This is a genomic window from Aquimarina sp. AU474 (assembly GCF_900312815.1).
GTDB lineage: Bacteria > Bacteroidota > Bacteroidia > Flavobacteriales > Flavobacteriaceae > Aquimarina.
Window position 1 is genome coordinate 1 of record NZ_OMPE01000009.1, and the last position, 57,671, is coordinate 57,671.

The window sequence follows — 57,671 nt, forward strand, 5'->3', positions numbered from 1 at the left end:
TAGAAAGTACCAAAATTTTGCACGATTATGATAATTATCAGGATGCATTAAATGATTATGCATATTCGCAATATAGTAAAGGTGCAGGAAAATCGGGTTTTACAGAAAAAGTAGCCGAATTACGACAATTTTTTAATCGTTCCCGTACCACTTTAAAAACCAATGATACCCAAGAATAGTAGATTAGATTGTTGGAGGAGGTAAGGAAGGTAGAAAAATGAAATCTGAAAATTAGAAGACAGCTACAAATACCTACAAACACCTCCTGTTGGATCTTTTTAATGAAGTTTTGAGCCAAAAAGACGAAAAATTAGACCTTGAATACCCATAATTAAGGTAAAGAGACTCAAAATTAGACTCTGAACACCCAAAATTAGACATGGAACACCCAAAATTAGACTTTGAACACCCAAAATTAGACTTTGAACACTCAAAATTAGACATGCAACACTCAAAATTAGACTTTCAGTGTCTAAATTTGGGTCAACATGGCCCAATAGAAGGTCAATATAGCCCAACAGAAGGTGTTTTATAGATAACGTAAGATATAAAAGGTCTAAAATTGTTAGAAGGGATATTGCAAAATCTGATATTTTACTAAAAATAACTCCACCCATGTTAAACCATTCTCGTGCAACTATAGGTATTTGCTATATTCAAACTTTATTAGTGCATAGCAATACAACAATCAAAATGTACATGCAAATCCCTGTAAATAATTTTAAGTCAATTAGAAATCCCCTAGATTTGTGAAAAACATAATAGAAATATGTGTACTAGTGCACATATCCAATTGTTATGCACAATTGACGAAATGAATCAAATTCAAGCAAAATATGAGAAAAGTGAGTATTCCAACGAACCACATTTGACAATTAATGTGGACGGAAAATCTTTGGACAAAATTTTACACGAATTATATCCTGAGAAAAACTTAATTGGACTCGTACCGACTTTACTTGATTGGTTAGAAGACTCAAAAGAAAGAAAACTCGTTTGGGATAGATTTGAAAGTAAACAAAAACAAGTCGTACCAATTTTGATGTGTCCTGATGATGTTGATTTATGGTGTACGGTTATAAATGTAGAAATTGAGAAGAATGAGGACTCTATAAAATGGTTAAGAATAGGACTTGACTCTGGAGGACCTAATGATATGCCTAATTCAATAGGAACAAATGTCGAATGGTTTGATAAAATTGAACCGATGGAATTTAAAAAATCTGAATATGAAAAATTTGGTTCGGACTTTAAAACTGAAATCGACAAAGATGAAATCAAGAGATTAATTAGTTTTTGGATAAACAGAATTGACGATAAAGAACAAATCCCACAATCTATTAAAGTTTTCAATTTCGGAATTATAGAAACTGAGAATGATTATCAAACTTATTTAATTGGAGCAAAAAACTATGATTCGGAAAATGATGACTGGGCTTGCAAAGAGGATTTCACACCAAAAGAGAGGTATTTAAGTTTAGGAATAAACTCTAAAAAATGGAATTGGCAAGAAATTCAGTCTATTGTTAAAAATGGAATTGAAGAATTTATAGAAACTCGAATTTTACCTTTGACATTTGTCCATAAAGCCGAATATTTGACAACAGGATTTGATGATGGAGAGTTATTAAAAATAGAACAAAAAGTGCATAACAATGGCTATACGACAATGGCGGCTGATGTGCAAAACGATAAAACAGTACATAAATCAAACTTTTGGTCAAAGCTGAAAAGTCTGTGGTCTTAACCCGCCACTGCGCATAGCCGAGACGTTAGTGGCAATATGAATAAGCAATCTCTATGTACTTAGAAATAGAAAAACACGGAAGTATTAATGAAGCACTGAACAAGGAGTTTGCAAGTATTGGTTCGCCATTGCGGGTGGAAGTGGATGAAAATTTATTAAAACCACCGATGTCCTGGGCTATAATTAAGAATGAGAATAAGTACTCACAGGTACACTTAGCAAAAGAAGAAGAATTGTACTTGCCAGACTTTTGGAGGAACGGAGTATGTCTCGCTAATGGTCAAACAAATAATTTTAAAGAATTAGTTAGAGTCGTCAATCACTGGCTTTTAGAAGATGTTTTTACAAGTGAACTAGCACTAAAATACGAACTTGTCTCGGTTGACGAAAAAGCTGAGGCTTTCGATGAAAAACGAGAGGTTAAATACACATGGAATCGATACCTTAGAGATGAATCAGAAGATGAATTAAGGGATTTCATAAGGATAGCTATGAACGATCAAATCGTGGGCAAATTATTCCCTTACAAAAGTTTGACTAAATTGTGTTTGAGCAGATGTACTGGATACCCTTATACTAGCGATACTCCATTCGTTAATCCATCTCGTGTGAAAAAAGGTGTATTTGAAGTGTGGTCGAACGAATATAAAAAAATTGGGGAAGGTAACGCTCTGGAGGCCTTGAAGTATATCAAGGATTGTTTGCCTGCTAATATTCAACCAGCAATTAGCGGAACTGGTAATGATTTAAAAAAATAAAAAAAGCCACTAACACTATGTAAAAATGCATTAAAACGCATTTTACATTAACCGTTGTGCGTCACTATAAAAAATAGGCATTAATAAATTATCAAATATTTTAAAACTCCGTCCAGCTTTAGAAGTTTATGTGAAATTTTATTGAACACTTTTGTCCAATTTCTAAATTTTCAATCATTAAGAATATAAACGTTTATTAATAATTCATTAAAAATAAAAGACATGAAAAATTTTATGATGCTATTCCACAGTGAACCAAATCCTGATTTTAATCCTACTCCTGATCAAATACAAGATGAAATTAAAGCTTGGCAAGATTGGATGGATGGTATTAGCGCACAAGGCAAACTCAAAAATCCGGGAGAAGCTTTGGGCTTTGAAGGAAAAACCATGCACACTGATGGTTCTATTACAGATGGCCCCTATGCAGAAGTTAAAGAAATTGTAGGAGGTTTTATGATCGTCTCGGCTGATTCTATTGAAGAAGCTATCCAACTTAGTAATGGTTGTCCTGCATTAAGTAGCGGTGGTAAAGTAGAAGTCAGAGACATTATGGTTTTTGATGAAATGTAATCTGCATAACTAGGATGATAGCCACATGGATGACGAACAACTATCCGAAATATTTAAGTCTGAGTACAGTAACTTGATTGCTGTACTCAGCAATTATTATGGATTAACTGACCTACAATTAGCAGAAGATATTGTCTCAGATACTTTTCTTAAAGCCATGAAATCATGGTCTCATAAAGGTATTCCCAAATTTCCAAAAGCTTGGCTCCGGAAAGTAGCTCAGAATCTGTTGAACGAACATTATAGAAGAAAAAAAATCTATGATGAAAAAATCACTCCTGAAATAAAAGCAAAAAATCATCAAATTAATTTCATAGAAATTACTGATAAAATAATTGAAGATAGTCAGCTTCATATGATATTTGTGCTTTGTGATCCTGCCCTCAATAGAGAATCTCAACTTTGTCTTGCTTTAAGAATTTTATGTGGTTTTAGTATTGAAGAGATTGCTAGAGCACTTTTGTCAAACAAAGAAACAATTAATAAAAAAATCTATAGAGCTAAAAAAAGAATCAAAGAACGTGATCGAATTGAAATGAATCTTACATCAGATCAATATATATCAAGACTTGATAATGTTTTAAGAGTTATTTACCTAATATTTAATGAGGGATATTACAGCAGTGTTGACGAAGAAAATATCCGCCATGAAATATGCTGGGAAGCTATGCGACTTGGTCTTTTTTTATCAGAGCAAAAGAAATTTCCAAAGCAAAAAATATACGCACTGATAGCCTTAATGTGTTTCCATGCTTCTAGGATAGATGCAAGGACATCTGGCGAAAATGGTGATCTTTTGTACCAAGAACAAGATAAAAGAAAATGGGATAAAAACCTGATTCAAAAAGGCAGTAAATATCTTAATCTTTCTGCTGTGGGAAATATTGTTACCAAATACCATCTAGAAGCCGCAATAGCCTATTGGCACACCAAAGAAACTAAAGAAAAATGGAACAATATATTACAGCTATACAATAAATTGCTCTCAATAGAATATTCACCCATCATAGCTATGAATCGAACCTATGCCCTTGCACAGGCGAACTCTATTGATGAAGCCATTCAAGAAGCATATAAATTAGAATTAAAAGATAACTGCCATTATTTCTGTTTGTTAGCTGAGCTTTACCGTATGAACAACAACATCAATAAAGAAATAGAATATTTAAATAAAGCAATTGAATTTGCGAATAAGAAAAATGAAAAAGAGTTAATCAAGGATAGATTAGCAAAAGCAAGGCGATAACATCTTGAAATAGGTAAAGCACCATATATTCAGAAATGAGGAGTCGCTAATCAAGGGATTAATTTTACCACCAATGATTATAAAAAATACAATGCAAGATTTGCAAGAATTAAAAAATAAAGCCGAAACAAAGCAAATAATAACCCTAACAAAGAACAAAATAAATTAAAACTAGAAAAATGAAACAGATCATTCTAAGTGCTACTATTATACTCGCCCTTAATTTCACGGCTTGTAACAATCAAAATAAACCTGAACTAGAAGAACATAAAGTAGATTCTGGCAAAGAGCAAATAACTAATGAAATACAAAGTTATGTCTCCATTTTTGAAATTCCAGCAACGGATATTTCACGAGCAGTTAATTTTTATCAAGCAATATTGGGCATTAACATTGAGAAAATGGAATTCTCAGGAATGGAAATGGGATTGTTTCCATACGAAGGGCAAATGGTAACAGGAGTCATAATGAAAGGAGAGGGATACCAACCTTCAGCAGATGGAGTAACTATATACCTGAATGGTGGAGACAACCTTCAGGTAATTCTTGATAAAGTTGAGAAAAATGGTGGAAAAATCATCGTCCCAAAAACTGCCCACGCAGATGAAAGCGGATTTTTTGCTTTGTTTTTAGATACGGAAGGAAATAAACTAGGTCTAAATTCACCAAACTAAAAGGAATAAAAAGCGAACGCACAACAAGGTATAAAAGCAATAGCGGTTCGGGTGTAAACTCGATCCGTTTTTGTATTAAATTCAGTATCTTACTATCCAAAAGGTAGTAGCTTTTAGCCCGCTACAGCTTTTATACTAGACGTTACAGCACATATGACCAAAATATCGAAAAATGGGAAGAATACATCTATTCGAATTTGAAGATCAAAAATGGTTCCCAACTTTTTTAAGGAATTACGGAACTGATTTTTTACAGTTTTTGTCCAATAGAACAAAAATGTACAAATCGATAATTCCTGTAATCAAAAAAGGCTTGAACAAAAGTGAAACTAATCAAATCATTGACCTTGGTTCAGGTGGTGGTGGTGGACTGAAATGGTTGAACTCTGAATTAAAAAAAGATATTCCTGACTTAAAAATAATCCTAACAGATTTTTATCCGAATATTCCAGCTTTTAGACTTACAAAAAAGAAAGCAGATAATTTTGAATTTATAGATAGGCCTGTCGATGCGAGAAATGTACCGACTGAATTGAAAGGTTTGAGGACACAATTTTTGTCATTGCATCATTTTAAACCAACTGACGCAAAACAAATTTTACAAAATTCGATTGACACAAATAGCGCTATTGCTATTTTTGAAGCACAAGAAAGAAGTTTACCAAGTATTATTGCAATGCTATTTTCGCCATTGAGTGTACTTCTTACAACGCCATTTATAAGACCATTTAAAATCGGGCGAATTATTTTTACCTATTTTATTCCAATTGTTCCTCTGTTTGTTTTGTGGGACGGAATTGTTTCATCATTGAGGACTTATTCTGTGAAAGAAATGAATGGACTTGTTGAAAATTTAAACGGAACGGAAACATATGATTGGGAAATTAATAAAGTGAAATCTGGACCGAGTGTTGTGTTATATTTATTAGGAACTAAAAAAGAATAAATACGTGCTACAACACCGTGTATAATTACTTACTTACCAATAATATTATCAATCTTTTTAACTTTATTTTAATAGGCCAATGAAAAAAATAATTCTATTTAGTTTATCAATTCTTTCTTTTACCGCAGTTGGGTGGAGCCAAAGTTTAGAATATCAAAAACAGAAGGCTGAGAAAATAGTAAAGGGCTCTGTTTTTACCAAAATAATAAAAAGAGAACTGCCTGCTACAATCGTTTATGAAGATGATGATGTTATCGCTTTCACTCCTTTACGATTGCAAGCACCTGTTCATTTATTAATCGTCCCGAAAAAAGAAATTCACACGATTAATGATGTTACCGACGAAGATGCTTTAGTTCTGGGAAAACTGTTTTTAGTAGCTAAAAAATTAGCGAAGGAAAAAGGAATTTCGAAGACTGGTTACCGGCTTTCCATTAATATTAATGAAGATGCAGGTCAGTCCGTATTTCATTTACATATGCATTTATTAGGAGGAAAAAAATTAGGCCCAATGCTAACTCAAGAAAAATAAACGCCTCACAGCATTAAATATGTGATCATAGCAGCAAAGTGATCAATCGAATGGTTCTTGTATATTTATGATGGCGCAATGCTTGCAGAAAGTAAAAATTAGCAACCAATGCGCAGAAAAATCGAAAAGCATGGTAACTTTTTTACTCTGCTACGACACATATATTAAACGTTATCTCCCATTGAGGGGATTGAAGATTGGAAATAATAGTATCGGAAACTACTTAGTTAAAAAATTAATCTAATTAAGAAATTTTAATGGCAAGAAAAAAAAGTAAAATAGATATTCGACATCTTCTTATTGAAGCAATTTTAATCGTCTTCGCTGTTTCTTTAGCGTTGGCACTGAATGAGTGGCGCTCTAACGTAAAAGAAAAGGATACTATAGATAAAGTGCTTAAAAATATAGTAAGTGAAATTCAGTCTAATAAAGTAGAATTAGAAGAAAAACTTGATTATCATCTTCAAACTTCTCAAAAGATAGGGGCTTACTTGGCCAACGATAGTTTATGGTCTACTTTAAAATACAGCTCTGGTGTAGAAGCCGTAGGTCAACTTATGCCTAAGGGAATTTACAATCCGAATTTGCAATCAGGTGCATGGAATAGTGCTGTATTGAGTGGTGTGGTAAATTCCTTTGATTATGATATTTTGTATGAACTTTCTAATCTCTATCAGGTTCAGGAAGATGGTCCCAACAGTACCTGGAAAATTATTGCAGGCTTTTATTCTGAGTCCGAAGCATTTGATCCTGCTAAAGCTCGACAACTTGCATTAAAGTTTCAATTGGCTTTTGGAGAACTCTACAAACAGGAGAAAAGCCTATTAAATTCTTATAAAAATGTTCAGAAAACAATCACAGAATGAAGATTCTAACTTAGCAGCTAATCTATAGAAATCGATAAGTTAGTCAAACTAGCAAATGACGTTTTTGGAATTAATCAAAAAAAACAGAAAATAAAAGTAGATAACACGGTATAACAAATCATAGCCATCTATTGATACACTACGTTTGTTATACTAAACGTTAACAGTAATTTCAAAAAACTGTAACAATCAAAAAATATTTGCATCTTTTAGACAATCTTAAAAAACTTAAAACGATGACACAATCAAATATTTTTAAGTTTTCCAAATCTAAATCCTATTTATACTTAATGGGTTGGATATTCCTGATTTTATTTGCTGGAAAATTCATTATCAAAGATGCCCTTCCATATTTTGGATTTAATGAAGCAATTTTTGGTAGATTTTGGAACCATAAATGGTCACTAATCGGCCATGTTTCAGGAGGTATTTTAGCGTTAATAATTGGGCCATTCCAATTTTGGAAAGCATTTAGAAATAAATATTTAACCACCCATAGATGGCTAGGTCGAATTTATCTAACAGCAATTTTAGTTGGAACAATATCTTCAATCTATTTGGCTTGGACGAGTGCCTTAAAAATTCACTGGACTTGGGCTCTTGCACTGCAGGGTTTGGCCTTTGCTTGGATAATAACGGCATCTATGGCTTATATCTCGGTAAGACGAAAACGAATACAACAACATAAAGAGTGGATGATTAGAAGTTATGTGGTTACTTTTGCTTTTATAACATTTAGATGGCTAGATGGATTACCCTTCATACAAAATTTAGGCAGTTTTATTGAACATGGTCCAACATCAATATGGATTTCTTGGACAATACCTTTATTGATAACTGAAATATTTATCAGTTGGAAGAAAAAATAACAGCTGCTAACAATCTGTATAATTAATTGCTAAGAGTGGGTAAAGTCTATCTCGGAAATCCTCGCAGATTTTCTATTCGATTTGTATTTGCTAAATTCGTTGTTAAATCACGCAACTAATCTTATACTAACCGTTGTAGAGCATTATGACCCGTCCTGAAAACATGTTAGCAGAAAAAATAAAAGATGCATTTGCCCCATACTATAAAGTATCTCTTGAGAATTGCAAGAAATTTGTATCCTTGGGAGAGGTTATCTATTGCCCTAAAGGAGAAGTCCTCAAAAGACCTCACGAGATTGAGAAGTATTTTCACTTGATATTGTCGGGTAGTGGAAGCATTCATCTTTGGAGTAAAAACAATTATAAATGTGTAGATTTAGTCTATGAGTTTGATTTCTTTGGAGACTATATGTCGTATATAACACAACGACCATCTCTTTTGGAAACTATTACAATTGAGGATTCTGAATTATTTCAAATCCCATATCACAATTTTCAAAAAATGTTAACAACATCGGAAATAGGAGATAAAATTTCAAAAACAGTGTCTGATTATGCTTTTATTTCTAAGCAACAACAGCAAATTGACCTATTGACGAAAACTGCTTCAGAAAGACTTCAACAATTAAAGATTCAAATCCCTAACGTTTTAGAAAGGACGCCCAAAAAATACATAGCTTCCTATTTGGGTATTACACCCCAAAGCTTGAGTAGAATTATAAAAACTAATCTTTGACTTACCAAATGATAACTTTTATCTCATTTCTTTATTTTATTCTTGCAGGAGTAAAAATGATTTTACCATATTAAGATTTGAATAATGAAACTAGAAAAGAATATTAACGTGTGGAAAATACTTTCAATAATAATAGGCTTCCCAATATTATACATGTTGTTTTGCAAGAGTTTTATTGCAACAGAACTCTTTGGGAATAAAAACCTTGATTATTATATCCCATTTTGGGGAGGTATTATTGCCTTACATTGGACTTCTGTGCTAGTAGTTACATTGCTTTTAAAAGCTCATGGTAAAACATTTACTGATATAGGCTACAAACTTTCAAGAAAGGGAACATTACTCTTGATAGGTGGTTATGTTTTAGTTGCCCTACTTGTATTGGTAGCAGTAGAAGTATTGCTTAGCGATGTTGTACTGGATAGCTCTCAATTTGGTAATATTTCTGGTCTAATTCCAAAAACAACACCTCACAGAATATTCTTTATTCTTCTTGTATTTTCAACAGGCTTTTGTGAAGAAATATTTTACAGAGGTTTTGCCATTACACAGCTTGAAAGAATTGGATTAAATAAATGGATAGCGTTAATTATTTCAGCACTGTTATTCATAGGAATTCATGGAGTTAACGCATATTCCCGTAATTTCTTATTTTATTTTGGGGGTGGATTAATGTTTGGGCTTACTTTTCTTTTCAGTAAAAGATTATTGCCTTCCATTCTGATACATTTGACAATTAATTTATCTGCAATGATGGCAATTTTACAATTAATCCAATAAAAAACGATCTACAGCAAGGTATAACATTAATTGCTTGGTACGAGCCTGCTTACGAAAACCCTCACGGATTTTTTACCTTGCCTGCGGCAGGCAGGTTCGGTTTGTATTTGCTAAATTCGTTGCTAAATCACGCAACTAATCTTATACTAACGGTTGTGCTTAATTTGGAATAATATTTGATTTAATACCTCCAAAAATATTTGTCAATTTTTATTTAATGAAAAAAACAATCTTTCTAATTTTAATTATTCTTATTAGTTTTTTAGGATATAGCAATACAAACAGTAATGGAAATACTCAAGAAATAGACATAACCGAAACTGTAAATATTTCTAATACAAATCAAGTAATCCGTATAAAAGGTAGTAATGACCAAAATCCTGTACTACTCTATCTGAATGGTGGACCAGGTGATTCTGTGCTCAGTCAAATGGACAAAATGTTTAGTGAGCTTCAAAAAGATTTCATAGTTGTTCTTTGGGATCAAAGAAATACTGGTAAAACCTCAAAATTAATCAATGAGAAAGTCCAGCTAACTCAAGAACTTTTTAAAAATGACACTTATCAATTAGTGCAATACCTTATTCAAAAATTTGATAAAAAGAAAATCGTTTTGGTAGCTCATTCTTATGGCACAACACTCGGATTTGATATAGCAAAAAATCATCCTGAACTCTTACACGCTTTTGTTGCTACTAACCCATTGACAAAACAAGTTGAAAGCGAACATATAACGCTGGAAATGCTTAAACACCACGCAAATAAAAATAAAAACACTAAAGCAATAAATGAGCTTTCCAAAGTTACTGTCCCATTTAAAACTGGAGAGGAATTATATTATGCACGAAAATGGCTCTTTGACTTTGAAGGAAAAAGTTTTGCGAAGAAAAAATCATTCAAAAAAAGAGTTTTATCGTGGTCATTGACTTGGTTGGAACTTTTCAATGAGTCTAGTCAAGAAAACCTCTTTGAATCTACAAAAAGAATAGGCTGTCCTGTGTTTTTCATTATTGGTCAAAATGATTATCAGACAAATTCTATATTAACCCAAAAATATTATGATTTGCTACAAGCTCCTCAAAAAGATATATATTCTATTAAGAATGCAGGGCATCTTATCCCATATGATAATGGAATGGAATTTCAAAATGCAATCACGGAAAATATCTTATCTACAATAAAAGGAAATAAAGACTAAGCACAACAACGTGCATAACCAATTGCTTGGGTCTGAGTTATTCAGAAAATCCTACGGATTTTCTGAAGGTTCGGTTTCCTTTTGTTAAATTAGTTGCGCAAGACTCGCAACTAGCCACACACAAATCGTTACCAATAATTTAAAAATCGAGCCCTGATTAAAGAATGGATAAAGAAACTATTAGAGAAAATTACACTACTTTTTCAACTGAAAAGTTAAAAGTAATTGCATCAGAGATTAAATCTTTAAATCCGGAGTTCATACCTCTTTTGCAAAATGAATTAATAAAAAGAAATGAAAATGAAGTTGCTTTAGGGATTACGGAATATTTAACTTCGATAAAATACCACATATCAGAATCAGTTTTATTCGATAGTATATTAAATTACAGAAAAGTTGGGTTAACAGAAACGGAAATTGACTCGAAATTAAAAGAGAATCACGGAATCGATTCAAATTATGCGGAATTAATTCGAATTAGTTTAAAAGAAAAAGGGAAAGAAAATATTGCAATTGGAACAGTAATGATAATTATACCTTTGATTTTAGGAATTATACTATTAACAATGCAGGCATTCATTGGTGTTTTCCCTCTATTATTAATCGGAATTGGAATTTGGAGACTGAATAAAGGAATTTTGCAAAAAAGAGGAAACAATTAAAAACAAAATATAAAAAACTGGCTTAGTACTAAACCCTAAATGTAGTATCTTTTTACACGCTACGTTTCATACACTTAGCCATCGCCAAAGCCTTGAATGAAGAAGTTGCTCATTTTTTCAAAAAAGTAACAAAACAAATAATATTAGGAGGTTCGGGATATGATCCTAATCGTAGTAGTTAAAAAAAAAACGATTATCAGAAATGTATAACGAGCTCATCTTTATTAAAAGTATTTCGGTGCCCAATTATACGTTGAGCGAAGAATAGACTATAGCCTTAAAATACGATTACGTGATGCAATACAAAAGTCACGCTGGGAAACTGGGGTGGTATTTTTTATAGACGGATTTTCACAACTTCTTATTTCGCTTATGCGAAAAATTGACCATATTTGACATCGAATTAAAATACACTTTCGTTGTTAAAAACAGACAGCATCTTAAAAAAACAACTTCACCGTAGAGGGAAACAACTATTGATCTTACTCATTGTTGCGCTGGTGGGTAATCATCTTACAAATGCAAAGCATTTTCCTTTACACGAGTCGTATCGTTTCCCACTCTATGGCATTCTTACTTCTATGTTCTTAGGAACTGTGATACTTATTATCACAGAGCTGACTTATAGTTATTTTTTACGTCATATTTTTAAAGAGAATATTACGCTTAGACTCGCCTTACGCTTTTTATTTACCAGTCTAGGAATCATTGCACTACTTTATATTCCTATATTTTATGTCTTCGGCAAGATAGAAGATGTAGATTTTGATCTATACGCGCTCACTATAGGCTTACTAATTACCTTAGCCATATGTGCCATTCTTATTACAGCGGTGTACGCTTTAGAAATTTATACACTATATAAAAACCAGCTTGAACAAGGAACCCTTCTCGTCAAGAACGGAAATCGTAAAAAGGTGTTACACATAAAAGAGATTTTCTATGGATATACAGTTCATAAAATAGTGTACCTTGTTGAAGAAAACGGCACTATAAACGCTACAGATTTTACACTACAGATACTTGAGTCTACATTGGAAGCCTATGGATTTTTCAGAGCATCCCGAAATGTATTACTACATCCTCGTGCGGTGAAAGAAATGAAGGCTATAGAAAATGGAAAGTTATCTGTAGTAATCCAACCCGTTTTTCTCGAGCAAGAGCAATTAAAAATCGTGGTGAGTAGATATAAGAAGAAAGACTTTATGTTATGGTTTGAAAATGGCAACCCAATACTACCTACCATTGAGGAATAAAAATACGACCACTGAGTCAGGTTGACTACCATTACTGACATTTCGCGAAAAGAAAGCAGTTATTTCGTTGTTATAATCAAATTCGCAAAACAATGAAAATATCTTTTTTAAAAACCACAATCATTCCTCTTATTACTGCTATTATAGTAGGCATTTTATTTACCTTACCCATAGGTTTAGGGAATTTTACGAATATTGCAGCCACGCTCTTAACCATTCTGTCTAGTTTTATCATATATGGTAAAGACGCATTCAAATCGCTAGGACTATTTAATTTTAAAGATCAAAAGCGCGATTTTTTCACCTACGCACCACTACTAGCCATTGCATTATTTGCGTTCTATGCTTTTGTACTCGTGCCTGGAGTCACTCTCATTACGGGGCAGGCTATTGATTACTCAGAGTTTGAGGTTTTTGAAGGCAACTTGCCTGCCTGTGCGGTCATGCTTATATTTATATGGGTTTCTGCCGCCTTTGGAGAAGAAATCATTTGGAAAGGTTTTTTTATGCGCCACTTCGTAAGGTTTTTTGGTGATGGTACGCTAGCACTTGTTATAAATATCATCCTTTTTGGAGCACTATTTGGATACGTACACGCCTATCAGGGGATTACTGGGCAGATTGTCGCTGCAATCATAGGGATGATACTTGGTTTTATATTTTACAAAAGGAAGTACAATCTGTGGTTTAATATTGCTGTACATGGCTTCTTTGATACCATTGCTGTACTCTGTATGTATTATGGGTTTTTATAATTTAAAAAATGTAAAATCTATTCACAACAAGGTGTATAATTAATTGCTGCGCAAGCTGGTTAAGAGCAGGAGTTTTTCTCATATTTCATATCTTTAACCAAACTGATTAGTTCGAAGCTACAAGCACCGCAACTAATCATACACCCCGAACGTGGTACAATATTGTAAAAAATGAACCTAAATAAACAAATATTACTTTTATTTACATTCGTTATAACAACATTTCAAAGTTGTAAAATAGCTGATTTAAGAACATCGGCGATAAATAATTCTACTCCCGATCGAGAACAAAAAGCTATTGATTTATTAAATAAAACAATTAAAAACCAAAATCTTGATATTCTAGTCAATTCTAAAACTTATTCTTACAAAATTAAAGATAACTGGAAAGGAGTTTTGGCCTTAATGAATCCATTTCCAAAAGATAATGAACTAATGGAAATGCGCTTCAGGCCTAAATCATTTGACTCGCAATTCTACTATGTTAATGCAAAAAATCGCATTATATACGGAGTTCAATCTTTTAATTATTATAAAATAGATCGAACTGGGAATTTGAAATTTAAAGATAAAAAATCGATTTCTTTTTCGTTGCCAGCAATTCAGTACCTTTTCGAACTTCCAATACGAATCAAAGATGCTCCTATTTTGAAATATGCTGGAATTAAGAAAATTGAAGGAGTAACTTATGATTTAGTGTATGCTACATGGAAATCTTTAGAACCAAATAAAGAATTTGACCAATATGTACTCTACATATCTCAAAAAACAGGCTTGTTAAGTTTTGCAAGTTATACAGTACGAGATTCTTATCTTCCTTCACCAAAGAATATTTATGGCTCAATAAGATATGAAGACATGCAAGAGAATGCTGACGGAATCAAATACCCTGCAATTATTTATATTCAAATAAATGGACTTAAAAGTAAAAATAAATGGACTCGTAAAATGACTTTAAAGGATTTAAAATTAAATGATTTTGAAGTTTCTCTACTTTATCCAAACAAAAAATTAAATTTTTTAGGTGATTCCAAAAATTGAACACAGTAAAAATAATTGCTAGATTCTTGCTTATTCGGAAAACCTTGTGAATTTTCCTCTTGTTCATTCCATTTTTAGTAAGTTAGTTTTCTAATCACGCAACTATCCTTACGTAAACCATACAATAATTAAAAATGACAAAAATAATTATACAAGGAATAAAATTTGATGAAAAGTCATCTTACCAAAAGGGTCCAAAACTTGCTCCAGCATTAATTAGAGAAGTCCTGCACTGTGGCTCGCTAAATTTGTTTGCTGAAAATGGAATCTCGATAGAAAACTCAATGGTTGAAGATAAAGGAGATTTTGAAATTAAAGAGTATTTTGATATTGAAGAAATAACAGAAGCTCATCTTAATTTAAACTCTAAAATTCTAACCTTAGGTGGCGACCACTCAATTACTTTTCCAATTATAAAAGCTTATAATAGAAAATATCCTAAATTAGATATTCTTCATATTGATGCTCATTCTGATTTATATCATGAATATGAAGGAGATAAATATTCTCATGCTTGTCCGTTTGCCCGAATTATGGAAAATAAGTTTGCAACAAAGTTAGTCCAGGTAGGAATAAGAACATTAAATACTTCTCAAGCTGAACAAGCAGATAAATTTAACGTGGAAATCCATCAGATGAAAGACTTAGATTTGTCTAAAATCTCTCAATTTGAAAATCCACTATATATCACTCTCGATATGGACGGATTTGATCCTGCTTTTGCTCCGGGAGTTTCGCATCATGAACCTGGTGGATTATCTTCAAGACAGGTCATTGAATTAATTCAGAGCATAAACACAGAGGTGATAGGAGCAGATATTGTTGAATATAATCCAAATAGAGATTTTCAAAATATGACAGCATTTTTAGCTGCCAAAATGATGAAAGAAATTTTAGTAAAAATGATGTAAAACAATAACTATCGCCACAACGTATATAAAAAATACGCCAATGATGGTTAAACGAACTCAATTTCCTACTTTTAAGAAACTATAAACCCATCTGAAAAATCTGTCTTCAAAATAGGCGCGTTTTTCATATACAAGACCCTTAGCCAAAATTAAATACTATCAAATAATGAACTACAAAACCAAAGTCTTAATCCTTTCTTTCATTGCTTTATTCCCAACCTTTGTTATTTCCCAAGTAAGAGTAGGAGATTTTATTTATTCAAAGTACAAATTCAATAAATTAAATAAAAAAGACCTAAATAGATTTACTAACACTAAAACAACATTTATTTTACCTGAATTTTTCTCTAAAGAATCTTATGAAAAACTCCTTAATCAAGTTTGGAATGTAACACCTTACAGGATTGTCTATAGAGATGATTTTACAGGTGATACTATAAAAACTGATGATGCATTAGCAAGATTTAAGTCAATGGAGATTGAGAAAACTACTAAATCAGGAATGGTTGTATCTTATGTTTTCAATTTTTTAGACTTTCACGTTGTTGATAAAGTGAAAAACAAAAAGAAAGGGAAAGTTTGGTGGAAATCAAGAGTTGGAACTATTTATTTTACACCTAATATTAAAATAAGGCAACAAATAGAAGCATCCTCTGGAGAAAGAGAAATATCTGGCGATTTACTCAACTTTAGATTGGGATATTTAAAAAATTATTTACAATTGGTGAATAATAGTTTGAAAAATAAGAAATCAATTGATATTTATGATGATTTCATATCCCCAGAGTTAGAAAAACTTAAAGATCAAACTTTATATATTGATTCTAACCTCTTATATGGTTATAACCCCTTTACTGCATCAGGGAAAAAAAGTCCTGAAATTGAAAAATTGACCCAAGATTATACTTTCAAATATGAAGTAATTGATTATAATAAGCTTGAGGAAAAAATCTTTAATGAAAAGAATGACTTTTTTTATTTAATGTATAATCAGATTAATTCCAATAAGATTATAAATATTGTAAATGGAAAGACTGGTGAAATAATCTATCAGAAACACACAACGGTATCATACAATCTAAAACCTAAAGATTTCAAAAAAATTTATTTAAGAATAAATAAGCTAAATAAATAACAAAATGAAATTTGATTAATACAATTTTAGCTAACACTGTATATGAAATCATAAGAGTTTCATACTTAATCTAAAGGTTCTAATTTTCTTGCAAAGTCGCCAACTATTAAATTTGGCGTTTATGAGAAAAAAGATAAAAGCAAAATATTTATCAGGATATACTTCTCAAATAATTGAAATGATTGATGGCAAATTTGTAGATGGACAGATAATTGATACTGTATACAAAATGCAAGCAATCGGATTTGAAAAAGAAATAGAACCTTTTAGAATCGACCAACAAGTTTGGATTAAAAAGTTTGCAACAAAATATGTAGAAAAATACGGTACACTACAAAGTGTATAAAACATAGCTAATTATTGCTTAATCGAAAGCTTACTACTTTTAATTTCCGTACTAATCATAGCCTAATCGTTGTACAGCATTTGGACTCATCTTAAATGACAAGAATGTAATGTAGTCTATTTTTTTGTAACCCAAACCCCATTTTCATCGTCTCAATAAAATAATTGAACAATTATTTATATCGAAAAAAATGAAAGTTACCTCCTTTTTAAAGCACTGGTTATTTACTCTTATCCTTCTAGTTTCTTTATTTCAGACAACCCATGCACAGAAATTTGAAGCGAAAATTGACAGTTTGTTAAATTCAAAATATGAATCAAAGGTTCCTGGAGCCGTTTTTTTAATTGCAAAGAATGGAAATGTAATCTATAAGAAAGCATTTGGTCTAGCAAATCTTGAACTAAACACTCCAATGGAACCTGAATATGTTTTCGAAATAGGTTCTATAACAAAACAATTTACGGCTATCGCCATTTTAATGCTATTGGAAAAAGGTGAACTCAATTTGAATGATGATATCACTAAGTACATTCCGGATTATCCTACTCATGGAGAGACAATAACAATTCATCATTTATTAAATCATACTTCTGGTATAAAAAGCTATACCAGAATGAAAGCTTTAAAAGATATTGCAACAAAGGATCTAACACCCATCGAACTCATAGATTTCTTTAAAAATGAACCTATGGATTTTAAGCCGGGAGAAAAGTATAAATACAATAATTCTGGCTACATCATTTTAGGTTATATCATAGAGTCTATATCAAAACAAAGCTACGCCAGTTTTATCGAAGAGCATATATTCAAAAAACTAGACATGAATTCGTCATTATTTGCAAGCCATAGGAAGGTCATAAAAAACCGAGCTTCGGGATATCATAAAAAAGAAGATTACATTAACGCAATGCATATAAGCTTTACACTGCCATATGCGGCAGGTTCCTTAATGTCCAACGTAGACGATATGTTAACATGGCAAGAGGCTATTACTCATAATCGATTAGTACGCAAAAACACGATCGATAAAGCCTTTATTAATTATACATTAAACAATGGAGATCCTATTAACTATGGTTATGGATGGCATATTAAAGAAATAAATGGAACTCCAAGTAGAGAACATGGAGGGAGTATCTTTGGTTTTAAATCAATGGGGGTATATCTTCCTCTTAAAGATATTTACGTTATCGGATTAAATAATTGTGATTGCAATTCACCTACGAAAATCACAAGAGAAATTGCTAAGTTAGCCATTGACGAATTTGTTGAACTGGAAAATGATAAAAATTAAGGGTCAGTAAAAAACGCTACACAACAATGTATAAGAGAACATAGGACTTTTGTGTTTAATCGAAAGGTTTATGTTGATTTGCCAAGTCGCCAAATATAAAATTTGAAGTTTACTAAAAATGATAAAAGCAAAATATTTATATTTGGTTTAGTACCTGCCCTACGTTTCTTATTCTAAATGTTGGCGGTCATATAGGAAATATTACACAAAATAGCATCAAGGATGGATATTGAAATGAATTAGATAATAAGAAAAATTGAATTTAAGATATAACCAGAAATTATATGCTAACTGACATTAATCCGAAATTACCAATGCGTGATAAAAGTGTTACGCGAGAATTTTACTTAAATCGATTAGGGTTTAAAGAATTTGGAAGTGCTGATTTTGATGGCTATTTGATGATCGAAAAAGATCAAATTCAAATTCATTTTTTTGAATTTAAAGAACTTAACCCAAAAGAGAATTACGGACAAGTTTATATTCGAACCGACAATATTGAAGAGTTTTATAAATCATTATTGGATAAGCAAACTGAAATTCATCCAAATGGAAAATTGGAAACCAAACCTTGGGGGCAAAGGGAATTTGCCCTGCTTGACCCAGACAATAACCTTTTGACATTTGGTCAAAATATTTAGGAATAAAAAACGAACCGCCAACAATACCTATGAATCCATTGCGGCAGAAATTCCTAACAGAATCTCAAGCGTATTTTTTATCTTAGGCACTTTACCAGAATTGCACTTTGTACATTTCGGTAACAAATCATAGCCTTAACGTTAGCTACAAGCCGAATAAAGAAAAATGGAAATTATTTTAGGAATAGGTATTGGAGTAAATCTATTAGCAATTTTTCAATTATTGAAAGGAAAAAACGCTAAACTTATTTCTACTAAAATAACTATTTTAATTAATATAATTTGGACTATTAGGTTTGTTTTTTTTCTATTAAAAGGTACTGAAATAGCTTCAAAATTTCCAATCTTATTAATGTTAGATCAAAACTTGTTATTGTTAGACAGTGTTGTTTTATGGCTATATTCAAAATCTTTATTAAATACCACTAAGTTTAAATTTCAAGTATTACTTAATTTTCTTCCATTCATATTAGGGTTGTTCTTTTCAATAATTAGTTATTCATCTGTTCCTGATGAATTAATTGTAGAACAATACATGAAAATTGAAAATAACATTAGCAATAACAAATCTCTTTTTTCTATAGAGGTTTTAGTTTTTATCCTAATAGTAATTACAATATCAATCGTTTATTTTGGTAAGAGTATAAAAGAGATAAAAAAGTTTAATATTATTCTTTATAATCATTTTTCTAGCCTAAAAAATATAAGTGCAAATTGGATTTTAAAGTTTCATGGCTTATGGGTATCTCTTTTCTTATTTCCAATTATACTGTATTTTCTTAATTATATGTATCCTATAATTAATATTAGACTATTGTTAGGTTTTATAATTGTGATTCAGATATTATTATCATTTATTTTTAATTCAAATGTAATATCTCAAAACTATGTTAGTATACCTGAAAAAGTTATTTCAAAACAAGATAACAAACCAATAAAACATTTTAAAGATAAATTAAGTGAGTTAAAAAGGGTTCTAGAAACAAGTCAATATTATCAAGATGAACACCTTTCGTTAGTTAAACTTTCAAGTTACCTCAATATTAAACCTATAGAATTAACTGAAATAATTAAGTACAGTAAGTTTGATAATTTTTATGATTTAATAAATACATATAGAGTTGAATCTATAAAAAAAGAGCTCATAACATCTACAGAACAAATTATGATTATTGCTTATGATAACGGTTTTAATAGTAAATCTGCTTTTAATAGAATATTTAAAGATAAAACAGGGCAAACGCCAAGTGCCTTTAGAAATTTAAACAAAAATACGTCCCAATAATATTAAAAGGACTTGTATACTTTTGGCTGCCACTACTTTTGTTTCAAATTAAAATTTATATTATTATGAAAAAAGTTTGGCAAAAGACTCCTGCTTGGTTAAAAGCAATATTTTTAAACATTATTTTATTATATCCAATTATAACTATTAATCAAATAATTATACAACTTAACCTTACATACTTTCCAAAGTATGGTATTGGTCTAATACTAGTTTTGATTACCCTTTATCTTTACTGGAAAGTTATAAATAAATGGAATCTATTTACAAATAAAGATGATATTAAAATAAGTTTCAAGTTTGATATTTTAGATAAAAAAAATATGTTAAGCATCATAGGTTTAGGCTTGTTTACTTTTATGGTTATACACTTTAGTTATATAATTTTCAAAATAGAAAACACACCACAATTAGAATTTATAAACTCATTTTCAAATTATAATGCTATAACAGCCATACCACTTTTGTTAGGATTAGCACTTACAGCAGGTGTAGCAGAAGAAGTTACGTATAGAGGTTTTATGCAGAATACCACGCACAGAAAATACTCTAAAATTCTAAGTTACATAATTATTGGAGTATTATTCTCAATCATGCATTTTTTACCATTAGAGTTAATACTACCTTATATTCTAATTTCTATAGCGTATAGTTACATTGCAGATAAACAAAAATCAATTGGCCTGGTAATATTCACACATTTTTTAGTTGATTTTGTTATATTTTTATTGATTTATTATAACGTATAATTATAAAGATAAATTCTTTGAACATGTACACTTAATTTTTAAAATATAATTTATTAAAAACTGCGTAAAACCTGTAGCTAACGACATATAAAAAATAGTGGTTTAAGTACTTAAACAAAAATGAAATGTATAAATTTAAGGTCAATTATTATATAAAAAAAATAGTGCTTAAAACTCACTACTTTTCATGCGCAAGGCCATTAACTCCAATTTAAAACCGCAAAAAAATGAAGGTTACAGCTGAAAAAAATGAAAAAGTCGCCAATATGATCTTTGCATCTATTTACCCTCTTTACTGGAATAGATTGGAAAAGCATAGTAGAACAAGAGAAGAGTTCCATCAAGTAATAGAGTGGTTTACTGGTTTTGATGAAGATAAATTACAAACACTAATTGCAGAGAAAGTAACGTTTAGGACGTTTTTTGAAAAAGCAAAAATTCATCCCAATGCACACATGATTAAAGGAGTTGTTTGTGGTTATCGAATTGAAGAAATAGAAGATGAATTTGAAGTGTATAAACAATGTAGACGTATGGAAAAACTGATTGATGAATTGGCAAAAGGTCGTAAAATGGAGAAAATTTTACGTGAAGAAAAGAAATAAAAACTGGTGTAAACACAGTATATAATTCATTGCCAGCACTCGCCTTCACGGATTTTCTATTCGGTTTGTGTTTGTTAAATTAGTGCTCGTAATACGCAATAAACCATACACGAGCACACTAACAAATTAATATAGATTATAACTAAGAAACTATCTAGATGAAAAAAGTTGGAATACTATTTTCTTTAATTTTAATTACTTTTTTATTGAATTCTTGTGGAGCAATTACCAAAGCGACTTTAAATAGTAAACTCACCGAGGAAAATGGGATTTGCTGAAAATGCTAAACAAATTAAAAAATTCGTGAAGGTACCTAAACTCAAAAATACGATTGAATTTTCAGAAAATAAAAAAATAGTTATTCGTAAATGATTACTTTTCTCAATTTCATAATTGCTACAGGGTTGACCATCACTATAATGACTTTGGTTCTCATATTAAAACAAGTTGATAAACGACTTCCGCAAATCATATTGATTGCATTCTACTTCTTGATATTTTTTATGTTACTCAATTTATATACTGCCATACATCAGTTATCTATTCCTTTTTATGTGAGCTTTATTCCGCATGATATTGCTAGGTGGTTAATCGGCCCACTACTCTACTTATACGTTAAGTCATTGTTTTTGTCACACGACCGTATTCGTAAATCAGCATTATACCATCTGATCCCAACGACAATGTATCTTTTATTTTTTTCAATTCCGCTGCTGATTGAAAAGGTTTCTCCCACAACAAAAATTAGTTACTTGGATGTTTTTTACATTTATGAAGATTGGCTAACAACCCTTACTAGCTTATACACTTTAGTTTATTTAGTAGTCATACTTTATAGCTTAAAAAAATATGTAAAAAAGATTAAATCCAATTATTCTAACCTCAATAAAAATGATTTGAATTGGGTTAAGCTTTTAATAATTGGTGGTGTTTTGGTGGTAGGCTTTGATTTTTCCATTAGCTTGTATCAAAACATCATTAAAGGTTTGGAAATAAATTCTGGTGTATTTACACTTATTGCCATTATTGTATTAATTTCCTATTTAGGCTATTATGGAATAGGACAGTCCAACATATTATTACCAAAATTTATATTACAAGAACATAAATCAACATTAAATATCCTTAGTAGCTCTTCTTCAGATCAGATTAATGAACTCGAAAACAAACTGAAGAAACTTTTACAAGAAAAAAAACCATATCTAAATCAGGAATTAACTTTAATAGAATTAGCAAACTTAATGTCTATAACTGATAAAAAATTATCTGCTCTCCTTAACAACCATATGAATATTTCCTTTTATGATCTAATTAATGGATATAGGGTAATGGCTGTAAAAAAAACCATAGATGCTGAAGAATTTAAAAATTACACCTTATTAGGAATAGCCCTTACTTGCGGGTTTAACTCAAAAGCTAGCTTTAATAGAGTCTTTAAAAAAGAGACAGGACTTTCACCCTCTCAATATAAAAAAGGTCTCAAATAAAACTCAATAGGTCTCAAAAGAACCATTAAGGCGCTTTACAACATATTTTGCAATTGTTTTGTTTATAAAAAGCTAAAAGTAATATTATGAACAAAATAAATTGGATAATTATCATATTTACATTCATCACATGTCTTTCTTGTAATGGCATAAAATATTATGATTCTTACAAAATAACTGCAAAAGAAAAGGCTATAGCGCTCAAAAAAATTGCTAAAACCTTAAGAGATGACGGTTATGCTTTTAATCAAACATTTGACGATATAGATCTACGATTAGCTGCATATCAAGATTTGATTGATACTACAACTACGATTGGCTCTTTTGTTTCTTCTCTAAAACCAGTATTTGAAAGCTATGGTGTTTCCCATTTACGCATTAGAACACCAAATCAAGTAACGAATAGGCAGAAAGGAACGCATGTTGGTATAGGCGCTAGCTTAGTACGTACCGACACGGGATACTTCGTTAGTAGAATAGTCAAAAATGGGGTAGCTGATCTAGCCGGTATCAAAGCAGGAGATTATCTTATTAATGAAGATAACCACCCAATTACCTCACGCAGACAATTAAAACATACTTTAGGTAAAGTAACAACTATTCAACTAAAACGAAACCATACACACAAAACTTTTAAAGTTAAGTATTTTGAACATCCTATTTTTTCAAAAGACAGCTTATATTGGCATAATGCCGAAATAGCAGTTATTTCCATCAACAGTTTTAGAAGTGGTACTTACGATAAAAATCATGTTGAATCTATGTTTGCCAGTGCAAATCAAGCCAAAAAGATTGTTCTGGACTTAAGAAGCAATGGAGGTGGGGCATCCAGCAACTTGAAACATCTTTTAAGTATGATCATACCAAGTAATGTAATTTGCCAATATTTCATATACAGGAAAGATCACGAGGGTTTTGTAAAAGAGTTCCAAAGACATCCTCATTCCTTCAAGGAATTGGTTAACTATAGCAAACGTACATTCAAACCTGCATTTCGCTTTTGGTGGAACAAAAGATACCAAGGAGACATCGTAGTGATTATAGACGAAAACTCTGGAAGCGCAGCAGATATTTTTCCTGCATGTGTAAAAGATCTTAAAAGAGGTACCATTATAGGAAAAAAATCTATTGGACATGTTTTATTTGGTGAGGTTAAAACACTCAATATGGGTATGGATTTACTTTATCCACACGGAGAAGCTGTCAGACTTAACAAAACTATCAATTTGGAAGGTCATGGGTGTAAACCTGACATTGTTTTTTCTAGAGAAAAGACGGCTAATACTGCATTTATTTATCAGTTCATTACTGATCAAATGTAAACAGTTAGTAACAACGCTTATAATTAATTACTAACGCAAGTTGATTGTTTAGGCTACCTTTTCTTACAAATCACTATCTTAACTCAATAGAACAAGCCTAACGGATTATAGCACAACTAAATCATACGCAAGATCGTTGTACATAATGCAAAAAATCATCATTGGATGAAAATACAGATTAAACTTTTAACAATTGGACTTTTATTATGTACTATAATTTCCTGTCAACAATCCGAAAAAAATAATAGTCATCAAGAAATAGAAAAATATACAAACGAAATATTTGATAGTTTAGTCAATATCAAGCGAGACTTACATATGAATCCTGAATTATCAGGGCAAGAAGAAAGAACTTCTAAAATTGTTGCCAATTATTTAAAAGATTTAGGTTTGGAGGTCAAGACAAATATATCTGGAAACGCAGTAATTGAGATATCCATTGCAATTCACTATCTTTCAGCTATGATGGGAAATTATAGTTAATTTTCTGCAACGAGCCATACACAAAGCACTGTTTGCAATTTTAGAAAAAGAACAAAACTCAACATTCTACAATAAAATCATATGAGTATATTCTCTTATCATCTTGTCAAAATACCATTTACACTGGCAATAAAAGGAATATTTTCAAACCCAATCTCAAAGAATACTAAAGGACTAATTCATTCAGAATATATGACCGCAATGACATTAGGTTCACCTATCATATCCCCTTCTCGATTTTTAATAAGACAAGTAGCTATTTTTGCGCAATGGGAAAACGAAAAAGATTTAGAAAATTATTTAGAAAAAAATAAATTCGGAAAAATTCTAACCAAAGGTTGGCATACGCGTTTGTCATTTATAAGAGATTGGGGTAAAATAAGTGGATTCAAAATACCTGAACAGAAAGTTAAATTGGAAAACGTATCATCTCCTGTTGTTGCTGTTACAATTGCAAGAATGAAACCTTTTGAGATTCCAAGATTCTTACATTGGGGGAGACCAGTTGAAAAATTAGTTCGGGACCATTCAGGAGCCATACTTTCATTAGCTTCAATTAGATTTCCAAATACTGTATCTACCTTTTCTATTTGGAAAACAGAGAAAGAAATGACTAATATGGTTCATGGTCACAGTGTTATGCCAAAACCGCAAAGACATTCAAATGCAATGAAGGAAAGAGAAAGAAAAAAATTTCATTTTGAATTCGCAACCTTGCGTTTTAAGCCCATTTCTGAATTTGGATTGTGGAAAGGGCAAGGAAACTTCATCCCAAGCCTAAAAAACAATTAACCAAAGTAAATGGAAATAGCACCTTTAAAACAAAACTTTCAAGATTGGATAACCCAACAATGGGTTATACTATTCGGAAAAAAAATTATTCCTAATGAAAGCGAATGGTTGCTAGGTCCTTTTGGAAAAACTAACGGAATTGGCTTAAAGTTTATACAACAATTGGCCAAAAACGAACAATTAATAATAGACAGACAACAAATTGATAAGGGTTTGTTACATTCTATTAACCAACTAAACTTATCGGAAAAAGAACTTAACAAATTATCTAAAAATGTAATTGACTTTTACGAAAACACCAGTAACTATGATTTTGATTTAAAAGTAAAATGGAATCCATTATTTAAAGTGTTTGGAGTTTTGCTAAAAATATTATTTAGCAATCGTATTGAACAGTTAAATATTCCAATGAGTAATAACAAAGAATCTAAAGCTTTAAAAAGTGAAATAATTCATTTGATAAACAAAAAAACAAATAAGACTAAACGAACTATATGGTTAAGAACATTCAAAAACACCGAGCAAGTAGTTTATTCAGGCGTTTATGAAACTTGTACCATTCCAAGTGGACAGAATTGTATAAAAGCCATTTTCCCTTTACCAAATGGAAACGCAACAGTGATATTAAATCCTATCGTCGGCGAAAAGGGCGAACTCATTTTAAATTCATCTGGAAGAAAAATTGGGGATAGTGGTTTTTACTTTCTACTAAAAGATGCTAAAGGAAATTTATGGACTAAATTTATTATGTCATTTAAAGATAAATTAGTTGTCAGTTCTGAAAATGAAAAAATAACAGCACTACAGACTTTAACATTGTGGAATTTAAGGGTGTTACAGTTTGAGTATGATATAAAAAAACTACGCACAACAAAAGCTATAATTAATACAGATTTTGGTATTTAATTCAAATGTTACTGTATTTTTATAACGGCGACCAAAAAAATTTAATTTGGCTTTAGAATAAAAAATAAAATGTTTTTGTTCAGTGCAAACTTGAAAGATTATCGCTTCTTAATGCCTTACTTGACGTATATCAAAGGTTATATGCAATTTAAATCCAGTAAAAACAAATGCTAAGTGATTTTATAAGTCAACTTCGAATTACCGAAAAGGAACTTCAAGACGAACTTCTAGCAAGTTCAAACATAACTACACACAAAAAAGCTGACTTTATTATTAAGAACAATCAATATATTAAAGTATTGAAAATTGTTTTAAAAGGAAAAGTACGAGTCTATCAAGAGAATGCTGAACGTGAAATTCTTATTTATTATTTAAATGACATGGAGACCTGTACTTTGTCTCTTTCGGCTTGCTTTGAAGATTGTAAAAGTACTGTAAACGCAATAGTTGAAGAAGAATGCACTATTTTAAATATCCCTGTGAGGTTTGTTAAAAACTGGAATTTTAAATATAAATCCTGGAATACTTTTACGACGAATACTTTTCGAAATAGCTATAATCATCTTATTAATCAATATTCAAATTTAGCTTTCCAACCACTTAAAGATAGATTGTTTGATTATCTCGTTTCAAAAGCAATTGATTCAGTCGTAAAAAAATCACACCAACAATTAGCTAGAGAATTAGGCACCACAAGAGAAGTGATTTCTAGGTTATTAAAAAAACTTGAAAAAAATGACAAGCTTCATCTTGGCCAAAAAGAGATATTAATTTTAGATAATAATTAGTGTTGTGACAAAAGGCACAGGTATTTATCCTTTAAGCCATTTTTCTTTGTATTAAATTTAAAATACAATTAAAATGAAATATCTTAAAAGAACAATTACTACAATAGTATTAGGAATAAACTTAGTCTCTTATGCCCAAAAAACTACACATTCTGAGTTTAAAAAAGAATCTATACAACAATCTTACATAGGGCACTCGCCTACAAAGCACCATGAAGTAGCCTTGGAAGTAATACGTGCAAGTAAAGCGTGGATAGTAAACTTTAACAAAGGAAACTCCCAAGCTTGTGTAGACGTATACGATCAAAAAGCTATAATGAGTGCTATGCCTGTAGGGATAAAAAAAGGAATAACAGAAATTTCTGAATTCTGGACATCTTTTATTAAATCGGGCGCTTCAAACTTAATTTATACCAATGTAAGTATAGAGGTCGTTAATGAAACCACTGCTTTTTTATCTGCAAATTGGAGTATGAATATAGGTAGAGGTATTATCTACACAGAAAAATGGGAGAAAAAGAATGGAAAATGGCTATTTACTTATGATAACTTTGAAGTATTAGAAAAATTTGAAAGTCCACAAAAAAATGATACTAATCCTGTAGGAAGCCATATTGTTATAGAAGACGTTATTAAAGCTTCTATCGAGTGGACAAATGGTTTTAACTCGGGAAAAAGTAATATCCCCGGAGAAGGGTATTCAGAAAATGCCACACTAAACCCTATACCTTTTCCAACTACTAATGGTAAAGATAATATTCAAGGATTTTGGACAAAATTAATTCGGGATGGAGCTCAGAATTTAATTTACCATAACCCAATATTTACTGCCAAAACGGATAAAAGTGCTACACTGTCATCACATTGGAGCATGAATATTGGTGAAGGTAAAATTTATCAGGAAAAATGGGAGTTTATTAACAATAAATGGCTGTTAACCTATGATGAGTTTGAAGTTATAAAACAATATTAATATTTTTAAAGGCTGTTTCATTTGATGAAACAGCCTCATCCTTTTGATATGAAATTGCAAAGTTTTACACTACAAATTTTTGAGCAAGAAAAAATGCTATCCTTTTACATTAATGTACTAGGATTTAAACTACTAAATAAATTTTCAGAAAACAATTCTATCTTTTACAACTTATGCTTTGAAAGCACTCATTCTTATCTTCAATTACGATACACTCCATCACTTAAAAAAACAGCGTATCAGCAAGAATCAACAGATAATTATTGGAAGTATAGTCTGTTTATAAATGACATTCAGAAGGTATATCGAAAGTTACAAAAACAGAACTATGCCATAAATGAACCATACCAATTTGGAGATATTGGTTATTTGGCTCATACAACTGACCCCGAAAATCATCAAATAGAATTCATTCAAAAAACATTCAAAACCCATCCGTTAATTGTATCAAATACTCATCCTATTGAAAAACAGCAAACGGTTTTGGGTTTAGTAACTATTAGAACAAAAGACCCAATTAAGAGTATTCATTTTTTTGAAAAAATACTAGATTTAAAATTGTTTGTTAGAATGTATGTAAATCGAGGAAAAGGGTTTACTCTATATTTTTTGGGAGATAAAAATATAGAAGCTCCAAATCCAAATATAGATGCTTTAGAAAATAGAGAATGGATGTATCAACAAAATCATTTATTTATAGAAATTCAACATTATTGGAATAGTGAATATGATACAAATTTCTTATTAAAGTCAACATCAAACAATGGTTTGAAAAGTATTAATTTTTCAGGAGATATAAATCTTTTAAAAGCACAATTAATCATGAAAAACATTACGTTCCTTCAAGAAAATAATAAAATCATTTTTGAAACAATTGATAAACATATTATTTCATTAGAAAACTGCATACAACAGCGCATATAATTAATTGTTTAAGTATGTATCTACCAATTGGAAAATTCGGGGAATTTTCCTCTGATCCATTTTCTTTTGCTAATTTAGTCCATGTCAATGCAACTAACTTTACACGAACGTACCAGTTGCAATTGACCAACGAAAACAAAAAGAATGACTACAAAAATTGATATTGAACATTGCAAAAACTGCGAGGTAGAATTAAAAGGTGATTTTTGTTCAAAATGTGGAAATCCAAAAGCTTTAAAAAGAATTGATGGTAAATATATTCTAAGTGAAGTCGGTAGTGTTTTGAACTTTGACAAGGGAATTTCATACACTATAAAAGAATTATTATTAAGACCTGGGAATACCGTAAGGGAATTTATACTCAATGACCGAAAAAGACTTGTAAAACCCATAATATTTGTCATTTTTAGTTCATTGTTTTTTGTAATAATTCAACAAATCTTGGGTTTCAATACTGGTACAACGCCTCAAAACATAGAAAGTCCCGGTGTGATGAAAGCATTTGAATGGGTTGGAGAGAATTTTGGAGTTGTAAACATTTTATTGGGGGTTTTTATTGGATTTTGGATTAGGCTGTTTTTTATTAAATCAAGTTTCAATATTTACGAAATATTCATTTTGGTTTTTTTTACCATTGGAATCGGAAATTTAATTTTCGCTTTATTCGGAATTCTAGAAAGTGTAACAGGTTTTGAAAGCTATAATTTGACATATTTTGTTGCAATGTTATATTCTGCTTGGGCAATTGGGAATTTTTTTGACAAAAAAAATTTTTTAAGTTATTTCAAAGGTTTGCTTGCATATATTTTTGGAACGACAACAGGTTCATTCCTCATTGTAATCATAGGAGTTTTAATCGATTTTTTAAATAAAATCAGTTAACAATGCCTATAACAAAAAAGATAAAAAAATCAACTATGACGTTGAAAAAGTACTAGTTCATTGTTATGGAGTTGTATTACCTGAATACACAAAAAACTTCTTTAACAATGTAACATCTACAAATAAGAAATTACATTGGATGGATACAGAAATGGAATCCTCATATCACCAGTTCAGTTTCTATGATCAAGATGCAGAAATAAAGGAATCTATATCAGAGACAAATAATTAGTTCAAAACAAAAATGTAGAAAGCACAACACATAGCAACATATATAAAAAATAGTAAACTAAGCACAAGCCTTTAAACCTTGTGCTTTTTTACTACATTTATCCTATCCGAAAAGATTGCAACTATTAAATCGTTATTTTTCATACACAAGACCGTTGACATGAATTTGAAAAGCACTACAATGAAAAAACTTCTTATAGTAACATTTTGTAGTGCAATATTTTTTTATCAATACAAATCTCCTGCTCAAAGCCTTGTTAACCAAGAAAAAATTCGGGCTATAGATGCTTTACTTACAGAAGAAGTCGGAAATGGGTTTTCGGGTAGTGTTTTAATAAATGAAAACAATAATGTAATGTTAGCCAAAGGTTATGGCCTGGCGGATAGAAAACAGGACATTTCTAACAATAAAAACACTAAATATGAAATTGCTTCTGTAACCAAATTATTTACTGTTGTATCCATTCTACAGTTGGCCGAAAAAAAGAAATTATCGCTCAATGATAAAATAGATAAATACCTTGGAAATTTCAATGCTCCAAAAAATCAAGCGACTATAAATCAGCTACTCCTTCACACCGCAGGATTAGTCCCTAAAGGTTATGAACTCGACTACAATACAAAAACAGTTTTTTTAGAAAGTGTTAAAAATGCTCCTGTTGAATCTATACCCGGAGAGAAATATAGATATACTAATGCAGGATACATTTTACTTGCAGCTATTATCGAAGAAGTAAATCAAAAATCTTATGAAGATTACTTAAACGAAAATATATTTAAACCTCTCAACTTGACCAATACAACATTCGGATTTGAAGATGCTATGGTAAATATCGCTAATGGATATTCTGGAGAAACTATTGGTTCTCTAAAATTATATAAAACACCTGACTATGTTTGGGGAGATAGAGGACCAAGCGGAATACTAGCAAATGTGTCTGATTTGAATTCATTTCTAAATGGTTTAGATAATAAAAAATTGCTTGGAAGTGACTATTTACAAAAGATGTATTTTGAACAGATTAAAGGTGAAGCATACGGATTTCACGTAATAAACAAACCAAATATAGGAAAAGTACTCGCGCGAGGCGGTGGTTTACCTAATTTTGAAAGTCAGATTGCTTGGTATAAGGAGCAAAACATTAAAGTAATTATTCTAATCAATAATCACCTTAGAACGCGTCAATCTATTTGGGATGGAATTGAAAAAATATTGTTTAATTAAAAAACACCAATAATGGTTATAATTCATTGTGGGAACTCACAAAAACAATATTTAATATAATAAATACGACAAATTTCATTAGCAGAATAATTCTACAACTAAATCATAACGTAAACAGGTAAAGCATTAATTATAAAGAATGGGATTTAATATTGTATTAATCGAACCAGAAATACCTACGAATACAGGAAACATTGGGCGATTGAGTTTAGCGTCTGGATCAAAATTGCACTTAGTGAAGCCATTTGGTTTCGAATTAAGTGATAAGAGAGTAAAAAGAGCCGGATTGGATTATTGGAAACATATTTCTCTTTTTATCTATGAGAACATTGATGACTTTTTCTTAAAAAATAAAGGTGAACATTTTGCATTTCTCTCAAGTCACGGCACTCAAGATTACTGTTCTATTGACTACAAAGACGATATGTTTCTAATTTTTGGAAAAGAATCGGTTGGTTTACCTAAAGATATAGTGGAAGAAAATTCAAATTTAGTTTACAACATACCTCTTTACAGCACTCATATTCGAAGTTTAAACTTAGCCAACGCCGTTGGCATAGTAGTATATGAAGGTATCCGGAATATAAACGCACATTAAAACAATAAATAAGATACATGAAAACGTATCTTATTTGCTGTTGTACGTAACCTAGAAAATATTATTCATAAATGACTATTAAGTTAAGACAAGCTACAATAAGCGATCTAGAATTATTAAAATACTGGGACACTAAACAACATGTGATTGATTGTGATCCTGATGATTATGAGTGGGATTGGGAAAATGAATTACAGCGTGATCCTGAGTGGAGGGAACAATTAATCGCAGAATTGGATGCCAGACCGATCGGATTCATTCAAATAATTGATCCTTACATAGAAGAAACCCACTATTGGGGGAAAGTGCAACAAAACAAAAGAGCGCTTGACATATGGATAGGTGAAGAAAAAGATCTTAACAAAGGGCTGGGAACTATAATGATGCAACTCACAATCGAAAGATGCTTTAAGGAACCGAATGTAGACGGAATCCTTATAGATCCCTTGAAAACAAATACTAAAGCCCATAGGTTTTATAAAAGACTTGGCTTTGAGTTTATACAAGAAAAAGATTTTAATGGAACAGCCTGCTTTGTGTTCGAATTAAAAAAAGCAACATACAAGAACCTATATAATTAATTCCTGCTAAGAAATTCAATCTTATTAATTATCTTTCGGTTATGCCGGAAAACTACTCTCATTTTTTTCTGACAATTAATCATATGCAAATCGTTGAAGTCAATTTAAAATGGACATAAAGAACAATCATATCAATTACGTAGAATTTAAAGCAAAAGATCTTGAAAAAATAAAAGAATTTTACTCAACCTCTTTTAATTGGATCTTTACGGATTATGGGCCAACCTATGTAGCTTTTTCAGAAAGTGGCCTTGAAGGTGGATTTGAGCAATCAGATGATGAAATTGTAAATGGAGCATTAGTTGTTTTATACCATAAAGACCTTGACTTGATAAAGAATAAAATCATCGAATCAAATGGGGAAATTTCAAAAGATATTTTTTCTTTCCCAGGAGGGCGTAGATTTCATTTCGCAGACCCAGCAGGAAACGAACTTGCCGTTTGGTCGGATAAATAAAATTAGAGAAATAATACTAAAAACCTAACACTATAATAGTTATATTTAATTAGGATTTTGCTTCTTAACATAGAACTTATAATCAAGTAGGTCACATCTATTTGATTTAGCTTTATATGAGTAGATAAAGAAACGCTAGAAATGATTAATGTTAAACATACAAAGGAGTTCTTAAACAAACAACGACCACCTTCTAATTCGATTTCTTTATGGTAAAATTTCTAAAAGAGGTTTTTAATCATTTCTTTACTAGTAACACATTCCAAAAAGGAGCATCACTAGCCTACTATGCTGTATTTTCTTTATTACCAATGATTATTATTATCACTTCTATTTTAGGAATATTTTTTGGCAAACAGGCAGTTTCAGGAGAAATTTACTCACAATTAAAAGACATCTTGGGTAATGAAGCTTCAATACAAATACAAGATATTATCAAAAATCAACATACCAATCACAACAGCATATTAACTACAATAATTGGTTTTGCCACTTTAGCTTTTAGTGCTTCAGGAATGTTTAGTCAAATACATAATTCCTTTAATAGCATATGGAATATTAAGGCAAAACCAAAAAACAGTATCCTTAAATATTTATCAAAGCATTTAATATCTTTTACAGTATTAATATCATTATTCTTCGTTATTCTAATTAGCACAACAATACATAGTTTCTTAATAAAACATAGCAATAATTTAACCAGTGATTATAAATTTTCATATGTATACGAACATTTTTTGTCGTTTTTTATAATAAGTATTGCCTTTGCAATGATGTTTAAGTTTTTAGGTGATGCTAAAGTACATTGGAAAGCTGCCATTATTGGGGGGTTAATTACGTCACTTCTCTTTGTTTTTGGCAAAATAGGTATAGGGATTTATATAGGGCATAGCCATATTTCTTCAACTTTTGGTTCAGCTAGTGTTTTAGCATTACTTATGCTCTGGGTATACTACATATCACAGATTATCTTTCTTGGCGCATCATTTGTTAAAATAGTAAGTAATAGATTAGGACATGAAATATTACCTAATAATAATGCTGTAAAAGTTGATAACATAGAAGTTGAAATCTAAAGCATATATTAAAACTCTATTTTGAATGAAGCCAACAAAAAAACAAATAGTACTTACATCGCCGTTTTTAATTATTGCACTTAACTTTACAATTGCCTTTCTATTTGGAAATATTATCGGAAAATGGGCTTTTATTCCAATTATTTTAATTGAATGGTGCCTTTTTCTATTTTTCATTTTAAAATATACCGAAAAAGAAACAAGAAAAAATTGGCTGCAAAAAAACAAAAACTCATTTGGTTGGAACATTTTGGCATTGTTTATAGGGTTCCTTCCACTTCCATTATTTTTAATGCATTATGAAACATTAGGAATTTGGCAAGTTTGGCTACCCTGGATTTTGCTAGCTCTTATCAACCCCTGGCTTGAGGAATTTTATTGGCGTGGATTACTTTTAGACTACACAAAAAACTGGTCACATTGGATCGCAATCATTTTTACCAGTTTGGTATTTGCTCTTAATCATACTGTTTTTGGTGTGAATTCGGAATTAAATAGCGGAATAACAGTAATAATTTCAACCCTAATTATGGGATTAATTTGGGGATTAGTTTATAAGAAAACTAATAGTTTAAGGTGGATTATATTAGCTCATTTTTTGGTTGACTTTTTTAATTTATCCGCAGCTTCATTTTTAGATTTATACGAAAAAGGAAATTGGTAAAATAATAAAAAACGATCTGCCAACATCATGAATAATTAATCATTTGACTTTTTCTGGCATACAAAACACTTACGAGTTTTATATTCAGTTCTTATTTGCTAAATTACATGCTTTACCACGTGATTAGCCATACATGAATAAGTGAATTACAATTCTATAAAAATCATACATTTAAATAAATGAATACAACAGCATTACTATCATTTTTTGAAAGAGATTTAAACAAGTTAATCACCGAAATAAAACTTTATAAAAACGAAGAGAATATTTGGAGAGTAGAAAAAAACATTTCTAACTCGGCAGGGCATTTAACGCTACATTTAATTGGAAACTTACATACATTCATTGGTAAAGAAATCGGAAAAACAGGCTATATTAGAAATAGAAACCTCGAATTTACTCAAGAAAATGTATCAAAACAAGCATTAATTGATAGTATAAATGACACTATCGAAATGATTAAAAATTCACTCATTTCTATTACTAACGAAGAATTAAAGAAAGATTATCCTGTATTGAAGTTTTCAAAAACAGAATCAACTGAATATTTATTAGTGCATTTAACTACTCATTTAACGTATCATCTTGGACAAATAAATTACCATAGACGCTTAATCGATGGATAAAAATTAAATTAGTAACGTATCCTGAAGATTAGCAATACTTCATACACTATGATTATTACAAACAATAAAAAAATGAACAGATTCGTATTCATATTTCTTTTTCTTGCCTTAACATTACAATCTATCCATGTCAAAGCACAAGAGAATAATATTACTCAAGGGTATAAAAATGGAACGCTTATACTTATTGGCGGAGGAAAAGCTGGTAAGCAAATCATGGGAAAATTTAAAGAACTTGCAGGAGGGGATTCTGCAAAAATTGTTGTAATTCCAACAGCCTACGTTTTAAATAATGAAATAGATTCGTTACGCCTTAGAGCAAGTTTTGAAAAACATGGTTTTACCAATATCACCATTTTACATACTAGCGATACTGCCGAGGCTAATAAGGATGATTTTATAAAACCTATTAAAGAAGCTACAGGAATTTTTTTTACTGGAGGTAGACAATGGCGAATTGCCGATGGATTTTTAAATACAAAAGCGCATGATGAAATGTTTAAATTATTAGACAGAGGAGGTGTGATTGCTGGTTCTTCTGCCGGTGCAACTATTCAAGGTTCTTATCTGGCAAGAGGAGATTCTAAAAACAATCAAATTATGATGGGAGATCATGAAGTTGGACTGGGATTCATTTCAAATATTGCCGTTGATCAACATGTTATTGCCAGAAATAGACAATTTGATATGTTTACTATTCTAAAAAATAAACCCGAACTCTTGGGTATTGGTATTGATGAAAGCACTGCTATTGTTGTAAAAGGAGATGTTTTTAAAGTTATTGGAAGAAGCTATGTTATCATTTATGACAGCTCATTTTGGTCTCGTGAGGGCTCTAAGCTGAAAAAGTTACCTAATAAAAATGCAATGTTCTATTACCTCCGAAGTGGTGATAGGTATAATTTGAGAGAAAGAAAAGTAATTGAAGAATAATAGCTTATACAATACTTTTTAATGTATTAAAACAAATCTCCTACATGTTAATTCTGTACTATAATAAGGTGTTTTAAAACAATAATTTTACTTCAAATCAAATTACATATGAAATCGAATTGTTTTTTAGCACTTGTTATATGTCTATTCATATCATGCAAGAATCATGGTCAATCAAAACCAACTAATCCGCCTTCCAACGAAACAAAAAAATTGTATTTTTCAAAAGTCGACTTTACAAAGACGAAAATTACAACAGATAATTCCTCTAGTAACTTCAATCTACATAAAGATAAATTTCTAAGTATTCACTTTACCTTAGACAAACCACTTATACAAAGTCTTCAATTATTAGACCCAACCTTATCTGAAGATGAATTATTAAGTAAAGGAAATTTTCAGTTTTCTTATATAGTAGACGGAAACATAATTTATGTAGAGAACTTAAACACCGGAGCAGGACCAAAAACCCGAAAAACAGAGAAACTTAGACAGGTATTACCATTAGTAACACCAGAACAAATAGATTGGTGGGGTTGGTTTATGTGGCAAAGATTTATGAAAATTAATGGTGGGCAAGATGCATTTACCGAAGGAAATCATACTTTAAATATCGAAATAAGGCCTTATTTAAAAGGAGATGTATTAAAAGTTGGTCCTCTTTTGGCAAAAGGAAATATTGCTGTAGAAGTTCCTAAAATAGATATCGACGAAAATTTAGTTCCCGTACAAAAAATACAATCTAATAGCAGTTGGGAAATTTCTAAAGATAATTTTGATACCATCAAAATTGAAGCTCTAAATAGAAAAATTGCAGAAGGTAGATTTGGGAGTATTAATGGGATAGTTGTAATAAAAGATGGTAAACTCTTACTAGAAGAATATTTTAATGGTGAAAAAAGAAATAGTTTGCACGATGTGAGATCTGTAGGGAAATCATTTGCCTCTACAATTATGGGCATCGCCATTAAAGAAAAAGTCATAAAAAACGAAAACGCTTTATTAAAAGATTTTTATGATTTAAAATCGTATAAAAATTATAGTGCCAAAAAAGATGCCGTAACCTTAAAATCACTTTTAACAATGAGTTCTGCATTCCTGGGTAATGATGACGATGACAATAGCCCAGGAACTGAATATAAAATGCAATCTTCTGATGATTGGGTGAAATTCACATTAGATTTACCCATGCATAAAGATAAAGTAATAGGCAAAGATTATAATTATTTTACAGCGGGTGTTGGTGTACTCGGCGACATTATTCACAAATCAGTTCCTGATGGATTAGCTTCATATGCCGATAAAAAATTATTTTCTCCAATGGGAATTACCAATTATAAGTGGCAGTATACTCCTCAAAATATTGCATATATGGGTGGAGGCGTAAGACTACGAGCTATTGACTTTGCAAAATACGGACAACTATATAAAAACAACGGACTTTGGAATGGTACACAAATCCTTACCAAAGCCTGGGTAGAGAAAAGCTTGGCCAAACAAGTATCACAAGCCTATGCCGGGATAGAAAATGGATATTATGGTTATCTTTTCTGGAATAAAATATATACGATCAATAACAAAGATTACGAAGTTTCTTTTTGTACCGGAAATGGCGGTAATAAGATCTTTGTTTTTAAAGATATTCCATTTGTCATAGTGATTACTGCTTCGGCATATAATCAACCAGACTCTCACGCCAACGTTGATACAATGATGATTGACTATATATTACCTTCAATAATCGAAAAATAATAATGTGAGTTGCCCCACAATGTGCATAAAAATTAGCAGATAGGAGCTAAATCCAAAATTTGGTTCTTTTCTGCTATCTTTGTTATAATCCTAAAAAATGGCACAGATACATCTGCTGATTTTCATTCGTAAAACCGTTGTGTGCATTAGATAAAAATTAAAAACAACATCCATATGCGTTTAATAACTAATTATCTTTTTTGCTGTTTATTAACTCCATTGATCACCTATTCTCAAAAAGTAAGTGACCATTTGAAATATCTTGAGCAGAAACCTCCATCTTTGAGTTCAGAAGTTTTTGCCCCTGGTCTAATTTCTAAAAATACTGAATCAGAATTTGGTTCGGTTTTTAATAAGGAAGGAACTGCTTTCTTCTACGGGGTGGATCTAGGCGGAAGAACCGAAATAAGGTATTCCGCACTAACGGAAAATGGATGGAGTAACCCTAGAACTATTTTATCTCATGAAAAATATGGATTTAATGATCCGTTCCTTTCTCCAGATGAAAAGAGGTTATACTTTATATCAGAAAGAGCATTAAATGGTATAGAAGCCAAACAAGATTATGATATATGGTATGTAGAAAAAGAGGGAGATAAGTGGTCAGAGCCTATTAATGCAGGCCCCAATATCAACTCAGACGGAAATGAATACTATATTTCGTTTACACAAACCGGAACAATGTATTTTTCATCGAATAAAGTAACCCCAGAGAAAAAGCAAAACGACTTTGACATATATTCATCTAAAAGTATTAATGGCGAGTTCCAGAAAGCTATTACTCTTGGTGATTCGATTAACACTTTAAATTATGAAGCTGATGTTTTTGTTGATCCAAAAGAAAGCTATGTGATCTTTTGTGCAAGAAGACCAGAGGGATTAGGTAGAGGTGATCTTTACATTAGTTTCAAGAATACGGATGGAACATGGACAAAATCCATCAATATGGGAGAAAAAATAAATACAAAAAACCATGAACTATGCCCTTTTGTATCAAAAGATGGTAAATATTTCTTTTATACAAGTAATCAGGATATTTACTGGGTAAGTTCAAAAATTATTGATGAATTAAAAAAAAGTAGATAAAACTCTGTAGCAGCATTGAAACTTATTTTACATTAAACCTTAGTTGTCATGTACAAAAAGCGAACTTAAATAAAATTTATTGAACAAAACCTTCAACAAAATATGAGACATACACCCGAGGATGGATTTCCTTATTATTTTGAATTGGCTAGGGAGGATAGTTTGTCAAGACTTTTTGAAACAGCATCAACATTCGCCTTTCTCAGGACGATAGATGAAAAAAAATCCACCCTTCGCTATGAACCTAATAAATGGAGTATAAAACAAGTAATAGGGCATATCACCGATCATGAAAAAATAAAAATGTTTAGGGCATTTCAATTAAGCAGAAATGAGAACATCCAGCTATGGGGTTACGATCAGGATTTTTTGACTAATAATAGTCGTTTTGATGAATTAAGTATAGCGCTTTTGGTAACTGATTTTTATAACGTAAGAAAATCATCATTAAGTTTTATAGAAACCTTATCAGAAACTCAATTAAAAAAAATAGGTTCAGCTCGACAACATGAAATTACGTTAGAAGATTTTCTTAAGTCAATTATAGGTCATCAAAGACATCATATACGTATAATTAAAGAAAGGTATATCTAAAAAAATGTACGTTCTATCTTTATTTCAAGTATTCTCGGGAATAGTATTCGTAATTAAAATGAAGTAAATTATAGGCATTGCCTAAATTATTTGTAAAAAATTAAAAAATGAGTTTTTTAAATGCAGAATGGAGAAAACTAGCAATTGCAAATTATGTAATTGATCCAGATGTTCTTTCAAAATATGTTCCTTCGGGCACAGAGCTTGATCTATGGCAGAACAAGTGTTTTGTGAGTTTAGTTGGTTTTATGTTTATAGACACAAAATTGTTAGGCATCAAAATTCCTTTTCACACTAATTTTGAAGAGGTAAATTTAAGGTTTTATGTCAAAAGGTTTGAAAATAACATATGGAAACGTGGTGTAGTTTTTATTAAAGAAATAGTACCCAAACCAGCGCTAACATTTGTAGCAAATACAATTTATAAGGAACACTATGAAACATTACCCATGCGTCACGAATGGGATGAAAATAAGACAGGTCGGGTTGTACAATATCAATGGAAAAAGAACAAACAATGGCAATCTTTTAAAATAGTTGCCGATTTAGAATCTTCAAAAATCCCTGAGGATAGTGAAACCGAGTTTATTACCGAACATTATTGGGGGTACGCAAAAGTAAATGAAAAAATTACCAACGAATATGAAGTCACACATCCTAAGTGGCGACAATATGAAGTGAAAAGCTCCAAAATAGAAGTCGATTTTGGAGTTGTTTATGGAGATGATTTTGAATTTTTGAACACCATGAAACCCGATTCAATAATGTTGGCTGAAGGCTCAAAAATAACAGTTGAAAACAAGAGAACCATAAAATAAAACGCTGTACAACATAACCTTTAAAACAAAATAAAAAATTGGAAGCCTAGTAACAATATCAGCATTAGATCGTCTTGATTTCAAACGATTTAGAGACATGGAATTAAAAATGTTACAAAAAATAGGTGGAATATGCGCAATTCTTGAAGCTCTTATATACATTTTGGCTTTCATTATTTATGGTGGCGTATTAGTCTATCCCGATGATAATGCAAGTACTGCCATGCAATTGAATTTCCTATCGGATAATTATCTTACATTATCAATATTAAATCTTACTAGCTACGTCCTATTTGGGATTTTATTAGCGGTATTAGTCCTAGCAATTCATGAGCGATTAAAAAAATACTCACCAACATTTTCAACACTAACTTCTGTTTTTGGTATAATTTGGGTTGGTCTAGTTATCGCCAGTGGTATGATCGCCAACGTAGGATTAAACTCTGTAATCTCAACAGGAGTTAAAGAGCCCGAAAATGCTATGATAATATGGTCTAGTGTCAATATCATTTCTGAAGGGCTTGGTGGTGGAAACGAAATAGTAGGTGGAATATGGGTATTGCTATTAAGTATAATAGCTTTGAAAGGGCGATTTTTTTCAAAATCACTGATTTTTCTTGGTGTAATAGTCGGAATAGCAGGGGTTTTAACCGTATACCCATTAGATATATTCACAGAAATATTTGGTATTAGTCAAATAATTTGGTTCATATGGATTGGTATTTTTATGATTCGCAAACCCACCTAAAGAGTTTCGCCTCTCCCCTTTTCTGTACTCCTTTTAGGCAAAATAAAGGTAATCATTATAATTTCTTTACTTTCCTTAAAACCAATAGCTTATTTACAAAACCATCAACCTTCTAGGACTATAACCATTCCTGTAGCTATTGCTAAATAACAATACAATCCTACCGATTTCATTAATCATAAAATTTAATAAAACAATATTTTATTATTGTAAAACAATAATTTATTATACATTTGCAATAATAAATTTGAATTACGGTAATGAAAAAAACAAAACTAATATCCAAAATTCTACAGACGATAACTAGAGGTTTGGCTTGGATTTATTTAATCACGGCTCTATATGGGACTATATGTTGGATAATAAAAATTAATATCAAAACCATTGAGGACAAAAAGATTATCGAATATCCTTTTACAGATATCTCATTTTTAATACTAGATAACAATATAACCTATCTAATATTTGCTTTCTTGCTACCTATGTTGTCTTATGGTTTCTTTTTTTGGTTACTTTCTAATGTGTTCAAAGTTTTTTGCCAGGACAAGCTTTTTACCAAAAATAACATCAATCATTTAAAACGATTTTACGTAACCAACATCATTTTCCCTGTTCTACTTGTTACCTTTTCCTCGTTCTTTATCGATGTAGAAAATGGGATTTTTATGATCATGATTTTACATCTATTTTTAGGAATTTTTATTTTTATTTTCTCAGAAATTTTTAATCAGGGTTTGAATTTGCAAAACGAACAAGACTTGTATATATAGACTATGCCAATTATCATAAATATAGACGTAATGCTTGCTAAACGAAAAATTAAAAGCAAGGACTTAGCAGAAGAAATTGGTATTACACCTGCTAATTTATCTGTACTTAAAAACGGGAAAGCCAAAGGCGTTCGATTCGAAACCCTTGAAGCAATATGCAAAGCCCTGGACTGTAAACCAGGAGATATCATAGACTATGTAGCATAATTCTTTTGTCTTAAACATATAAACATGAATACATTAAAAATTGAAAATGTATCCCTTGTATACAGCAACGGGTACCAGACTCTTAGTGCCATAAATTTAGAAATCAGCAATGGAATATTTGGGTTGTTAGGCCCTAATGGATCTGGCAAATCATCACTTATGAAAACCATCGTTGGATTACAAAAACCAACAGAGGGGCATTTACATTTTAATGGATCAGATTTGGTTAAAAATCCACTTAGCATACAAAAGCACCTTGGTTTTTTACCACAATACTTTGGCGTATATCCAAAGGTTTCTGCTTATAATTTATTGAACCATTTAGCCAAGTTAAAAGGAATACATGATAAGAAACAACGTAAAAATCAGATCATGAATTTACTCGAGAAAGTAAATCTAACTGAATTTAAAACCAAAGAAGTACATACATTTTCTGGTGGAATGAAACAACGTTTTGGAGTAGCCCAAGCTCTACTAGGAGAGCCAAAAATTGTTATTGTCGATGAGCCGACTGCAGGGTTAGATCCAGAAGAACGCAATCGATTTAATGCTTTGTTAAGCAATATTAGTGAGGATATCATTATCATTTTGTCTACCCATTTAGTTGAAGATGTTAGAAACCTGTGTTCCCAAATGGCCATCATCAAAAAAGGAGTTATTGTCTCACAAGACTCACCTAGTCATTTCATAAAGCAATTAAAAGGAAAATTATGGCGAAAAGCGATTGAAAAAGAAGAATTACCAAAATTAGAATCACAACACAACGTAATCAGTAAGCAATTGATAGAGAAAATCATGCAAATTACGGTGTATGCTGATAGCTGCCCTAAAGGTTTTACATCCGTAAATCCCAGCTTAGAACATGTATACTTTAAACATTTATAATTCTGTCATAAAATGAAAACAATAATTTTCTATGATATATCCGCCATCCTAAAACGAAAAGCTTCATTTGCTGTACTATTCATTTTTTTGGGTATTGGTTTTATAACCGGATTTAAATTTAATATTTCAGTAGGTAAAGAACTAGCAGTCAATGCACCCTATTCTGTAGGTTTTATGATTGGGCTATTAAGTCTAATCATCATTTTAATAGCCACTGTTTTGGCTTTTTCATTGCTATTCAAAGAAGAAGATGCCAACTTTAGTTTAATTATTTTCTCCATCCCTATAAAGAAAAAAGAATTTGGATTTGCTCGTTTTTATTCTTTTTACGGGTTCACTTTGTTTGGTTTTTTTGTCTTAGTTTTAGGGTACGTAATAGGACTTCATTACCAGGAAAAAGCTATACTGAATTTAGGGTTTCATCTCTGGCACTTTATGTATCCTTTTTTAATTTTTGGCGTTATCAATACCCTGCTTGTGTGTAGCATCCTTTTTTTTATTGCCCAAAAATTTAAAAATAAGCTGTTGGTTGCCATCACAGGTTTGCTACTCTATGTATTATATATGATCACTCTAATGTTTTCTAATGCTCCATTCATGGCACAAGCATTACCACAATCTATACTTGTACAACGTGTCTCGGCGTTAGTTGATTTATTCGGGCTTTCTGGATACTTTTTTGAAGCAAAAAATCTTAACGTTCTACAAAGAAATAATGAAGTAGTACCGTTTTCGAATTTTCTGCTAATTAATAGACTCGTTGTTATTCTTTTTTCAATGGGCATGGCTTATCTCGGTATTCGTTCTTTTTCTTTCTTACCTACTTTTAAAAAAAAATCCAAAAACCAAAATACTTCTGATTTCAAAAATGAGTATAAGAATGTACCTTTTACTACCGCAACAACTTTATTTAACAACAAAATTAGATGGCGAGCACTATGCTCATTTATAAAAATTGATACTATTTATATATTTAAAAGTATTGCATTAGTAATGGTCTCAATATTACTTGTGTTTTATATGGGTGTTGAAATGTTTGATGATATAAATAAAGGGGTACGTTTACCTCAACACTATGCAAGCTCAGGTCTTTTGGCACAAACTATAAACAGCACTTTTTATTTTATAGGCGCCTTAATAATCTTATATTTTGTAAACGATATCTTTTGGCGAAATGAGACAAGTAGATTTTCAATTATTGAAAATACTACCTATTACGCGAGAGAAAAAGGAATGGGACATGCAGGAAGTATTACGTTGTTAATTCTTTACTTTACAAGTATATTACTATTAGAAGCCATTATTTTCCAGTTCATTTTTAAATTTCCTTACTTTGATTGGAGAGCTTACTTTGGTGTGCTGGTCTTTAATACATTACCTCTTATATTATTCTCACTATACTTACTTTTCATAAATAGCCTTAGTAAGAACAAAACTATGGCATTAAGTTTTTCTATTTTGTTTTTTTTAATGTTTGCTACACCAATTGCCAGAAGTATTGTAAGCAACTCGTTATTTAGATTTTTATCGGGTTATAATGGTACTTTTAGTGACTTCTTGGGCTATGGTATTTATGTATCATCTTTTTCTTGGCGTTTAATCTTCAGCTTTTCGATCATAGGTGTACTACTATTACTATATCGTTTGATCAAATTTCGAAATAATAGAATAATCGTAGGTATTGCCATTTCTTTATTAATCATGATTGTTACAGTAAGTAGCTTTAATTATTTAGAAAGTTACACCCCTAAAGATAAAGAGGCTCTTCTGGCAAAAAGAATACAATACGAAAAAACCTATAGAAAGTATCAAAACATACCACAGCCGACTATAAAAGAAGTCGTCACCAAAATTGATCTATATCCTAATACACAATCCTACCGAATTCGAGGAAAATATATCATTACAAACACACACCTTCAGTCCATTGATTCAATTCTTATAAGTGTCCCCGAAGATTTCGAAATTAAATCACTTACCTATCGATATAAAAATGAAATCATACCAATTGATAAATCAATTACAGAGCTTCATTTAAAAAAAGCTCTGCTACCTATGGATTCTGCAACATTAGAGTTTGATATAAGCTATAAATGGTATGCTGTAAACGGCCATGATCCTTTTAATGCAATAATCAAGAATGGGTCATTTATGAGGGTTAGTAGGTATTTTCCTCAATTTGGATATGATGAGGCAAAGGAAATTACAGATATTCATCATAGAAAAACACATGAATTAGGTAAGCCAACACGTATTAAATCACTAGATGCACCAAAAATAAAAGTAGATGATTTTATTCATCTCGATATGCAAATTTCTACACCTATAGATCAAATAGCAGTTGGTACAGGCGAATTAAAAAAACATTGGCAAGATAATGAGCGAAATTATTATAATTATACAGCAGAAGCTATTCCGTTTCGTTTTGCACTTTCTTCAGCAGAGTATAAAGTTAAAAATGTTAATCATAAAGGCGTTAACATAGCCGTTTTATATCACCCATTACATGAGAACAATGTTAATCACCTTATTGAAAACACTAAACTAACTTTGGATTATTGCACAAAGAATTTTGGCCCCTACCCTTTTGAATCCGTTAGTTATGCAGAAGTTTCTTCATTCACTCAAGGTTTTGCAGGAACAGCTTATCCTGGTGTTATTTTTATGACCGAAAACATGACCTTTAATGCCAATATTGAAGAAGGAAATAACCAAGATGTAGTCAATGAGCTTGCAGGTCATGAAGTTGCCCATTTTTGGTGGGGAAACAACCAAATTGCCCCAGACTATAGAGAAGGCTATGCGATGCTAACAGAGAGTTTAGCAATGTATACAGAAATGATGATTTACAAAAAATTATATGGTAAAGAGAAAATGATGGAACGTGTTGCTATACAGCAACAAATATATGATGCGCAAAAAGGTTTCAATGAAAAGATCCCTTTAATAAAAGCAACCAAAGAACATCCTTATTTGGCATACTCAAAAGGAGCCATTGTATTTGTAGAATTAAGTGAATTAATTGGGGAACAACAACTTAATTTGGCGTTAAAGAATTTTTTATTAAAACACAAATACCCAAATGCAAAACCTATAGCATCAGATTTACTTAATGAAGTATTAAAAGTAGCAGACAAAACACTTCATAAAAAAATAAAATCGTTATTTAATTAAAATCGTTGCCCAAACGAGCTATCAATCAACCACTCTTAAACAATATTTCATAAATTAAATTACAATTGGTTATGATAGAAATGAATCTAATTTAGCTACATAAAGACATAACAATGTGCAATCGATATAAAACTACAGCCACATGGATCACAATAAGTGATTTATCGTAACAAAATTTCGTAATACTCGTCTACATAAAACAACATCATTTAGTTTTTAAAACCTGTATTTAAATCTAATTGTTTGTAAGACTAAATCAAGTATTGATTATGGATAAAATTAAAAGAAAGATCTTACCTCAAATTTTCATTATTTACACTAGATATTTAATTGGTGGAGCATTCGTTTTTGCGAGTTTAATAAAAATCAAAGGAAATCGTTTTACATCTGAAAGTGGAGAATTGAATCCCATAAATAGTGCTTGGCATTTTTTTGAGACCATGTATCAATCAGGGTTATATTGGCAATTTATTGGAGTAAGCCAACTCATAGCTGGGTTATTATTAATGACTCAAAAGTTTTCTAAACTTGGAGCATTAATTAATTTTCCAATTATTTTGAACATCTTTATAATAACCTTGTCGTATTATTTTGCCTATACGCCAGTAGTTACTGGATTAATGCTGCTGGCAAATCTATTGCTTATCGTTTGGGAATGGAATGAAATCAAAATCATATTCAATTTAACGCCATACATTGATAATGATGTTAGATTAGAGAAAGATTATTTTTGGCAAATCATTGGGTTGATTTTATTCATTTTCACCTTTACCTACAGATTACTAGCCGATAAATACAATCTAGGATTCTGGTTTGTATCGTGTTTATTTATTGGGCTTTCGGGATTAATAATTGGGCTTTACAGAGATAGAAAAAGAAAAAACAATCTACAACACCAAGTACGTGGTCATGGTAGTCGCTAATTGATAATCCAAGAGTTATTGTCCCTTTGAGTTTATTATTTCTTTTGAAAAAACATATAATTAGTACTAAAAACTACTACAACAGGCAGTTTATAATGTGATCTATAAAAAATAGTAGTTTAATGGTTAGAACAAAGTAAATTTTATAAATTTAAAGTCAAGTTCTATCCTGAAAAATTTAGTGTTTTTATATCTGCTACTTTTCATTTACGGAACACATATTTTTGAAAAATTGAAATTGAATGACAGAAATTATTGACTTAAGTCAAGAAATTTATGAAGGCATGCCTGTATACAAGGACCTTCCGCAGGTTAAAATGGAAATCCATAATTCTCATGAGGAATGGGATGGAATTAAAAATCCTAAAAAAAGAACACCAGCTGTACATAAATTAGAACTTGGAGAACATACAGGAACCCATGTTGATGCTATAAATCATATGGCAAAACAATATGAGGGGCAATCAATAGATACAATGCCCCTATCTATGTTCTATACCGAGGGGATTTGCTTAGATTTCTCACATAAAAAACTTAAAGAATTAATTGAGCCTTTTGAAATTGAAAACGCCTGTAAAACAGCAAATTTAGAGATTAAAAAAGGAGATACAGTCCTTATCTATACAGACCATTACAGAAAACATTTTAACCGAATAGATTGGGGAAATGGACCCGGAGTTTCAATAGAGACTGCTCGTTGGTTGGGTGAAAAGAAAATCGCTGCTTTTGGAGTTGAGACAATGTCTCCAGGGGTTCCGAAAGTATCAAATAAAGAAGTACATCACATTTGCGGAGAGTTAGGTTTTACGCATTATGAAAATATGATAAACCTTCATCTTTTAATAGGAAAAGGAAGGTTTCGATTTATTGGACTTCCTTTAAAAATTAGAGGTGGTACAGGCTCTCCGGTTAGAGCAGTAGCAATATTTGAAAAGCCTAGTCAAAAAAATTATTAAAAGGAGACTTTTTTATGAAAAGAGTAGTACAAAACATAGAGAATAAGGTAAATAATAAGATCGGTTTAATTTCATTATTACTAGCATTATTAGGTTTGATCCTAGGTTTATTAATGATTTACACCGAATACTCTCAAGTAATTATTTGGCTATCCCATTTCTTTAAATATGTAGATCTAAATTTCATGAGAGTAGATATTTTCGACGTTAGAGGAGGTACATTTACTGGAGGAGACACCTTTAGAAGTAATGGTTTACACTTAGCTTTTAATTTTGTGTTTTTGCTGGCTAGCATTGTTTATGTGTATACCAAAAAGAAAGAAAAACACTTATTACAATTTATATATGCCGTCATTCATTTTTCTACATGGGTGTCTTTGTTAATTTTTGTTTTTAGTCAATTTTATAGGTTTACTATACTAGAACCATTGGCAATTGTTTTTTTAATTCGAGATTTAATTTTATTGTTCTTTAGCTATATTGTTTTAAAAATTACGGATCAAAAATTAAGATTGATTGTACAAAACAATGAGTTTCCCGAAAGTGAAAAACAAGAATACGTAAAAGCTTCTAAGTATAAGCGTTTTGTACATTTAATCATTGATACTTTTCTTTATATAGGCTTGACATTTAATGCGTTTAAAATATTACCTCGTGACTTTTTAAATAGTTTGATGGAGTTGTTCGGAGAAAGATATTCATTAACCATCTTATTTCTTTTTAGTTCGGTAATTTACTATGTGTTTTTCGAAGTATTATTTAATAGAACACCAGCTAAATTTTTAACCCAAACGTTTGTGTCGGGTACAGAAAAAATAGCGGTTAAATCTGATACTATTTTGGCAAGATCATTCTCTAGAAAAATACCTTTCAATACATTTTCTTTTTTAGGAGATACTGGTTGGCACGATTCTATTTCTAAAACAAGAGTATTATCATTAAATGGAAACAAACGCAATTATAGATATTTGTTAGTACTACCTGCGATAGCTCTTTTCTTCATTTTAAATTATCTATTTAATGAGTTTAGAGAAGATTATGTTACCTATAAGAAACAAAATGGAATTCTTGAAAGTGAAGTTAAAGCTGTAAAATATGGTCTCGAAAACTTAAAAGCAAATGATATTATTAGTTTAAAACGTACAGGAGGCCATTATTATGATGCCTCTCATTATCTCAAAGTTTTAAAAATTGATGGAGAATCTCTTACTCTAGCAAAGATTGAAAAAACATACAAGCAAAAAACATTAGAGGACATTGATTTTTTATATGAATTAAACTCAGATGATTTTGAAACAGTACAGGTTAATAAAGATTATATAAGAAAAGGCATATGTAATGAGTATACTTTCTTTAATGGTTATAAAGATTGCGGTTTTAAATATTTTGAAAACGAAGAAAACATGCGTATTCATTCTATAGATAATTCTTTTGAACCTGTGATTCATTTTGATTATATGTACCGCAATAGTAAAGATCGTATTACAGTAGAGTTTGAAAGTCATGGTGTAGCTTGTGCATTAACAAAGGTAGAGATACTAGAAGGCGATATAGATGTAGATGCGAGGTTACCACAAAAGATAACTACTTTTAATACAGATTTTGAGCTATCGGTTACGTTCAAAGAAAAAGTTAGTGATTTTAAACTGCTATTGGTATTTAATAATGAAATGGATCAAAGTATCGACTATAAATATACTTTTGAATCAGATGGTGAATTTAAACTTGATTTAACCAAAGTACACGAATAATTATCAACTCAAGTAGCTCTATCCGTTATAGATAATACCAATGCCAAATAGGTATAATAGCTAAAAAAACTACTAAAAATAGAATTATGATACCAATTAATGATTTACTATTGTTTGGGTTAGCAGCATTGATAATGGTCATTTCTCCTGGACCGAATATGATTTATCTAATTTCAAGATCACTGTCACAAGGAAAAAATGCCGGGTTATTATCTCTTTTTGGAGTAATGTGTGGTTTCATATTTCATATATTGATGGTTTCTTTTGGACTTACGGCAATATTTTTTGCCATTCCTTACGCTTTCTTAGTGGTCAAATTTATTGGTATTGGTTACTTATTATATTTGGCATACAACACTGTTACATCTAAAAATAAGATTTTTGATGCCGATCAAAACTTAAAATCCGACAAACCTCTTAAACTGTTTAACATTGGATTAATGACAAATGTGTTGAATCCAAAAATGGCTATATTTTATCTTTCTTTTTTTCCTCAGTTTATAAAACCCGAGTATGGTTCTATTTTAAGTCAAAGTTTTCAACTTGGGATTATACAGGTTATAATCAGTTTTACAATCAATTTTTTGATTGTTATATCCGCAGCAAAAATGGCAAGCTGGTTCTCAAAAAAACCAATTTGGTTAAGAATACAAAAATGGTTTATGGCTTCAGTGTTGACCGGACTTGCTGTAAAAATGGCATTGACAAAAGCAAAATAAGATCTTTACGTAAAATTAAATGAAGATATTAATCAACATACTTGTCTTATATATCGTATGTATAGGATGTCGCAGTGACATTAAGGATAAAAATTCGACTATCATTTCGGGCAAAATTAAATCCATTAGCAAACGCCATTTAGATGATAAGACACTAAAAGATGCTAATTACACAACCGAGGAACACTGGGATAGTGTAAGTAGTATTTCTAACAAAAAAGTAATGTATAAAGAAGGAAAACTTGATAGTCGTTATAAAACATTTGGGTGGCACCCGTATTATAATGGATCTTCTTATAAAACGTATAATTTCTCCATGTTATGGGGAGTTTCTTATCACTCGTATAGTATACAGCCCAAAACAGGTAGTTACAAAAATATTCATCAATGGAAAACCACTGCTCTGGTGGATAGTGCCAAAGTGCACAACTGTAAAGTCTTTCTTTCTATTACTAATTTTGGCAAAGCAAATAATACTGTTTTCCTAAAAAATATAGAAGCACAAAACACATTAATAGATAGCGTATCAAATTTATTAGCTTATAGGGGAGCAAATGGTATTAATATTGATTTTGAAGGAGTTCCCGAAAAGTCGAAAATAGAGTTTTCAAAGTTTATCATACGTACTTCAGAAAGATTAAAAAAAATCGATCCATCTTATATGGTTTCATTATCGCTATATGCTATTGATTGGAATAATATATTCGACATTAACGCTATAGATTCACATATAGATTTCTATACTCTAATGGGTTATGATTACTATGGCGGTTTTAGTAAAATCGCTGGACCTGTAACGCCTTTTACAAATAGTAAAAAATTTGGAAATGGGCTCGTTACCTCAATTACTCATTACAAAAACAAAGGAGTCGTTCCTAAAAAACTAATTGTCGGCCTTCCTTACTATGGGGCAGAATGGTATACAAGTAGTGACAAAATAGGTGCCAATGTCGTTAAATTTAAATCTCATCCGCCATACAAATCAATAAGAAAAATTGATATTGATTCTTTAGGTATTCCCTTACAATTCGACACCAATAGTTCTTCCAGCTATATGACCATAAAAGATAGCAGCAATATCTTTAGACAACTCTATTTTGAAGATGTAAAATCGCTATCAATCAAATATGATTGGATAAAAAACAATAATATTGGCGGTGTTGGGGTTTGGTGCCTGGGATATGATAATGGGTATGCCGAACTCTGGGATTTATTAACCGAAAAATTTTCGGAAAAACAAAATACAACTCTGTATAATAATAAATAAAACTAAAATTGTAACCATTTATCAATAATCATAGTCATATGATTACCGAACAATTATAGGTAATTGTATGACTAGTGAACAAAAAGAGATTTCTCCATACTTAAGAAAACCAACTAATCAAAGAGGGTTTTTATTTGACCTAATTATTTACATATCGATAATGTTTTTAATACGGGAAATATACTTCCCGAAAGTGGGTTTTATTGTAAATGGGCTTTTTTGGTCTTTCTCAACATTAATCATAGCTACTTGGAGAATGAGAGTCCGAAATATATCATGGAAAGATATTGGACTACGTAAGCCTGAGAATATCAAAAGAACCTTATTAATCTCTATCGGTATCTTAGTGGTCACCGTGTTATCAATAATGTTTTTTCATATTATTAAAGACTATCTTCCTTTTTCTATAATACAAGATAATTACTCTCATAATTCTGCTTCCAAATTCGGAGATTTAAAAGGAAATTGGCTACTCTTTTTCACCATTATACCAGCCGTATTAGTGGAGTCTATGTTAGAAGAGCTATTAGACAGAGGTTTTTTAATAAATTGGTTAGAACGTCTTTTTTCATCTACAACATTTGCAACAGCAATTGCCGTTATATTACAAGCAATAATTTTTGGTTTCAGGCATTCTAATGATCTATCCGTAAGATCCATAACAGTAGGGCTTATTGGTCTAGTGATGGGGATAGGATATGTGAAATTTGGGCGAAATTTATGGCCATTAATTATCGCACATTGTACCTTAAATACTATGTCAATGATTGATAGAGTTTAATTACTTTACTAAAATAAAAATAACACACCAAATACTTACTTTAAAGAACGGAGCGAATAAATATGTATAAACTAAATTGAATTTCATAAATTTAAATACCGTTGTTAATCAAAAAAATGTGCATGCAAATTCACTACTTTTCATAAATAATACTCTTATGAGTAATTAAAATAAACACATGAAAATATTGACAAAAGGCAAATATTACGGTTCGATGAAATCCGAACATAATTTGAATGGGGTTATTCTTTCTGAGTATGATTATCTGATACCCAAAACAGATTGGCATTTTCATGAAAATCCATACCTAATGTATCTTTTACAAGGTGATTTGTATGATGTTAATAAGAAACAAAAAACGATTTGCCCACCAGGTAGTTTATTGCTTCATAACTGGCAAGAACCTCATTATAACTCAAAAGAATCTACTCATGCTAGAGGTTTTCATATTGAATTTGAAAGAGATTGGTTTAAAAACAAGCAACTGGATGTTGCCCTTTGGGAAGGAAGTAAAATGATTGAAAACCCCAAGATCCATCACATCCTAGCCAAATTATATTCTGAGTTCAAATTTCAAGATACTTTTTCTGAAGTTTCAATAGATGTATTATTATTTCAAATATGTGAAAACATTGAATCTGTTCAAACTATTAAAAGTAATAACGCCCCCCCTTGGATAAATTCTTTAAAAGAAATACTTCATCAAGACAATGAAAATCTGAGTTTAGAGTACCTTTCTAATCAATTAGATGTACACCCTGCACATATATCTAGGGCAGTTCCTAAATATTTGTCGACTACATTAGGAGATTATATTCGTCAACAAAAAATTAAAAAGGCAATTCATTTAATTATAAACTCGAATCAATCATTTCTCGATATTACTTTTAATTGCGGATTTTCTGATCAAAGTCACTTTATACGAACTTTCAAAACATATATGGGAATAACACCAAAGCAGTATAGAAATAAAATTATTTGATGTTAATTTCTTTCTATTTTTTTATTGTTGGATTCTCTAGGTTTGAATACATAAACTATTAAATATTTTTCGATGAAATATTATCTATTAATTATCTCTTGTATTTTTTATTCATTACAATTAAGTGCTCAACTCAATTTTTCAGAAGTAAATCAATTTCAAAGTTCTTTATTAAAATCGATGGATAGTATTGTTTCTTCGGGAAAATATGAACAAATTACTAGCATCCTGATTGCTAAAAATGGCACAGTACTTTTTGAAAAATACTACAACAATAATAACATTAACTCCAAACACAACACCCGTTCTACCACTAAAACCATGGCGACTTTGTTAACGGGAATTGCGATAAAAAAAGGATTTGTGAAATCCGAAAAAGATAAAATATTTAAGTATCTACAATATAAAATCCCTGTAAAAAATCCTGACAAAAGAAAAGAAGAGATTAGTATAGAAGATTTACTTACAATGAGCTCTGTATTGGAGTGCAATGATAACAATCGTTATTCTAGGGGTAATGAAGAACGCATGTACAGTATCGAAGATTGGACCAAGTTTTATTTGGATCTCCCCATTCGTTCTTACCCTTGGGAACCTAAACCAGAGGATCAACCTTATGGTCGTGCTTTTAGTTATTGTACCGCAGGGGCTTCAGCTATGGCAGAAATTTTACAATCGGCAATTAAAGGTGATCTCGTTGAATTTGCAAAAACACACCTTTTTAAACCTCTCGAAATCGAAGATTACACATTGCATTATACACCTCATAATATATTAAATACTGCTGGTGGAAGTGAATATAGAAGTAGAGATTTACTAAAATTAGGGCAATTATGTTTAAATAATGGAATCTGGAATAAACAACAAATAATCCCTAAATCTTGGCTATCTAAGGCAACAACTCCAAAAGCTAATGCTAGAGAAGGTGTTAATTATGGGTATTTATTTTGGCTTAAAAGTTTTGGAAGCAAAAAAAAGTATAAGTCGTACTATATGTCAGGAAATGGAGGACAAAAAGTTGTTGTTGTTTCTGATCTAGGTTTGGCTGCAGTAATAACAACTACTAATTATAACAATCGTAATGCACATCCTTATACTGATGAAATTATGAATCAATATATTGTTCCGGCTATTGAAAAATCTAAGAAATAAAAAAAAACTTTCTTCAACAACGTATCTAAAAAATAATGAAACAAAAAATAGCACATATTGCGTTAGTGGTTAAAGAATATGATGAAGCTATCGATTTTTATATTAATAAACTGGATTTTATACTTCTTGAAGATACCAAAATTGACATCAATAAACGATGGGTAATGGTTGCTCCCCCAGGAGCAAAAGAATGTAGTTTACTACTTGCAAAAGCAGCTAATAATGAGCAGTCCAAAAGTATAGGGAATCAAACTGGAGGCAGGGTGTTTTTATTTCTTTATACTGATGATTTTTGGAGAGATTACCATAAAATGATTGATAGAAAAATAAATTTTGTGAGGCCTCCTACAGAATATGAATACGGCATGGTGGCTGTATTTGAAGATTTGTACGGAAACATGTGGGATTTGATTGAGCCAAAAGAAAATAACAAAGGACTGATAAAAGAATAAACAGGTAACACCACATATAAAACTATCTTTACCTGTAATATTACACTTCTCTTCATTAAGATTATGGTACATCTAAAAACTCATTACCAATGAAATTCAACTTAAATAAATCAATTGAAATATTAGAACGAACACCAATCACTTTAGAATCTATGTTACGTGATTTATCAAGTGACTGGGTAAAATCAAATGAAGGTGAAAATACATGGAGTCCTTATGATATTTTAGGACATCTAATATTTGGAGAAAAAACAGATTGGATGGTTAGAGCAACAATAATTCTGAATCAATCTGAAGATAGGATGTTCCAACCATTTGATCGATTCGCTCAATTAAAAGAAAAACAAGATAAAACGATTGTAGATTTAATTACCGAATTTAAAAAATTAAGAAAAAATAACCTTATCGAGCTAAAATCTCTAAATCTTACCCACGAAGATTTTGAACGTAAAGGAATACATCCCGAATTAGGTGAAGTAACACTTGAACAATTAATATCAACTTGGGTTGTACACGACTTGGGGCACATAGCTCAAATTTCAAGAGTTATGGCTAAGCAGTATAAGACTAATGTTGGGCCTTGGGAAGCATATCTAGGAATATTACACAAATAAAAAAAACCAAAAACAATTAATTCTCATAAAATTAGACAACCTCGTATTCCCAAAGGAAAACTTAAAGATTTTTCTAAGGTTAGATTTCCTTTTCCTATTTTAGTTGCTCAAACCAAGCGACTAATCATGTAGCAAAGGTTAACACTCATTATGATCCACATACCCAATGATAAAAATCTTTAGGAAAATTAGGCAAAACGCATTAGCAAAGAATAAGTTTAGTAAATACATTTTTTATGCCGTTGGGGAGATTGTTCTTGTCGTTATTGGTATTTTAATAGCGCTTCAGCTAAACAGCCAAAAAGCAAAAGCCGATCAGAATCAAAAGCAACGCAATTATCTAGCCTTAATTAAAGGAGAAATGAAAAACAATCTCGTTGCATTATCAAATGAAAAAAAAGACCTAGGAACCATCATTGCCGATACCCGAACAATCCTAAATCTTATGGATTCAGATTCGGCGATTGTTGCACTCGATGAGAGTAAGTTATCTGATCTCCTATTCATGCCAATCACAAGAGCCATAAGCATGAACTATGAGAATGGCGCCTTTATAGAGCTCATATCCTCTGGTGGTTTAAAAGATATTCAAAATGATAGTATTCGTGGTGTTTTGAGATCATGGGAAAGTAAATTAACTACCGTACAAGATCAAGAAAGGGCGGTTAAAAAATCACTTAATAAAACAATCAATCACATACAAGCTGATGGATACTATAAAGTAGTATTTGATGATATCGGTTTATCTGAGGAATTAGGGGTTAATAACTCATCAAGAACATCATCAAATAAACACTTATTAAAATCTAAAAAATTAGAGAACATCTTGTTAAATTATCTAGGTGTAGCCGATCAACTTTATGAAAAAACCTACCCTAATTTTGAGAGTGATATGAATTCTCTGATTAAATTGATAAATCAAGAATTGAATGATAAAGAATAGTAAATACTATACTTTTGTACGTAGTAATGAATAGCCAAAGTATAAGGCTTAATAACGTTTAATAATATAAACATTTTTGAACTTAAATATAGAATGCCCTTATTTAAATGTGTATGATAAAACTTGAAGAAATAACAACAATTCCTACTTTTTCAAATCAGTTGGATAATAAGATGTTGTATTCGAATCATTCAAATGATATTTCTATATCATATACATCAACGTATACATTAAAATATGTTATTGAGGGAACAAAAAGCTATCACTACAACAATCAAGATATTGAGGTCTCAAAAAATCAATATTTAATTTTAAATAATGACAGTAAAATTACTACAGAAGCAAAAAAAGGAACAAAAGGACTATCCTTCTTCCTGTCTCCCAAATTAATTAATGAAATTAATAGCTATCATACCAACGGCAATTCTTCTTTTAAATTTATTGAAGTAACTCAAAAAAAATCAAATAATAAAATACATAATTTACTACATAAAATTGCTTACCTATATGAGCATGACCAACTTATTTTCAAACAACAAATCGA

Annotated in this window: 63 protein-coding genes (1 of these 63 running past the window's edge); all 63 read left to right on the forward strand. The window is 30.9% G+C overall.

What is annotated here, in order from left to right; genetic code table 11:
* Positions 1-379 precede the first annotated feature (379 nt).
* The gene (locus tag DK508_RS21190; RefSeq protein WP_160114714.1) at positions 380-535 is read left to right on the forward strand and encodes a hypothetical protein; all 156 of its coding nucleotides are present in this window, start codon (positions 380-382) and stop codon (positions 533-535) included.
* 279 nt (positions 536-814) lie between these two features.
* The gene (locus DK508_RS13680) at positions 815-1,747 is read left to right on the forward strand and encodes a hypothetical protein (protein WP_160114715.1); all 933 of its coding nucleotides are present in this window, start codon (positions 815-817) and stop codon (positions 1,745-1,747) included.
* A 53-nt stretch (positions 1,748-1,800) separates the two neighbouring features.
* Positions 1,801-2,505 carry a DUF6193 family natural product biosynthesis protein gene (locus tag DK508_RS13685; RefSeq protein ID WP_109301354.1) on the forward strand — a complete coding sequence of 235 codons (705 nt, stop codon included), beginning with the start codon at positions 1,801-1,803 and terminating at the stop codon, positions 2,503-2,505.
* A 222-nt stretch (positions 2,506-2,727) separates the two neighbouring features.
* The gene (locus tag DK508_RS13690; RefSeq protein WP_109301355.1) at positions 2,728-3,078 is read left to right on the forward strand and encodes a YciI family protein; all 351 of its coding nucleotides are present in this window, start codon (positions 2,728-2,730) and stop codon (positions 3,076-3,078) included.
* Positions 3,079-3,103: 25 nt separating this feature from the next.
* A complete protein-coding gene (locus tag DK508_RS13695) occupies positions 3,104-4,324 on the forward strand; it encodes an RNA polymerase sigma factor (protein ID WP_109301356.1) in 1,221 nt (406 codons plus the stop codon).
* A 179-nt stretch (positions 4,325-4,503) separates the two neighbouring features.
* Positions 4,504-4,998, forward strand: coding sequence for a VOC family protein (locus tag DK508_RS13700; RefSeq protein WP_109301357.1), 495 nt, complete (start codon positions 4,504-4,506; stop codon positions 4,996-4,998).
* Positions 4,999-5,170: 172 nt separating this feature from the next.
* A complete protein-coding gene (locus tag DK508_RS13705; protein WP_109301358.1) occupies positions 5,171-5,944 on the forward strand; it encodes a hypothetical protein in 774 nt (257 codons plus the stop codon).
* A gap of 79 nt (positions 5,945-6,023) precedes the next feature.
* Entirely contained in the window at positions 6,024-6,476 is a 453-nt protein-coding gene (locus tag DK508_RS13710) for a histidine triad nucleotide-binding protein (RefSeq protein ID WP_109301359.1), read from the forward strand.
* A gap of 257 nt (positions 6,477-6,733) precedes the next feature.
* Positions 6,734-7,342, forward strand: a complete 609-nt coding sequence (locus tag DK508_RS13715) for a hypothetical protein (protein WP_109301360.1) — start codon at positions 6,734-6,736, stop codon at positions 7,340-7,342.
* Positions 7,343-7,578: 236 nt separating this feature from the next.
* Positions 7,579-8,211 (forward strand): DUF2306 domain-containing protein, encoded by a 633-nt coding sequence (locus tag DK508_RS13720; protein ID WP_109301361.1) that lies wholly within the window; start codon positions 7,579-7,581, stop codon positions 8,209-8,211.
* A gap of 145 nt (positions 8,212-8,356) precedes the next feature.
* Complete coding sequence (locus DK508_RS13725; RefSeq protein WP_109301362.1) at positions 8,357-8,947, forward strand: Crp/Fnr family transcriptional regulator; 591 nt, start codon at positions 8,357-8,359, stop codon at positions 8,945-8,947.
* Positions 8,948-9,031: 84 nt separating this feature from the next.
* Complete coding sequence (locus tag DK508_RS13730; protein ID WP_109301363.1) at positions 9,032-9,727, forward strand: CPBP family intramembrane glutamic endopeptidase; 696 nt, start codon at positions 9,032-9,034, stop codon at positions 9,725-9,727.
* Positions 9,728-9,944: 217 nt separating this feature from the next.
* Positions 9,945-10,925: an alpha/beta fold hydrolase gene (locus tag DK508_RS13735; RefSeq protein WP_109301364.1), complete on the forward strand. Its 981-nt coding sequence runs from the start codon at positions 9,945-9,947 to the stop codon at positions 10,923-10,925.
* A gap of 164 nt (positions 10,926-11,089) precedes the next feature.
* Positions 11,090-11,587, forward strand: a complete 498-nt coding sequence (locus DK508_RS13740; RefSeq protein ID WP_109301365.1) for a hypothetical protein — start codon at positions 11,090-11,092, stop codon at positions 11,585-11,587.
* Between the two features lie 476 nt (positions 11,588-12,063).
* Complete coding sequence (locus DK508_RS13745) at positions 12,064-12,843, forward strand: LytTR family transcriptional regulator DNA-binding domain-containing protein (protein ID WP_160114716.1); 780 nt, start codon at positions 12,064-12,066, stop codon at positions 12,841-12,843.
* Between the two features lie 92 nt (positions 12,844-12,935).
* Positions 12,936-13,598 (forward strand): CPBP family intramembrane glutamic endopeptidase, encoded by a 663-nt coding sequence (locus DK508_RS13750; protein WP_109301367.1) that lies wholly within the window; start codon positions 12,936-12,938, stop codon positions 13,596-13,598.
* A 171-nt stretch (positions 13,599-13,769) separates the two neighbouring features.
* On the forward strand, positions 13,770-14,639 hold the full coding sequence (locus DK508_RS13755; RefSeq protein WP_109301368.1) for a hypothetical protein: 870 nt from the start codon (positions 13,770-13,772) through the stop codon (positions 14,637-14,639).
* Between the two features lie 134 nt (positions 14,640-14,773).
* Positions 14,774-15,550 (forward strand): agmatinase, encoded by a 777-nt coding sequence (gene speB, locus DK508_RS13760; RefSeq protein WP_109301369.1) that lies wholly within the window; start codon positions 14,774-14,776, stop codon positions 15,548-15,550.
* A 166-nt stretch (positions 15,551-15,716) separates the two neighbouring features.
* Positions 15,717-16,685 carry a hypothetical protein gene (locus DK508_RS13765; protein ID WP_109301370.1) on the forward strand — a complete coding sequence of 323 codons (969 nt, stop codon included), beginning with the start codon at positions 15,717-15,719 and terminating at the stop codon, positions 16,683-16,685.
* Between the two features lie 121 nt (positions 16,686-16,806).
* Positions 16,807-17,031, forward strand: coding sequence for a hypothetical protein (locus tag DK508_RS13770; protein ID WP_109301371.1), 225 nt, complete (start codon positions 16,807-16,809; stop codon positions 17,029-17,031).
* 190 nt (positions 17,032-17,221) lie between these two features.
* On the forward strand, positions 17,222-18,325 hold the full coding sequence (locus tag DK508_RS13775; RefSeq protein WP_109301372.1) for a serine hydrolase: 1,104 nt from the start codon (positions 17,222-17,224) through the stop codon (positions 18,323-18,325).
* A 284-nt stretch (positions 18,326-18,609) separates the two neighbouring features.
* Positions 18,610-18,966: a VOC family protein gene (locus DK508_RS13780; RefSeq protein WP_109301373.1), complete on the forward strand. Its 357-nt coding sequence runs from the start codon at positions 18,610-18,612 to the stop codon at positions 18,964-18,966.
* A gap of 166 nt (positions 18,967-19,132) precedes the next feature.
* Entirely contained in the window at positions 19,133-20,251 is a 1,119-nt protein-coding gene (locus DK508_RS13785) for an AraC family transcriptional regulator (protein WP_109301374.1), read from the forward strand.
* 65 nt (positions 20,252-20,316) lie between these two features.
* Positions 20,317-21,000, forward strand: a complete 684-nt coding sequence (locus DK508_RS13790; RefSeq protein WP_109301375.1) for a CPBP family intramembrane glutamic endopeptidase — start codon at positions 20,317-20,319, stop codon at positions 20,998-21,000.
* Positions 21,001-21,227: 227 nt separating this feature from the next.
* A complete protein-coding gene (locus tag DK508_RS13795; RefSeq protein ID WP_109301376.1) occupies positions 21,228-21,605 on the forward strand; it encodes a DUF2200 domain-containing protein in 378 nt (125 codons plus the stop codon).
* Between the two features lie 368 nt (positions 21,606-21,973).
* A complete protein-coding gene (locus tag DK508_RS13800; RefSeq protein WP_109301377.1) occupies positions 21,974-23,092 on the forward strand; it encodes an AraC family transcriptional regulator in 1,119 nt (372 codons plus the stop codon).
* Positions 23,093-23,178: 86 nt separating this feature from the next.
* The gene (locus DK508_RS13805) at positions 23,179-24,414 is read left to right on the forward strand and encodes a S41 family peptidase (protein WP_109301378.1); all 1,236 of its coding nucleotides are present in this window, start codon (positions 23,179-23,181) and stop codon (positions 24,412-24,414) included.
* A 165-nt stretch (positions 24,415-24,579) separates the two neighbouring features.
* A complete protein-coding gene (locus tag DK508_RS13810) occupies positions 24,580-24,897 on the forward strand; it encodes a hypothetical protein (RefSeq protein ID WP_109301379.1) in 318 nt (105 codons plus the stop codon).
* Between the two features lie 81 nt (positions 24,898-24,978).
* On the forward strand, positions 24,979-25,689 hold the full coding sequence (locus tag DK508_RS13815) for a hypothetical protein (protein ID WP_109301380.1): 711 nt from the start codon (positions 24,979-24,981) through the stop codon (positions 25,687-25,689).
* 9 nt (positions 25,690-25,698) lie between these two features.
* A complete protein-coding gene (locus tag DK508_RS13820) occupies positions 25,699-26,595 on the forward strand; it encodes a hypothetical protein (RefSeq protein ID WP_109301381.1) in 897 nt (298 codons plus the stop codon).
* A 167-nt stretch (positions 26,596-26,762) separates the two neighbouring features.
* Positions 26,763-27,383, forward strand: a complete 621-nt coding sequence (locus DK508_RS13825) for a Crp/Fnr family transcriptional regulator (protein WP_109301382.1) — start codon at positions 26,763-26,765, stop codon at positions 27,381-27,383.
* Between the two features lie 73 nt (positions 27,384-27,456).
* Positions 27,457-28,356 (forward strand): hypothetical protein, encoded by a 900-nt coding sequence (locus DK508_RS13830; RefSeq protein WP_109301383.1) that lies wholly within the window; start codon positions 27,457-27,459, stop codon positions 28,354-28,356.
* Between the two features lie 24 nt (positions 28,357-28,380).
* Positions 28,381-29,280, forward strand: a complete 900-nt coding sequence (locus tag DK508_RS13835) for a VOC family protein (protein ID WP_109301384.1) — start codon at positions 28,381-28,383, stop codon at positions 29,278-29,280.
* 144 nt (positions 29,281-29,424) lie between these two features.
* On the forward strand, positions 29,425-30,162 hold the full coding sequence (locus DK508_RS13840; protein ID WP_109301385.1) for a DUF3667 domain-containing protein: 738 nt from the start codon (positions 29,425-29,427) through the stop codon (positions 30,160-30,162).
* 412 nt (positions 30,163-30,574) lie between these two features.
* Positions 30,575-31,618 carry a serine hydrolase gene (locus DK508_RS13845; RefSeq protein WP_160114717.1) on the forward strand — a complete coding sequence of 348 codons (1,044 nt, stop codon included), beginning with the start codon at positions 30,575-30,577 and terminating at the stop codon, positions 31,616-31,618.
* A 139-nt stretch (positions 31,619-31,757) separates the two neighbouring features.
* Positions 31,758-32,216 carry a tRNA (cytidine(34)-2'-O)-methyltransferase gene (locus DK508_RS13850; RefSeq protein ID WP_109301387.1) on the forward strand — a complete coding sequence of 153 codons (459 nt, stop codon included), beginning with the start codon at positions 31,758-31,760 and terminating at the stop codon, positions 32,214-32,216.
* Between the two features lie 71 nt (positions 32,217-32,287).
* A complete protein-coding gene (locus DK508_RS13855; protein ID WP_109301388.1) occupies positions 32,288-32,797 on the forward strand; it encodes a GNAT family N-acetyltransferase in 510 nt (169 codons plus the stop codon).
* Positions 32,798-32,906: 109 nt separating this feature from the next.
* A complete protein-coding gene (locus tag DK508_RS13860) occupies positions 32,907-33,254 on the forward strand; it encodes a VOC family protein (protein WP_109301389.1) in 348 nt (115 codons plus the stop codon).
* Between the two features lie 209 nt (positions 33,255-33,463).
* A complete protein-coding gene (locus DK508_RS13865) occupies positions 33,464-34,330 on the forward strand; it encodes a YihY/virulence factor BrkB family protein (protein ID WP_109301390.1) in 867 nt (288 codons plus the stop codon).
* A gap of 25 nt (positions 34,331-34,355) precedes the next feature.
* Positions 34,356-34,994 carry a CPBP family intramembrane glutamic endopeptidase gene (locus DK508_RS13870; RefSeq protein ID WP_109301391.1) on the forward strand — a complete coding sequence of 213 codons (639 nt, stop codon included), beginning with the start codon at positions 34,356-34,358 and terminating at the stop codon, positions 34,992-34,994.
* A gap of 179 nt (positions 34,995-35,173) precedes the next feature.
* Positions 35,174-35,620: a DinB family protein gene (locus DK508_RS13875; RefSeq protein WP_109301392.1), complete on the forward strand. Its 447-nt coding sequence runs from the start codon at positions 35,174-35,176 to the stop codon at positions 35,618-35,620.
* A gap of 72 nt (positions 35,621-35,692) precedes the next feature.
* Positions 35,693-36,553, forward strand: coding sequence for a cyanophycinase (locus tag DK508_RS13880; RefSeq protein ID WP_109302722.1), 861 nt, complete (start codon positions 35,693-35,695; stop codon positions 36,551-36,553).
* Positions 36,554-36,661: 108 nt separating this feature from the next.
* Positions 36,662-38,305: a serine hydrolase gene (locus DK508_RS13885; protein ID WP_109301393.1), complete on the forward strand. Its 1,644-nt coding sequence runs from the start codon at positions 36,662-36,664 to the stop codon at positions 38,303-38,305.
* A gap of 174 nt (positions 38,306-38,479) precedes the next feature.
* Complete coding sequence (locus DK508_RS13890; RefSeq protein ID WP_109301394.1) at positions 38,480-39,391, forward strand: TolB family protein; 912 nt, start codon at positions 38,480-38,482, stop codon at positions 39,389-39,391.
* A gap of 102 nt (positions 39,392-39,493) precedes the next feature.
* Positions 39,494-39,985, forward strand: a complete 492-nt coding sequence (locus DK508_RS13895; protein WP_109301395.1) for a DinB family protein — start codon at positions 39,494-39,496, stop codon at positions 39,983-39,985.
* A gap of 107 nt (positions 39,986-40,092) precedes the next feature.
* The gene (locus DK508_RS13900) at positions 40,093-40,803 is read left to right on the forward strand and encodes a YqjF family protein (RefSeq protein WP_109301396.1); all 711 of its coding nucleotides are present in this window, start codon (positions 40,093-40,095) and stop codon (positions 40,801-40,803) included.
* A gap of 97 nt (positions 40,804-40,900) precedes the next feature.
* Complete coding sequence (locus DK508_RS13905; RefSeq protein WP_109301397.1) at positions 40,901-41,551, forward strand: DUF4386 family protein; 651 nt, start codon at positions 40,901-40,903, stop codon at positions 41,549-41,551.
* Positions 41,552-41,811: 260 nt separating this feature from the next.
* Positions 41,812-42,321 (forward strand): DUF2975 domain-containing protein, encoded by a 510-nt coding sequence (locus DK508_RS21590; RefSeq protein ID WP_109301398.1) that lies wholly within the window; start codon positions 41,812-41,814, stop codon positions 42,319-42,321.
* 3 nt (positions 42,322-42,324) lie between these two features.
* A complete protein-coding gene (locus DK508_RS13915) occupies positions 42,325-42,528 on the forward strand; it encodes a helix-turn-helix transcriptional regulator (protein WP_109301399.1) in 204 nt (67 codons plus the stop codon).
* 24 nt (positions 42,529-42,552) lie between these two features.
* Positions 42,553-43,413, forward strand: coding sequence for an ABC transporter ATP-binding protein (locus tag DK508_RS13920; RefSeq protein ID WP_109301400.1), 861 nt, complete (start codon positions 42,553-42,555; stop codon positions 43,411-43,413).
* A 12-nt stretch (positions 43,414-43,425) separates the two neighbouring features.
* Entirely contained in the window at positions 43,426-46,587 is a 3,162-nt protein-coding gene (locus DK508_RS13925; protein WP_109301401.1) for a M1 family aminopeptidase, read from the forward strand.
* 269 nt (positions 46,588-46,856) lie between these two features.
* Positions 46,857-47,510, forward strand: coding sequence for a hypothetical protein (locus tag DK508_RS13930; protein WP_109301402.1), 654 nt, complete (start codon positions 46,857-46,859; stop codon positions 47,508-47,510).
* A 242-nt stretch (positions 47,511-47,752) separates the two neighbouring features.
* The gene (locus DK508_RS13935) at positions 47,753-48,466 is read left to right on the forward strand and encodes a cyclase family protein (protein WP_109301404.1); all 714 of its coding nucleotides are present in this window, start codon (positions 47,753-47,755) and stop codon (positions 48,464-48,466) included.
* 14 nt (positions 48,467-48,480) lie between these two features.
* On the forward strand, positions 48,481-50,217 hold the full coding sequence (locus DK508_RS13940; RefSeq protein WP_109301405.1) for a hypothetical protein: 1,737 nt from the start codon (positions 48,481-48,483) through the stop codon (positions 50,215-50,217).
* Positions 50,218-50,303: 86 nt separating this feature from the next.
* Positions 50,304-50,936 carry a LysE family translocator gene (locus DK508_RS13945; protein ID WP_109301406.1) on the forward strand — a complete coding sequence of 211 codons (633 nt, stop codon included), beginning with the start codon at positions 50,304-50,306 and terminating at the stop codon, positions 50,934-50,936.
* A gap of 19 nt (positions 50,937-50,955) precedes the next feature.
* Positions 50,956-52,203, forward strand: a complete 1,248-nt coding sequence (locus DK508_RS13950) for a glycosyl hydrolase family 18 protein (RefSeq protein WP_109301407.1) — start codon at positions 50,956-50,958, stop codon at positions 52,201-52,203.
* A gap of 67 nt (positions 52,204-52,270) precedes the next feature.
* A complete protein-coding gene (locus tag DK508_RS13955; protein ID WP_109301408.1) occupies positions 52,271-52,984 on the forward strand; it encodes a CPBP family intramembrane glutamic endopeptidase in 714 nt (237 codons plus the stop codon).
* Between the two features lie 178 nt (positions 52,985-53,162).
* Positions 53,163-53,966, forward strand: coding sequence for a helix-turn-helix transcriptional regulator (locus DK508_RS13960; protein WP_109301409.1), 804 nt, complete (start codon positions 53,163-53,165; stop codon positions 53,964-53,966).
* Positions 53,967-54,038: 72 nt separating this feature from the next.
* Entirely contained in the window at positions 54,039-55,118 is a 1,080-nt protein-coding gene (locus tag DK508_RS13965) for a serine hydrolase (protein ID WP_109301410.1), read from the forward strand.
* A gap of 35 nt (positions 55,119-55,153) precedes the next feature.
* Complete coding sequence (locus DK508_RS13970; RefSeq protein ID WP_109301411.1) at positions 55,154-55,570, forward strand: VOC family protein; 417 nt, start codon at positions 55,154-55,156, stop codon at positions 55,568-55,570.
* A gap of 89 nt (positions 55,571-55,659) precedes the next feature.
* Positions 55,660-56,184: a DinB family protein gene (locus tag DK508_RS13975; protein ID WP_109301412.1), complete on the forward strand. Its 525-nt coding sequence runs from the start codon at positions 55,660-55,662 to the stop codon at positions 56,182-56,184.
* A gap of 166 nt (positions 56,185-56,350) precedes the next feature.
* Positions 56,351-57,127, forward strand: coding sequence for a DUF6090 family protein (locus DK508_RS13980; protein ID WP_109301413.1), 777 nt, complete (start codon positions 56,351-56,353; stop codon positions 57,125-57,127).
* A gap of 113 nt (positions 57,128-57,240) precedes the next feature.
* A protein-coding gene (locus tag DK508_RS13985; protein ID WP_160114718.1) for an AraC family transcriptional regulator crosses the window boundary here: on the forward strand, positions 57,241-57,671 show its 5' portion. The gene runs 421 nt beyond the window's last position; 431 of the gene's 852 nt are visible here — the first part of the coding sequence; the start codon lies at positions 57,241-57,243; its stop codon lies beyond the right edge, outside the window.

Coding starts and splice junctions, on each gene's coding strand:
- DK508_RS13725 (WP_109301362.1), top strand. CDS start 8,357: ATGACCCGTCCTGAAAACATGTTAGCAGAAAAAATAAAAGATGCATTT.
- DK508_RS13775 (WP_109301372.1), top strand. CDS start 17,222: ATGAAAGTTACCTCCTTTTTAAAGCACTGGTTATTTACTCTTATCCTT.
- DK508_RS13870 (WP_109301391.1), top strand. CDS start 34,356: ATGAAGCCAACAAAAAAACAAATAGTACTTACATCGCCGTTTTTAATT.
- DK508_RS13880 (WP_109302722.1), top strand. CDS start 35,693: ATGAACAGATTCGTATTCATATTTCTTTTTCTTGCCTTAACATTACAA.
- DK508_RS13980 (WP_109301413.1), top strand. CDS start 56,351: ATGATAAAAATCTTTAGGAAAATTAGGCAAAACGCATTAGCAAAGAAT.
- DK508_RS13915 (WP_109301399.1), top strand. CDS start 42,325: ATGCCAATTATCATAAATATAGACGTAATGCTTGCTAAACGAAAAATT.
- DK508_RS13860 (WP_109301389.1), top strand. CDS start 32,907: ATGGACATAAAGAACAATCATATCAATTACGTAGAATTTAAAGCAAAA.
- DK508_RS13800 (WP_109301377.1), top strand. CDS start 21,974: ATGATTACTTTTCTCAATTTCATAATTGCTACAGGGTTGACCATCACT.
- DK508_RS13755 (WP_109301368.1), top strand. CDS start 13,770: ATGAACCTAAATAAACAAATATTACTTTTATTTACATTCGTTATAACA.
- DK508_RS13805 (WP_109301378.1), top strand. CDS start 23,179: ATGAACAAAATAAATTGGATAATTATCATATTTACATTCATCACATGT.
- DK508_RS13810 (WP_109301379.1), top strand. CDS start 24,580: ATGAAAATACAGATTAAACTTTTAACAATTGGACTTTTATTATGTACT.
- DK508_RS13885 (WP_109301393.1), top strand. CDS start 36,662: ATGAAATCGAATTGTTTTTTAGCACTTGTTATATGTCTATTCATATCA.
- DK508_RS13790 (WP_109301375.1), top strand. CDS start 20,317: ATGAAAAAAGTTTGGCAAAAGACTCCTGCTTGGTTAAAAGCAATATTT.
- DK508_RS13820 (WP_109301381.1), top strand. CDS start 25,699: ATGGAAATAGCACCTTTAAAACAAAACTTTCAAGATTGGATAACCCAA.
- DK508_RS13875 (WP_109301392.1), top strand. CDS start 35,174: ATGAATACAACAGCATTACTATCATTTTTTGAAAGAGATTTAAACAAG.
- DK508_RS13685 (WP_109301354.1), top strand. CDS start 1,801: ATGTACTTAGAAATAGAAAAACACGGAAGTATTAATGAAGCACTGAAC.
- DK508_RS13750 (WP_109301367.1), top strand. CDS start 12,936: ATGAAAATATCTTTTTTAAAAACCACAATCATTCCTCTTATTACTGCT.
- DK508_RS13970 (WP_109301411.1), top strand. CDS start 55,154: ATGAAACAAAAAATAGCACATATTGCGTTAGTGGTTAAAGAATATGAT.
- DK508_RS13785 (WP_109301374.1), top strand. CDS start 19,133: ATGGAAATTATTTTAGGAATAGGTATTGGAGTAAATCTATTAGCAATT.
- DK508_RS13835 (WP_109301384.1), top strand. CDS start 28,381: ATGAAACAGCCTCATCCTTTTGATATGAAATTGCAAAGTTTTACACTA.
- DK508_RS13735 (WP_109301364.1), top strand. CDS start 9,945: ATGAAAAAAACAATCTTTCTAATTTTAATTATTCTTATTAGTTTTTTA.
- DK508_RS13780 (WP_109301373.1), top strand. CDS start 18,610: ATGCTAACTGACATTAATCCGAAATTACCAATGCGTGATAAAAGTGTT.
- DK508_RS13795 (WP_109301376.1), top strand. CDS start 21,228: ATGAAGGTTACAGCTGAAAAAAATGAAAAAGTCGCCAATATGATCTTT.
- DK508_RS13900 (WP_109301396.1), top strand. CDS start 40,093: ATGAGTTTTTTAAATGCAGAATGGAGAAAACTAGCAATTGCAAATTAT.
- DK508_RS13825 (WP_109301382.1), top strand. CDS start 26,763: ATGCTAAGTGATTTTATAAGTCAACTTCGAATTACCGAAAAGGAACTT.
- DK508_RS21590 (WP_109301398.1), top strand. CDS start 41,812: ATGAAAAAAACAAAACTAATATCCAAAATTCTACAGACGATAACTAGA.
- DK508_RS13845 (WP_160114717.1), top strand. CDS start 30,575: ATGAAAAAACTTCTTATAGTAACATTTTGTAGTGCAATATTTTTTTAT.
- DK508_RS13695 (WP_109301356.1), top strand. CDS start 3,104: ATGGATGACGAACAACTATCCGAAATATTTAAGTCTGAGTACAGTAAC.
- DK508_RS13690 (WP_109301355.1), top strand. CDS start 2,728: ATGAAAAATTTTATGATGCTATTCCACAGTGAACCAAATCCTGATTTT.
- DK508_RS13705 (WP_109301358.1), top strand. CDS start 5,171: ATGGGAAGAATACATCTATTCGAATTTGAAGATCAAAAATGGTTCCCA.
- DK508_RS13830 (WP_109301383.1), top strand. CDS start 27,457: ATGAAATATCTTAAAAGAACAATTACTACAATAGTATTAGGAATAAAC.
- DK508_RS13975 (WP_109301412.1), top strand. CDS start 55,660: ATGAAATTCAACTTAAATAAATCAATTGAAATATTAGAACGAACACCA.
- DK508_RS13945 (WP_109301406.1), top strand. CDS start 50,304: ATGATACCAATTAATGATTTACTATTGTTTGGGTTAGCAGCATTGATA.
- DK508_RS13855 (WP_109301388.1), top strand. CDS start 32,288: ATGACTATTAAGTTAAGACAAGCTACAATAAGCGATCTAGAATTATTA.
- DK508_RS13950 (WP_109301407.1), top strand. CDS start 50,956: ATGAAGATATTAATCAACATACTTGTCTTATATATCGTATGTATAGGA.
- DK508_RS21190 (WP_160114714.1), top strand. CDS start 380: ATGGAACACCCAAAATTAGACTTTGAACACCCAAAATTAGACTTTGAA.
- DK508_RS13815 (WP_109301380.1), top strand. CDS start 24,979: ATGAGTATATTCTCTTATCATCTTGTCAAAATACCATTTACACTGGCA.
- DK508_RS13680 (WP_160114715.1), top strand. CDS start 815: ATGAATCAAATTCAAGCAAAATATGAGAAAAGTGAGTATTCCAACGAA.
- DK508_RS13740 (WP_109301365.1), top strand. CDS start 11,090: ATGGATAAAGAAACTATTAGAGAAAATTACACTACTTTTTCAACTGAA.
- DK508_RS13895 (WP_109301395.1), top strand. CDS start 39,494: ATGAGACATACACCCGAGGATGGATTTCCTTATTATTTTGAATTGGCT.
- DK508_RS13840 (WP_109301385.1), top strand. CDS start 29,425: ATGACTACAAAAATTGATATTGAACATTGCAAAAACTGCGAGGTAGAA.
- DK508_RS13890 (WP_109301394.1), top strand. CDS start 38,480: ATGCGTTTAATAACTAATTATCTTTTTTGCTGTTTATTAACTCCATTG.
- DK508_RS13905 (WP_109301397.1), top strand. CDS start 40,901: ATGGAATTAAAAATGTTACAAAAAATAGGTGGAATATGCGCAATTCTT.
- DK508_RS13770 (WP_109301371.1), top strand. CDS start 16,807: ATGAGAAAAAAGATAAAAGCAAAATATTTATCAGGATATACTTCTCAA.
- DK508_RS13920 (WP_109301400.1), top strand. CDS start 42,553: ATGAATACATTAAAAATTGAAAATGTATCCCTTGTATACAGCAACGGG.
- DK508_RS13925 (WP_109301401.1), top strand. CDS start 43,426: ATGAAAACAATAATTTTCTATGATATATCCGCCATCCTAAAACGAAAA.
- DK508_RS13965 (WP_109301410.1), top strand. CDS start 54,039: ATGAAATATTATCTATTAATTATCTCTTGTATTTTTTATTCATTACAA.
- DK508_RS13960 (WP_109301409.1), top strand. CDS start 53,163: ATGAAAATATTGACAAAAGGCAAATATTACGGTTCGATGAAATCCGAA.
- DK508_RS13700 (WP_109301357.1), top strand. CDS start 4,504: ATGAAACAGATCATTCTAAGTGCTACTATTATACTCGCCCTTAATTTC.
- DK508_RS13715 (WP_109301360.1), top strand. CDS start 6,734: ATGGCAAGAAAAAAAAGTAAAATAGATATTCGACATCTTCTTATTGAA.
- DK508_RS13865 (WP_109301390.1), top strand. CDS start 33,464: ATGGTAAAATTTCTAAAAGAGGTTTTTAATCATTTCTTTACTAGTAAC.
- DK508_RS13930 (WP_109301402.1), top strand. CDS start 46,857: ATGGATAAAATTAAAAGAAAGATCTTACCTCAAATTTTCATTATTTAC.
- DK508_RS13955 (WP_109301408.1), top strand. CDS start 52,271: ATGACTAGTGAACAAAAAGAGATTTCTCCATACTTAAGAAAACCAACT.
- DK508_RS13710 (WP_109301359.1), top strand. CDS start 6,024: ATGAAAAAAATAATTCTATTTAGTTTATCAATTCTTTCTTTTACCGCA.
- DK508_RS13850 (WP_109301387.1), top strand. CDS start 31,758: ATGGGATTTAATATTGTATTAATCGAACCAGAAATACCTACGAATACA.
- speB (WP_109301369.1), top strand. CDS start 14,774: ATGACAAAAATAATTATACAAGGAATAAAATTTGATGAAAAGTCATCT.
- DK508_RS13940 (WP_109301405.1), top strand. CDS start 48,481: ATGAAAAGAGTAGTACAAAACATAGAGAATAAGGTAAATAATAAGATC.
- DK508_RS13935 (WP_109301404.1), top strand. CDS start 47,753: ATGACAGAAATTATTGACTTAAGTCAAGAAATTTATGAAGGCATGCCT.
- DK508_RS13730 (WP_109301363.1), top strand. CDS start 9,032: ATGAAACTAGAAAAGAATATTAACGTGTGGAAAATACTTTCAATAATA.
- DK508_RS13765 (WP_109301370.1), top strand. CDS start 15,717: ATGAACTACAAAACCAAAGTCTTAATCCTTTCTTTCATTGCTTTATTC.
- DK508_RS13720 (WP_109301361.1), top strand. CDS start 7,579: ATGACACAATCAAATATTTTTAAGTTTTCCAAATCTAAATCCTATTTA.